The sequence below is a fragment of the Noviherbaspirillum suwonense genome, assembly GCF_900182955.1.
Classification (GTDB): domain Bacteria; phylum Pseudomonadota; class Gammaproteobacteria; order Burkholderiales; family Burkholderiaceae_D; genus Noviherbaspirillum_A; species Noviherbaspirillum_A suwonense.
The window spans coordinates 1-55227 of sequence record NZ_FXUL01000010.1; the positions used below are offsets into that span (position 1 = coordinate 1).

The window sequence follows — 55227 nt, forward strand, 5'->3', positions numbered from 1 at the left end:
CCGGCATTGCTGCCGGCGCACTCCATCAAGTGCCCACACTTATCGGCTGTTAGTTGTTAAAGAACCGTCATTCTGTCTGCTTCGGCGCCTGAAGGTGCCGGGGCTGCGAAGCGTTGTGTTCGTCAGCAGCAGAGAGATGAGATTATGCGGCGTTTCTTGTAGGACGTCAATACCCTGACGCCCAAATATTCACCGCACATCTGAATCATTATTTACAACGTCATCTCTTATGGTGCGGCTGGCTGGGATCGAACCAGCGACCCTTGGCTTCGGAGGCCAATACTCTATCCACTGAGCTACAGCCGCATTGAGATATCGGAAGAGGCATGCAGGATACCGCCTTTCTTGTCTCCCGTCCATGCGCTAACGGGTTTTTCGTTCCAAATCATAGATGTTAAGTCTATAATCAAGGGTTTGGCGAAGGATTGCACTACAGCATGAATGGTCGCAGCGTCGAGGCGCTTCACCGCAGCTTTCAAAATCGTACTTGAGGAAATAATGAGCGACGCACACAACGAACACGAGTCCGTAATACGTACACCGAAGCAACTCATTGCTGCAGTGCTTGCAGGTTTTCTGGTCCCTATTATATGTATCGTGCTTCTGGTTCAGTATGTGACGAACAATAACCGCGTCGGCGCGGGTTCGACCGGCCAGACGGCAGAAGGCATTGCTGCACGGATCAAGCCCGTGGCGGACGAAGGATTCTCGTTCCGTGATGTGAATGCGCCCAAGCAGCTCCAGGCGGGTGCTGAAGTCTACAAGGCTGTCTGTGCAGCTTGCCACACGACCGGCGCGGCCGGCGCGCCGAAAGTCGGCGATGCGGCCGCATGGGCGCCGCGCATCGGCCAGGGCTACGATACCCTGGTCAAGCATGCGGTGGAAGGCATACGTGCGATGCCGGCCAAGGGCGGCAATCCTGACCTGGATGACATCGAAGTTGCACGTGCGGTTGTCGTGATGGCGAACGATAGCGGCGCCAAGTTCAAGGAGCCAGAGGTAAAGGCTGCGCCGGCCGCCAAGGCTGCCGATGCCGCCACGCCGGCGGCCGAAGCGCCCGCCGCTGCCGCTCCGGCTGCCGCCGCCCCTGCTGCAACAGTTGCCGCAACCGGTGCCTCTGCACCGACGCCGGCACCGGCCGCCGCAGCGCCTGCCGCTGCGACCGTGTCTGCCGACGCCGGCAAGAAGCTGTACGACACGGCTTGCGTCGCCTGCCACGGCGCAGGGATTGCAGGCGCACCCAAGTTTGGCGACAAGGCTGCCTGGGCTGATCGCATCAAGCAGGGCCAGAACGTGATGTACGAGCACGCAATCAAGGGCTTCCAGGGCAAGAACGGGATGATGCCGCCGAAGGGTGGATCCACGGCGTCGGACGATGAAGTCAAGGCGGCGGTAGACTACATGGCTGCAGCGTCCAAGTAATACGTTTGGCTACAATAGAAAAACCGACCCGAGGGTCGGTTTTTTGTTGGGCGCCTTGAATGGCGACGGTGGCGATGCGGTCTAGCGACGGCCGCTCATCATCATGCCCAGCAGCACGCCAATGCCGGCTGAAATGGCGACCGCGCGCCATGGGTTGTCTTTGACGAAGCTGTCCGCGGTGTCGACGACTTCCTTGCTAGTGTCGAGTGCGACGGACTGGAGGTCCTGCGCCTTGACCATCGCATTGTCGAGCAGGCCCAGGCCGCGTGCACGCAGGTCTTCGGCCTTCATACCGGTCGTGGAGGTCGCCTCGCGGAACAGGTCCTGGGCGTCGCGCAGCAGTGAGCGCAGGTCTGTCCTGACGGTTTTCAGATTATTTTCCAACATGGTGATGCTCCCAAGGCAAGGTGAAGTATGCGCATGATGCTTTTTACTCCTGTCAGGAGCAGGCGATCGTCGCAAAAGCCGACATGCAGATTACAAAAAAGATAGCAATTTTGCAAGTAGACGGGCAACTGCGGCCATGCGCGAATGCACTCCGTGCATCTGTGGTCAAGATAGACCAAGCCTGCAAAAGAGGCTGTACGCTAACTAACACTAGATCACGGCGCACATCGGCGAAATTGGAATCCGCGGGTTCAGCGCATCAGCGCGCCGGTGCGGCTAACGACAGTCAGGTCGACGAAGCGTGAGCCAATGTGATTGGTCGGCGAAAAATTCAGTGGATAACCGCCCAGGTTGACTTGGCCCAGCCCCTCGAGCGCTTGCCGGACCGATGCCCTGCTGGGATTGGCGCCGGCTTTTTTCAAGGCCATGACCAGCACCCGCGCATTCATGTATCCCTCCATGGTCGGGTATGAATAGGTATTTCCCTTCGCATACGTTTTCATCAGGGCCTGGTATTCGGCCACCAGCGGCAAGGTAGCGCTGTACGGGAAGGGCATGACCTGGGAAATCCCCAGCCCCTGCAGTGCGGCTGGACTGACCACCTTGCTCAGGCCCTCGACATTTGCAGTGGAAATACCGAACAGGTAGGCGCGCCCGCCGGCAGCGTGGAACTGCTTGATGAATTCGGCGGCGGGCGGCGTAATGGCGACCAGGATCACGGTATCCGGCTGGCTGTCGATGACGTCCTTGACCGCGTCGCGGACATTGGTGGTGTGCTGCTCGTAGGTGGCGCGGGCAACGATTGCGAGCCCGCGCTTCTTGGCCGCATCCTCGGCCGCGCGCAGGCCGGCGTCGCCGAACGGGTTGTCCTCGTAGACCACGGCGATGCGCTTGGTGCCCAGTCCGGCGACATGGCGCACGATCGCGTCGACCTCTTCGATATAGCTGGCGCGCAGGTGGAAGATGGATGGATTGAGCGGCTCGCGCAGCAACCTGGCGCCGGTTGACACCCCGACGATGGAGAGCGGCGTGTTATCGAACAGGCCCTGCTTGAACAGTTCGGTGACGTTGTCCGTTCCATACAGGCCGGTCAGCGCGAGCACGCGTGGGTCGGCAATGAATTCCCGCGTGTTGCGGACGGTGCCTTCGATCTGATAACCGTCGTCCTTGACCACGTGCACGATTTTCTGGCCGTTGACACCGCCCTCGGTCGCATTGATATGGTCAAAATAGATTTTCGCGCCCAGCACCAGTCCGCGGCCGGTAGCGCCCGCCTCGCCGGTCAGCGGCGCCGATTGCGCGACCACGATGTCGGCATACGCGCTGGATGCCAGCGTCAATGCCAGGCTCAGGCAGAGAGAAAGACAGCTTTTGAGGCGCATGGAGGTTCTCCTTCGAACACATCGGTGCGGCTATTTAATCAGAGCCCGATATATTTATCCAGAGAAATGTTTCTTTAAGGAACAAAGCTGTCTCGCTGGTGCGCCATGCGGCACCAGAGCAAGCCTATCCACTCATGCATCGCATAGTGGCTGTCGCTCAGGCCGCCGCCGCCCGGAATGAAATCCGCGGCGATCAGCGCACCTTGCCCGAGATAATTGGTTGGCGCGGCAGTCACAGTCAGGCCGGCCTGGCTGAAGACCCGCTTCGAACGCGGCATGTGAAGTGCGTCCGTGACCAGCAGGATGCGACTGATGCCGGCCTGGCGCAGGATGCCGGCGCTGTACTGCGCGTTTTGCGCCGTGTTGTCGGAGTCGCCTTCGACCCAGCGGGCCGGCGCACCGAAATCGTCGCGCAGCACGCGCGCCATCAGTTCAGCCTCGGCGTCGGCATTCGCTTCCGGGCTGCCGCCGGTGACCAGCATCGGCAAGCCGGTCTGGCGGTGCAGCCGCACCGCGTAGCGCAGCCTCGCCAGCACCGCTGCGCGCGGCACGTCCTGGCCGTCGTATTCGGGCGCATTGCGACGGCGGCCGCCGCCGAGCACCACGATGGCCTGGGCGCCGGCATTATCGGGCGACGCCAGCGGCGGCGTCATTGCCTCGAGCGGACTGGCCAGCAACCGTGCGCCGGCCGAGGTCGACAGCAGCGCCAGCAGCGCCATCGACATCAAGGTGATGCCTGTGCCCGTGCGCGGCAGCCAGCGCCGCACCAGCAGGCCGACAGCGCCCAGGATCAGCAGGTTCAGTGGCGGCAGCAGCAGTGCGCTGATCGCGTTGGTCAGCAGCCACGCACTGCTCATTCGTTCATCTGCACCAGCGCCAGCGAGCGCAACTGGAAGCGGCCATCGTTATTGAAGAGCCACGATTCATGCATTTCCAGGCGGCCGTTACGCAGCAGGTGCGGCGATGGCTTGGGAAACGGCGCGCTCCGGCGCAGGGTGGCGAGCGCGGTTGCCTCGGTGACCCGGTCGTGGTTGCTGCGGGCGATTTCGCTGCGCAGCAGGTTGCCGGCGCTGTCGACGCTGTACTTGACCACGACTACCGAGCGCAGCAGCGCCTGGGGCCGGGTGGTGTAGACCTGGGTTGAGTTGACCGCATAGATGCGCTGCGCCAGGTCGGCCTTGTAGCTGTCGACGGTGGCGGCCGTGGAGGTGCCGTCCCGGGTCGTTTCAATCTGCTCGATCATCGGGCGCGGCTTGTTGGCGGTTTCTCCAGGCGGGACATTGGAACAGCCGGCCAGCAGGGCGACGGCGAACAAGAGCGGAGTGCGTGTGGTCATGGATGTCTCCTGGCGAACCTGGGTTTTGCGTATGCGGCCTTGTCCTGCATTCTGGCTGAATCGACTGTCCGATGGCGCTTCCTGCAGGGCGATCAACGGTTTTTTTCAAAAATTTTTGCTGGGCACTGGAATTCCGGAATGAGTTCAGGTAGACTTCGCCCCGCTTCGGACACAAGGCAACACGTCCGAAATCGATGCAGCTTGCAGGCACCGGGTGCTTAGCTCAGTTGGTAGAGCGGCGCCCTTACAAGGCGTAGGTCGGGAGTTCGAGCCTCTCAGCACCCACCAGCCGGTCCGCACAGCGCATGCGAAGGTTTCAGCAGTTTAGGAGTGGTAGTTCAGTTGGTTAGAATACCGGCCTGTCACGCCGGGGGTCGCGGGTTCGAGTCCCGTCCACTCCGCCAGCAAAAAGTAAAACGCCCGCGAAAGCGGGCGTTTTGCGTTGTACGAAATGGAGGCAGCCACCTGCCTGGCTCCCGGCGGGACGAGAAGGGAAACGCCTGCAGGCGTTTCCGCGGCCTGCGCCACGTAGGCGAGTCCCGTCCATTCCGCCAGCAAGAAAGCAAATGCCCGCTTGCGCGGGCATTTGCTTTGTGCGCCCGGGTCCAGTTCTACCGCGTCAGCCGCAAATACAACCCCGGCAGCTTCTCCGGCAGATCCGCCACGTCATCCATCACCAGATAATTGTTTTCCCCGAAAATCGTGCGCACATAGCCGTCGGCCTGGCTATCCACCGCGACGCAAAAGACGTGCACGCCCGCCGACGCCGCCTCCCGCACCGCCTGCCGGGCATCGCGCGCGAGGTAGCCGGGGTGGAAGATGTCGATGTCATGCGGTTCGCCGTCGGTCACGACCAGGACCAGCTGCTGCTTGCCGCGGCTGCCAGGGTCGTCGGCCAGGCGGCGGGCGGCGTGGCGCAGCGCGGCGCCGATGCGGGTCGACTGCGCGCCGTGTATGGCGGCCAGGCGGGACAGCGCGGCGTCGCCGAAATCCTCGCCGAAATCCTTGATGTTCAGGTAGTTGACTTCATGCCTGCCGCTGGAGCGGAAGCCGTGCAGCGCATAGCGGTCGCCGTTCTGCGCCATCGCGCCGGCCAGCAGCACGGCGGCCTCGCGGATGGCGGTTAGCATGCTGGCATCGCCGCGCCGCTCGTTGGTCGACGCCGACAGGTCCAGCAGCACCAGCGCCGACAGCGCACGCTTCTCGTGCAGCGTGCGCATGTAGACCCGGTTGTCGGGCTGGATGCCGGCGCGAACCGCGATCGCCGCATCGACCAGCGCGTCGAGATCGAAGCGGTCGCCCTCGGGCTGGCGCCGCAGGCGCGCCGGCTGGCGGATGCGGTGCGCGCGGATCAGGCGCGCCAGCCGTGCGGCGAGCGGCGCGTGGCGGGCCATGGCCGCCTGCAGGGGCGCTGGGTCGGCCCTTGCCATGGCCGGCTCGAACACGCTGCACCAGTGCGGCCGCATCGCGCCGATGCGGCTGTCCCACTCCGGGTAGCGCGCCAGCGGCTGGGCCGGCTGCTCATCGGCGCCTGACGCGACCTCGCGCGCGCTGGCCTCGCGGCCGTGTTCGCCCGGCGCCTGCTGCGGCGGCGCGCCAGCGGTCGATGCGTCGGCCGCCAGGTCCTGCTGCTCGATCCGTGTTTCGGACGGCGGCTGGTCGCTGTCCCACAGGCTGGCATTGTCGTCCCGGTATGGCGGCTCCACCAGGTAGGTCTTCGCATTGAACTGCAGCCGCATCTGGCCGATGTCGTTGCCAAGCACCGAGCCGACTTCGCGCAGCGCGGCGGGGTCGGGGCCATGCGCCTGCGAGGCCGCGTAGAGCCGTTTTGCCCTGGCGATCCACGGATTGCCATCTTCGTAGCCTGGGTCGAGCAGCGAACGCGACAGCCGCAGCGCCAGGGCAGCGAAGCTGTCGTCGCGGCCGGCCAGCGGCGGGAAGCATTGCAGCCAGAGGCGGCGCAGTCCGGGAAAGGCATCGATGGCTAGCTGTTCGACGCGGGCGTCCTCGAGCAGCGAGACCAGCACGATCTGCACCGGCTTCAGGCTCCTGCGCTCGAAACGGTGATGGCTGTAGGCGAGATGCGCGGCCGCATGGGTGGCGGCGGCGCGGTAGAGCGTGAAGGCCTGGCCGCCCTGCCCCGCGTGCCACGACGGCGGCAGGTGGATGCCGAGTTCGGACAGGTACGGACGTTGCTGCTGCAGCGGCCTGTCATACGGATGCAGCCGCAGTTCGCGGCCCCACAGGGCTCGCAGGTAGGGATGCAGCCGTTTCGCCGCGTTGTCGAAGCCTGCTTCCATGCGGCGCGGCTAGTCGAAGAAGGTCAGCACCAAGTCCGACAGCGCCGCCTGCATGTGCGCGTCGTCGGTCAGCGGCTGCACCACGGCCATCCGGCAGGCCTGCACCGGCGCGATGCCGCGCGCCACCAGCGTGGCCGCGTAGACCAGCATCCGGGTCGATGCGCCCTCCTCCAGCCCGTGGCCCTTCAGGTTGCGGGTCTTGCCGGCAACCGCCACCAGGCGCCGCGCAAGGTCGTCGCCGACATGGCCTTCGTGCATCACGATGGCGGTCTCGCGCTCGGGCGGCGGGTAATGAAAGTCGATCGCAACGAAGCGCTGCCGGGTCGACTGCTTCAGGTCCTTCAGCATGCTCTGGTAGCCGGGGTTATACGAGATCACCAGCTGGAAGTCGTCATGCGCCTGCACCACCTCGTTGCGCTTTTCCAGCGGCAGCGCGCGCCGGGTGTCGGTCAGCGGGTGGATGGCGACGATGGTGTCCTGCCGCGCCTCGACCACTTCGTCGAGATAGCAGATCGCGCCGTGGCGCGCGGCCAGCGTCAGCGGGCCTTCCTGCCATACCGTGCCGCCGGCGTCGAGCAGCCAGCGTCCGACCAGGTCGCTGGCGGTCATGTCCTCGTTGCAGGCCAGCGTGACCAGCGGACGGCCCAGGCGCCAGGCCATGTGCTCGATGAAGCGGGTCTTGCCGCAGCCGGTCGGACCTTTCAGCATGGTCGGCAGCCGCGCCTGCCAGGCCGCCTCGAACTGCGCGACTTCATCGCCGACCGGCAGGTAATACGGCTCGCTGGCAAGCCGGTACGCGTCCATCATCTGTGCTCGAGGTCCTTCTTGTTGGGAATGCCGGGAATCGGGCATTCCTCGGTGCCGACCGTGTCGCGGGTAATGGCCTCGACCATTTCGCGCGTGCCCTCGGGGTCGTTCACCCACTTCGAATAGAAGTCGAACGGGCATGACGCCTTGCCGCGAATGTCGTCGCCGGAATTGATCATGCCGGTATAGCCGCGATGCAGCAGCTTGAACAGGTGGTTTTCAGACTGCATGTTCTTGCGGGCGTCGCGGATCAGCGAGGTAGACAGCGCCGCGTACTGGATGCCGTTGTCTTCCTCGCCGCATTCGCCCATGGTGCGCCCGTCGAAGCCGATGATGGCGGAGTGGCCGAAGTACGAGTACACGCCGTCGAAGCCGGCTGCGTTCGCCACGGCCACGTAACAGTTGTTGGCCCAGGCCATGGACTTGGCCATCAGCACCTGCTGTTCCTTGGCCGGATACATATAGCCCTGGCAGCGCACGATGAGTTCGGCGCCGCGCATCGCGCAGTCGCGCCAGATTTCCGGGTAGTTGCCGTCATCGCAGATGATCAGGCTGATCTTCAGGCCCTTGGGGCCTTCCGACACGTAGGTGCAGTTGCCCGGGTACCAGCCCTCGATCGGCACCCAGGGCATGATCTTGCGATACTTCTGCACGATCTCGCCCTGGTCGTTCATCAGGATCAGCGTGTTGTACGGCGCCTTGTGCGGATGCTCCTCATGCCGCTCGCCGGTCAGCGAGAACACGCCCCATACCTTGGCGCTCCTGCAAGCCTCGGCGAAGATCGCGGTTTCCTCGCCGGGGATGGCGGCGGCGGTGTCGTACATTTCCTGGCTGTCGTACATGATGCCGTGCGTGCTGTACTCGGGGAAAATCACCAGGTCCATGCCGGGCAGGCCCATCTTCATACCCTTGATCATGTCGGCGATCTTGCGCGCGTTGTCGAGCACTTCGGCCTTGGTGTGCAGCCGCGGCATCTTGTAGTTGACGACGGCGACGCCGACGGCGTCCTTGCTGCTTGAAATATCTCCGTGATACATGGCGGTTCTCCAGAAAGTGTCAGGTGTCGCAGATGCTGCAGTTGTAGCCCTTGCAGTTGTGCAGCACGCTGCTCCTGCCGGCCAGCGCGTGGGTGCCGGGGCCGGTGACGCCGGAGCCCGCGAGCTGCTGGGCCAGGCTCTGCGGCTTCCAGCTGGTGATGCTGCGCAGCTCGACCCGGCCGCCGCCGACAGCCGGCTGGGCCGGCGTCTCCTCGTGGCAGTACGGGCAGCTGATGCTGGCATGCAGCTCGCCGACCTTCAGCATCTTCTCGAAGGTGCCGGCGCACTGGGTGCAATGAATGTCGTATAGGGGCATGGCATTGTTTCCATAAAAGGCCCGGGCCACCATGGCCCGGGCCGGGCTCAGCGTCCCCAGTAGGGCTTGTCGTTCAGCATGCCCTTGGGCGTGATGTCCTGGTCGAAGATCTCGGTCGGGATCGACACCGTGCAGGCGCAGTTCGGTATGTCGACGATGCCGCCGATCCGTCCTTCCACCGGCGCCGCGGTCAGCAGCATGTAGGCCTGCGGGCCGGTCAGGCCGAAGTGGGTCAGGTAGTCGATGGCTTTCAGGCAAGCCTGGCGATAGGCCACCGTCGCATCCATGTAGTAGTTCTTGCCGTTCTCGACGCTGATGCCCTCGAAGGTCAGGTACTTGCTGTAATGCGGCTTGACCACGCTGGGCATGAAGATCGGCGCGGACAGGTTGTACTTGGCCATGCCGCCCTTGATCAGGTCGAAGCCGACATGGGTTGCGCCGTCCATCTCGATGGCGCCGCAGAAGCCGATCTCGCCGTCGCCCTGCGAGAAGTGCAGGTCGCCCATCGAGAAGCCGGCGCCCTTCACATAGACCGGGAAGAAGATGCGGGTGCCGGTGGACAGGTCCTTGATGTCGGTGTTGCCGCCATGCTCGCGCGGCGGCACGGTGCGCGCCGCTTCCTTCGCCATGCGGTCGAACTCGGGTCCCTTTACGCCGCGCAGCACGGCTGTCAGCGGATCGGGCGGCTTGGCCAGGCCCAGCTTGGCCAGCGGCGCTTCACGCCGGTTCCACTCGCCCAGCAGCTCGTGCGACGGCAGGCAGCCCATCAGCCCCGGATGGGTCAGGCCGGCGATGCGCACGCCGGGGATATGGCGCGACGTTGCGTACAGGCCCTTCAGGTCCCAGATCGCCTTGGCGGCGTCGGGATAGTAGTCGGCCAGGAAACCGCCGCCGTTGGACTTGGCGAACACGCCGGAGAAGCCGACCGGCGTGATGGGCTTGATGTCGAGCAGGTCCACCACCAGCAGGTCGCCCGGCTCGGCGCCCTCGATGTAGAACGGCCCGGTCAGCGGATGCGCGCGGGTCAGGTCGACATCGCGCACGTCGGAAACGTCGTCATTGTCGAGGATCTGGCCGTCGAGGAAGTCAAGCGACTCGATGATGATGGCTTCGCCCGGCTTCACGCGGGACAGGAAGGGAATGTCCGGATGCCAGCGGTTGTGGCCCAGCTCGGCCTGCTCTGCCAGCGGAACGCCCGGCTTGATGGTGAAATGCTGCATGGTTTCTCCTTGTGTTTTTCAGCGCACAGAAAATTGTCGGGCAATCAGAACGGCGGAAAGGCATTCGCCTCGCAACCGGCCTGGTAGCCGCCGTTGACGGTGTCGTCCTTGATCTTTTTGCAGACGGTATTGACCCATTCCTCGCGCGTGACCACGGTGCCGTCGGGCAGCCTGCCGCCCTCCGAATTGACTGGCAGCAGGCATACCGGGCAGGTCTGCACGGAGGAAGCGGTGCGGCCGCGGCCGCGGTCGGTGAAACCGTCGTTCCCTTCTTTGTTGTATTCCATGTATCCGATCATGCTGTCTTCTCCTTGGCTGGTAAAAGTGCCTGGATGGGCGTGGCGCTACACCGACAGGTAGCGGCTGATGGTGGCGGCGTCGACATTGGCGCGCTGGTCCTCGTAGACGAAGCGGCCCTTGTCGATGACGAGGAAACGGTCGGCGATGTCGAGCGTGAAGCTCAGCACCTGCTCGGACACGATGATGGTCAGCTGGCGCAGCTTCCTGATCTCCTTCAGGCTTTTCGCGATGTCCTTGATGATGGACGGCTGTATGCCCTCGGTCGGCTCGTCGAGCAGCAGAACCTTGGGGTTGGTCGCCAGCGCGCGGGCGATGGCGAGCTGCTGCTGCTGGCCGCCGGACAGGTTGCCGCCGCGGCGCGAGCGCATGTCGAACAGCACCGGGAACAGTGCATACAGTTCGTCCGGCACCTTGCCGTTGGCCGACGCAGGCAGCCCGGTCTGTATGTTCTCCAGCACCGTCATGCCGGGGAAGATCATGCGGCCCTGCGGCACGTAGGCCACGCCGCTGGCCACGCGCTGGTGGCTTTCCATGCCGGCCAGCTCGCGGCCGTCGACGGTGATGCTGCCGTGGCGCATCGGCAGGATGCCCATCAGGGTCTTGAACAGCGTGGTCTTGCCCATGCCGTTGCGGCCCATGACGGCGACGATCTCCTGCTTGTCCACCTTCAGGTTGATATCGTGGATGACCTCGCTCTGGCCGTAGCCGGATGCGAGGCTGGTGACGTTGAACATGCGCGCTCCTGTGCCTTGTAGGGAATGACGGTCAGTGGCCGAGATAGACTTCGATCACCTTGGGATTCGACTGCACCGACTCCATGCTGCCCTCCGCCAGGATCTTCCCCTGGTGCAGCACGGTGACCTTGTGCGCGATGCTCTTGACGAACTCCATGTCATGCTCGATCACGACCACCGAGCGGCCCTGGCTGATGCGGCCCAGCAGTTCGGCCGTCTTCTCGCGCTCGGACACGCTCATGCCGGCGACCGGCTCGTCGAGCATCAGCAGCTCGGGCTCCTGCATCAGCAGCATGCCGATCTCCAGCCACTGCTTCTGGCCGTGCGACAGCAGGTCGGCCTGCTGGTGCAGCAGGTCGGCGAGGAAGATTTCCTGCGCCACTTTCTCGACCCGCTCGACCACGTCCGGGCTGCGCTTGAAGGTCAGCGCGCCCAGTACCATGCGGCCGCGCGGGAAGGACATTTCCAGGTTCTCGAACACCGAGAGGCTTTCGTAGATCGACGGCGTCTGGAACTTGCGGCCGACGCCGGCGCGCACGATCTCGTGTTCCCGCATCTTCGTCAGCTCGATCTCGTTGAACCGGATGCTGCCCGAGGTCGCCGCGGTCTTGCCGCAGATGAGGTCCAGCACGGTGGTCTTGCCGGCGCCGTTGGGGCCGATGACGACCCGGACTTCGTTGCGGTCGACGTACAGGTTCAGGTTGTCGACCGCCTTGAAGCCGTCGAAGGACACGGTGAGACCCTCGATCGCCAGCACCGGGCGGTTGCTGGTGATGCCGCCGATGGCCCTGCTGTTGCTGGAACTGATGACGTCGCTCATTTGGTGGCCTCCAGGCCGGTGACAGTGCGATGCGGTTCGGGACGGACGGCGGCTGCTGCCGGCGCTGGCTTCGGCTTGACCTCGCGGCGTCGCTTGATCGCCTGCAGCAGCCGGCGTCCCTGGGTGTCGACCACGCCGGCCAGGCCGTTGGGGAAGTACATGACGACCGCGATGAACAGGCCGCCCATCAGGAACAGCCACAGCTCGGGGAAGGTCTCGGAAAAGTAGGTCTTGCCGAGGTTGACCAGGAGCGTGCCGTAGACCGCGCCCAGCAGCGACATCCGGCCGCCCACTGCGGCGAAGATCACCATCTCGATCGAGGGCACGATGCCGACGAAGGACGGCGACATGAAGCCGACCTGCAGCGTAAACATCGCGCCGCCGATGGCCGAGAAGGCGGCCGCCACGCAGAACACGAAGATCTTGAAGCTGGCGACGTCATAGCCCGAGAAGCGCACCCGCTCTTCCTTGTCGCGCATGGCCATCAGCAGCCGGCCGAGCTTGGACGACAGGATATATTTGCCGAACAGGATGCAGCCCAGCAGCAGCCCGGCATTGACGAAGTACAGGATCATGCGGGCGCTGTCGCTGCGGATGTCCCAGCCCAGCAGCGTCTTCAGGTCGGTGATGCCGTTGACGCCGCCGGTCAGCCCCTGCTGGCCGATGATGAGGATGGTGAGGATCGCGGCGATGGCCTGCGTGACGATGGAAAAGTAGACGTCGCCGACGCGCCGCTTGAACATCGCGTTGCCGATGAGGAGCGCGAACAGCGTCGGCGCCAGGATCACCGCGGCCAGCGTGAAGGCGAAGCTCTGGAACGGCTGCCACAACAGCGGCAGCGACGTGATCTGGTTCCAGTCCATGAAGTCCGGGATGCCGGGCGTGGTCTGGATCTTGGTGCTGACCGGGTCGGACGCTTCGAGCTTCAGGAACATCGCCATGCAGTAGCCGCCGATGCCGAAGAACACGCCCTGCCCCAGGCTCAGGATGCCGCCGTAGCCCCAGCACAGCACGAGGCCGACGGCGACGAAGGCATACGACAGATACTTGCCCATCAGGTTCAGGCGGAAAGGTTCCAGCAGCAGCGGGAAGACCACCAGCAGCAGGCCGGCCAGCAGCGCCAGGTTGATGGCGCCCGCCCGTCCGCCCAGCAGTTTTTGCATTGCAGCGTTCATCGCGATTCCTTTTGTCGTTACTTGCGCAGCTTGGCCGCGAACAGTCCCTGCGGACGCAGCATCAGGATCAGGATGACCGCCGACAGCGTGATCACCTTGGCCATGGAGCCGGTCAGGAAGAACTCGGTCGTGGACTGGGTCTGCGCGATCGAGAATGCCGAGGCGATGGTGCCGACCAGGCTTTGCGCGCCGCCGAACACCACCACCAGGAAGGTGTCGACGATGTAGAGCGAGCCGCTGGTGGGACCGGTCGAGCCGATGGTGGTGAAAGCCGCGCCCGCCACGCCGGCCACGCCGCAGCCGAGCGAGAAGGTGGTGCGGTCGACCTGGCGGGTGTTGATGCCCACCGCGCCGCTCATGATCCGGTTCTGCATGGTGGCGCGCACCTGCAGGCCCCAGCGCGAGCGGAACAGCAGCACGAAGATGGCGCCGGTCAGCAGCACGGTCAGGCCCATCATGAAGACGCCGTTGATCGGTATATCGATGGTGTCGCTGGGCTTGAACGAGCCCATCAGCCAGTCGGGCAGCGTGGCGCTGACTTCCTTGGCGCCGAACACGGAGCGGAAAGCCTGCTGCATCACCAGGCTCAGGCCCCATGTGGCCAGCAGCGTGTCGAGCGGACGCTTGTAGAGCTTGCTGATCAGCACGCGCTCGGTCAGGTTGCCGACCGCATAGGCCACCAGGAAGGACAGCACGATGGCGGCGAAGAAGTAATAGGGCTGCAGCGCCGGCGCGAACTCGGTGGTCCACTTCGACAGCAGGTAGGTGATGTAGGCGCCGATGGTCAGGAACTCGCCGTGCGCCATGTTGATCACGCCCATCTGCCCGAAGATGATGGCCAGGCCCAGCGCCATCAGCAGCAGCACGCAGAATACCGACAGGCCGTTGAAGCCCTGCATGGCGAAGATCGCGCCGAATTCGGATAACCAGCTCATGTTTGCTCCCGTAGTGCGGTGGTGATCAATTACAGCCGCGCACCCCGGTCAGAGGACCAGGGGCGCGCGGCACGCTGCTTACTGGTAGCCCTTCGGGAACGGGTTAGGCTCGATCAGGCCGGACTCGAAGATGACCTTGAACTGGCCGTCCTTCTGCACCTGGCCGATGCGGGTCTTGCTCCACAGGTGATGGTTCGGATGGATCTTCACGTAGCCTTCGGGCGCGGTGGTCAGCTCCAGGTTGGGCGAGGCGGCAACCACCTTGTCGACGTCGAAGCTGCCGGCCTTCTCCACCGCAGCCTTCCACAACCACGGGCCGAGATAGGCGGCTTGCGTGACGTCGCCCATCACCGAGTTGGCGCCGTACTTGGTCTTGAAGTCGGACACGAATTTCTTGTTGTTGGCGTTGTCCAGGCTCTCGAAGTACTTCATCGACGCATAGAAACCTTCCATGTTCTCGCCGCCGATGCCCAGCAGCTCGTCCTCGGTGACCGACAGCGTCAGCAGGTTCTGGCTCTTGGACGTGACGCCGGCGGCCTTCAGCTGCTTGTAGAAGGCGACGTTGCTGCCGCCGACCACGTCGGCGAAGATGACGTCGGGCTTCTTCAGCTTGATCTTGTTGATCAGCGAGCCGAACTGCGTGTTACCCAGCGGGTAGTACTCCTCGCCGACGACCTCGCCCTTCAGCACATTCTCGATATGCTTGCGTGCGATCTTGTTCGACGTGCGCGGCCAGATGTAGTCGGAGCCGACCAGGTAATAGGTCTTGGCCTTTTTCTCCTTGGCGATCCAGTCCAGGCCGGCAAGGATCTGCTGGGTGGCTTCCTGGCCGGTATAGAACACGTTCTTCGACTGCTCCAGGCCTTCATAGAAGGTCGGGTAGTACAGCAGGCCGTTCTCTTTCTCGAACACCGGCAGCACGGCCTTGCGCGAAGCCGACGTCCAGCAGCCGAACACCGCGGCAACCTTGTCGGACACCAGCAGTTTCTTGGCTTTCTCGGCGAAGGTTGGCCAGTCGCTGGCGCCGTCTTCCTGCACGATCTTGATCTTGCGGCCCAGGATGCCGCCCATCGCATTGATCTGGTCGATGGCCAGGCGCTCCGCCTGGATCGAACCGGTCTCGCTGATGGCCATGGTGCCGGTCGCCGAATGCAGCTGGCCGACCGTGACTTCGGTGTCGGTCACGGCAAGCTTGGTGGTGTTGACCTTGGCAGTCGGGAACTGCTGCGCGAAGCTCAGGCCGGGCAGCGCCATCGCCGTGGCAGCGGCGAGGCCCAGCAGGACCTTGCGGCGATGGAGCGACTTGATGGAAGCGGGCGGACGATGAGACATGCGGTACTCCTTTCAGAGGGTCAGACAGCGGAATTCGGTGGGGAGGCGGCCGTTTCGGAATGGCTCGGCTTGGGACTGAGAATAGGTTTTTATGCTGCGGGGCAGCAATACGTCGTTTGACGTAAGGGGGTTGGGGTAGAACCTGAATGAACAAGAAGAACTGCTGCGCCTTACGGGCACAGGTTATTTTTAGCGTTCTCGTGCGTTTGGAAAGCCCTGCAAACTGATCTATTAAAAATCCAGTCTTTGCGAGTTTTAAATTTACCTATTAGACCCATGGCTTTGATCCGGCATCGTTTTTGAAAAAAATTGGATGAATCGCCGTACTGTCAAACAAATTCAGGGTCTGTACTTAAAATAGGGTATTGCTAATGACAGCCATTTTTAATAGATGCGGATTAAAACTGTAAAAATATGGCGTAACTCAATTTCACTATATTTCTTTAAAGAATTTAAATTTCTTTATAACAACTTTCTCTTTTTCCGTAAACCGGTTTTTACAAAATATTGTAAAAACTACTTGTGAAGAATAAAATAATTACATAAGATCCACACCAGAAAAAGATTTAACGGCTTGAGAGGCAAAGGAACTACCCTATTTGCAATCGTTTATTGAGCAAATACGCTTGTTACGTTTTATAAAAACAGAGAAAAGCTTTTGAGACATTATTTATTGGCTGGCATTAATCCGGCATCTAATAAATTAACAAATTGGATCAACGGATTTCTTCTTCCCAATTTTTATCGCCTGCTTTATTCCATTGTTATCTGCACGGTTGGCGCTAGCGCATATGCGCAAAATCACATAACGCCCTCTCCAGCGGAAACGCAAAAAAATGAAAGCATTGATAAGGTAATTCCGGACGACAAAAACCAGCCAGAAATAGTTGGAAGCCAAAAAATACTGAATGACCCTTATACCGGCATCGTGGTCAACCAGTCGATTACTGTGGCAGGCCAGGATTTCTTTCAGTATTTCATTGCGGCGTGGCGTGATAAGGACATGGTCGAGAAATTCGAGATCTCAATAAGCGAACGCCCGTCTGCCCGACTGGGTAGCCAGATCTGGATTAACTATGGACAGAAACGCATTTTTCAGACATTTCTGCCGGCTGCCCGGGCTGCGATCAAACCCTTGAGCCTTGCAGCCGCGGACGCGGTTTACGAGGGAATAGTCCAGGCCGATGTACAAAGATTGATGTTTCGGGACCCAGACCTTGGGCCTGACGAATTTTAAAAGTAGAGCAGTTCATGAACAAATTAGTCGCGATAAAAACGATAAGCGTCGCCATCATTTTTTCAAATATCCTTTCATTTCCTGGCCAAGCGTTTGCCACTGAAATGGTGTACACCCCGCTCAACCCTTCGTTTGGCGGGAATCCGAATAACGGAATTGTGCTATTGAACGGCGCCACGGCAACGAATAAACATAAGGATTCGGCATCCTCGCTGGCTAGCAACAGCCTTTTGCAAAAAACGCCATTGCAAACATTTAACGATAATCTCGAGCGCGCAATTCTGGGGCAACTTGCCTCGTCGGCATCGCAGAAGCTATTGGGCGGAGCCGGCGGCCTGACTCCGGGAACAGTCGAGACCGGAAATTTCACGATCCGTATCTCAGATCTTGGTGGTGGCGCGCTGCAAGTCACGACGACGGACAAGGTCACAGGCATCTCGACTTCATTCCAGGTCGGACAATGACTTCAGGCCGCAATGTCCCGATTCGGGCTTTTTTAAAATACTGCGTGATCCTGGCCATGTTTTCCTTTATCGGCGGTTGCGCTGTTTCACACCCGCCGTCCGAAACAAGCCCGGGCGCCCAGCTTTCTCCTACTACGCGCTTTACTCTGGACCTTGTGTCACTGCCGCCGCCCAAAGGCAAGGTGCCAGCCGCTGTTTATGGCTTTCGGGACCAGACCGGCCAATATAAATCGGCGCCGGACAGCTCATTTTCAACTGCAGTCACGCAGGGCGCCGCGGCGATGCTGATTAAATCGCTTCGGGATTCGGGATGGTTCATTCCGGTCGAACGCGAAAATCTCCAGAACCTGCTCACCGAAAGAAAGATCATCCGCGCGCTTGAAATGCCGCAAACCAAAGACACGCCAGTTATCCAGATTCCGCAGCTGATGCCGGCGGCGATCATTATCGAAGGCGGCGTCATTTCCTACGAAAGCAATGTGCGCACCGGCGGCATCGGGGCCCGTTTTCTTGGAATCGGCTTGTCGAACCAGTATCGCGTCGACCAGGTGACCATCAACCTTCGCACCGTCGACATTCGCGGCGGACAAATACTGCAAAGCATATCGACGACCAAGACGATTTATTCCTATGAAGTTCGCCCCAGCGTCTTCAAGTACGTGAACTTCAAGGACTTGGTTGAATTCGAGGCGGGAACGACACGCAACGAACCTGCCCAGATGTGCGTGAAGGAGGCGATCGAGGCAGGCGTGGCGCACCTGATCGTCCAGGGCATCAAGGACGGCAACTGGCAGTTGAAGGACGAGAAGGAAATCAATTCTCCAGTGGTGCAGAAGTATCTCAGGGAAGCAAGTGGCCAGATGTCGTCTTCGGACCGAACCACTTATACCGTCGTCGAACCGGCATCGCCGAGCTGACATGCAGAACTCGGTCTCCATGCAGGGCGGCGTATGCGCCGGTCCAGGGAAAGCGCACTGGAAGACCGTGACGGTGCTGGGCTTCATCTTGTGCCTTGCAGCCTCAAGCAGTCATTGCGGCGACTTGGCAGGGCCCGAGTTGACCGCATCGCGACTCAGTCCGGCGATGTCGAGTTCCCTGGTGGAGCCCGAGCAGCAAAAGCGGGTAGCACAGTCGAATGAAGGACCGAAGATAAGCGTTGCTGAGCAGGCTCGCAAGCTCTCGGCGAGCGATATCGCCAATACCGGGAACGCTCAGGCAAATGCCATCAATGTGACGCAAAGCGGTATTGGGAACCTTGTCTCCGCAACGCAGACCGGAAACGGAAATTCGCTAGACCTCCGCCAGGGCGGTGACGGGAACAATGCACGGCTTTCGCAGCAAGGCAGTAATCGTCTGACCCTGGAGCAGGTCGGCATAGGACATCGGGCAGACATACAGCAGATAAATGGCGGTCCTGCGATCACGATACGGCAGGCCGGTGGGGAAAGCTTTATCAAGGCAACCCAGTACTAAAGACCGCTGGGTTGGGTAACACGACAAGGTCTTATAAAAACAGGAGATTTACCGTGAACTTCAAACTTTCCGCTGTATCCGCTGCTGTCGTGCTGGCATGCTCGATGAGTTCCGCTTTCGCAGCAGATTCGTCTTCCATTGATCAATCTGGCAGTAACAACACTGCGTCCGTCCTCCAAGAGGCAAATTTTACTTCCAGCAACAATACGTCTTCAATCAACCAAAGTGGCAGTGCCAATAATGCTGGTGTGCAGCAAGTTGCTAATGTTGGCAACGCTGTGTCCACAATCGTCGAATACTCCGGTGCTAACGACAATCTGTCACAGGTCTATCAGGCGTCGAGTTCCAGCGTGGCCGCGTCGATAACGAATGCCGGCTCCTCCAATCGCGGCAATGTATCGCAAAGCCGGGTATCGACGTCTTCAGGCTCCGTCATTCAGTCCGGAACCAGCAACACTGGCTTCATCAACCAGAGCGATGGTTCTAACCAGTTCGCAAGCATCAACGCCAGCACCTATGGCGTAAATGGCGTCAACAACTATGCCAATGTGACTCAAACCGGCACTGAACAGTCGGTAGCAATCGAACAAAGCTATGGGTCATTTAACAAGTTGACTGCCAAGCAAACCGGTGGAAACGACAGGGCGACCCTGGCCCAGGCCGGCAACGGGAATTTCCTTGAAACATTGCAGAATGGCACGGGCGCTCTGAATGTGGTAAATGGTTCCCAAACGGGTGACCGCAATACTGGCTACGTCACGCAATCAGGCAGCGATCTGAGCGCGAGCCTGTCGCAGCCCGGCAGCGACAATACGGCAAACCTGTCGCAGACCGGCAGCAGCAGCACAATGAGTGTCGGCCAGCGCGGCAATCTCAACAACGGCAAAGCGACGCAGGCAGGTAATAACCAGTACGCAAACCTGGATCAGACTGGCAGCAGCAACACGGCGAGCTTGTCGCAAATCGGGGATAGAAACTACATCTACGCATCGCAAGGCGGCATTTCAAATAAGGGCGAACTCAGCCAGAATGGCATATCGAATGTCGCATCGCTGACGCAGAGCGGTTCATCGAACGCTGCCTTGATGGAGCAAATTGGTGATTTCAACACCGCATCGTTGCTCCAGTCCGGCAACAGCAACGTCGCGAACATTTCGCAGAAGGGCAATTCATTTGCAAGCTACAACACCCAGTCCGGCTCCTCCAACACGATCACCGTGACCCAGCGTTAATTGCCTGACCTTTGTTGAAACCACCGGGATGGTGCAAGCCATCCCGAATTCACAGCGTATACACACCATGCTGGCTGACAGCGACATACAGGCCTGGCTTGCAATGAGCACGGCACAAGGCATGGTAATCATCGAACCAGCCCTGCGCTCTGCCACGACCAGGACCATCGACTACACGATCACGATCGACAAGACCGGCGCGGGAGGCACGTCCCTGGTCAACCAGTCCGGCATCAGGCATGTCGATGCTGGCGTTGCCATCTTCCTTTCCAAAAACTCGCTCAGCCTGCGAGACGGCGAGCAATGCAACCTGACCATGGTGATCCGGGAAGATGGTGTCGTTGTATATCGCAATGGATTCAGCTGCACGCCACCCAAGTAAGCAACTCTTCCCCCCGCTTCGGACCGCCTTTCTGGCGCAAAGCTTGCTTAATAAGCAGCTCAGCATAGATTCGCTCCCTAATATGGGGCGCGCGCCAGCCCGGAGCCCAATTGAACAGCACCGCCACCCAGCGCATCGTCAAGGTACGGCGCGACTACAACACATGGGTCGCCGACGAAACGCTGGAGGACTATGCGCTGCGCTACACGCCGCTGACCTTCCGGCGCTGGTCCGAATTCCGCATTGCCAATACCGCGCTGGGCGCGGTGTCCTTCCTGGCGCTCGAGGCCATCGGCGGCGCGATCACGCTGTCGTATGGTTTCACTAACGCGTTCTGGGCCATCCTGTGCGTGGCGCTGCTGATCTTTCTCACCGGCCTGCCCATCAGCTATTACGCGGCGCGCTATGGCGTCGACATGGACCTGCTCACGCGCGGCGCCGGCTTCGGCTATATCGGCTCGACCATCACCTCGCTGATCTATGCGTCATTCACCTTCATCTTCTTCGCGCTGGAAGCGTCCATCATGGCGCAGGCGGTGGAGCTGTACTTCGACCTGCCCATCAGCTGGGGCTACGTGCTGTGCTCGCTGGTCATCATCCCGCTGGTGACCCACGGCGTGACGCTGATCAGCCGGCTGCAGCTGTGGACGCAGCCGCTCTGGATCGTGCTGCTGGTGCTGCCCTATGTGTTCGTGCTGGCGAAAGAGCCGGGAGCGCTGTCCAACCTGTTGACCTTCACCGGCCGCCAGGAGGACGGCGCCAGCTTCAACCTGCTGCTGTTCGGCGCCGCCGCCACGGTGGCGATCTCGCTGGTCGCGCAGATCGGCGAGCAGGTCGACTTCCTGCGCTTCCTGCCGGAGAAGACCCGTGCCAACCGCCGCCGCTGGTGGACCGCGCTGCTGCTGGCCGGGCCGGGCTGGATCATCATGGGCGCGGCCAAGATGCTGGGCGGCGCGCTGCTGGCCTTCCTCGCCATCCAGCAGCAGGTGCCGATGGAACAGGCGATGGAGCCGACGCGCATGTACCTGGTCGGTTTCGGCTACGTGTTTTCCGACCCGGCCTGGGTGCTGGGCGCGGTCACCCTGTTCGTCGTGGTGTCGCAGGTGAAGATCAACATCACCAATGCCTATGCCGGTTCGCTGGCCTGGTCCAACTTCTTTGCGCGGCTGACCCACAGCCATCCGGGGCGCGTGGTGTGGGTGGTGTTCAACGTGCTGATCGCAGTGCTGCTGATGGAAGTCGGCGTGTTCAAGGCGCTGGAACATGTGCTGGGCATGTACTCGCTGGTGGCGGTCGCGTGGATAGGCGCGGTGGTGGCCGACCTGGTCATCAGCAAGCCGCTGGGCCTGTCGCCGCCGCACGTGGAATTCCGCCGCGCCCACCTGTATGACGTCAACCCGGTCGGCGTCGGCGCGATGCTGATCGCGTCGGTGCTGTCGATGGCGTCGCTGCTGGGCGTGTTCGGACGCATGGCGCAGGCGATGGCCCCCTTCATTGCGCTCGGCAGCGCGATGCTGGCCGCGCCGCTGATCGCGTGGGCCACGAAGGGCCGCTACTACCTGGCGCGCACCGACGTGCTGCGCGGCGGGCCCGGCCAGACGCTGCAGTGCGTGATCTGCGAAAACCATTTCGAGACGCCCGACATGGCGACCTGCCCGGCCTACAAGGGTACGATCTGCTCGCTGTGCTGCTCGCTCGACGCGCGCTGCAACGACCGCTGCAAGACCAATGCGCGGCTGTCCGACCAGTGCATGGGCGCGCTCAACCGGCTGCTGCCGAATGCCTTCACCCGCGGCCTCAAGACACGGGTCGGCCATTACCTGGTGGTGATGGCGCTGACCAGCGGCGTCATCGTGACCATGCTGGGCCTGCTGTACTACGAGGAGCTGGCCAACCTGACGTCCAGCGCCTACTACTCGCAGCAGGCCTTGCGCGGCGTGTTCATCAAGCTGTTCTCGGCGCTGCTGCTGCTGACCGGCATCGGCGTCTGGTGGCTGGTGCTGACCAGCGAAAGCCGCAGCGTGGCGCTGCAGGAGTCGGAACGGCAGACCAACCTGCTGCTGCAGGAGATCGAGGCGCACAAGCAGACCGACATCGAGCTGCAGCGCGCCAAGGAAGCGGCCGAAGCGGCCAACCTGGCCAAGAGCCGCTATGTGACCGGCATGAGCCACGAGCTGCGCACGCCGCTGAACAGCATCCTCGGCTATGCGCAGATCCTGCAGGCCGACGCCAACATGCCGGAACACCGGCGCGACGCGGTCGGCGTGATCCGGCGCAGCGGCGAACACCTGCTGAGCCTGATCGACGGCCTGCTCGACATTGCGCGCATCGAGGCCGGCAAGATGCGGCTGAACTCCGACGAGCTGCCGCTGCGGGAATTTCTCGACCAGATCGTGCGCATGTTCCGGCCGCAGGCCGCGCAGAAGGGACTGGCCTTTCGTTTCGTCGAACTGGGCCGCGCGCCGGAGTTCGTGCATGCCGACGAAAAGCGGCTGCGCCAGATCCTGATCAACCTGCTGGCGAACGCGGTCAAGTTCACCGACAACGGCACGGTCACGCTACGGTTTTCCTACGCGCGCGAGCTTGCCGAGTTCGAGATCGAGGACAGCGGCGTCGGCATTGCGCCGGAAGACATCGAGCGCATCTTCCTGCCCTTCGAGCGCGGCGCGGCGGCCAGCCAGCGCGAGGAAACCGGCACCGGGCTGGGCCTGGCCATCTGCAACATGCTGACCCACATCATGGGCGGCGAACTGAGCGTGACGAGCGTGCCCGGCCAGGGCAGCACCTTCCGCCTGAAGATCTACCTGACCGAGGTGCGCCGCCCTGGCGAGCGCAAGAAGCCGCTGGGCGAGATGGCGGGCTACCTCGGCAGCCGCAAGCGCATCCTGGTGGTGGACGACCAGGCCTCGCAGCGGCGGCTGCTGGACGCAATGCTCTCGCCGCTGGGCTTCGATATCGTGCAGGCCAGTAGCGGCGCAGCCTGCCTGGACGAACTGGCGCGCGCGCCGTTCGACCTGGTGCTGCTGGACATCGCGATGCCGGAACAGGACGGCTGGTCGGTCTGCCGCGCGATCCGCGAGCGCGGCCATGCGACGCTGCCGGTCATCATCGTATCGGCCAATGCCTTCGACGTCTCGTCGGTGCGGCACCTGGAGGACATGCCGTGCAACGACTTCATCGTCAAGCCGGTGGTGCTGGCCGAACTGCTGGCCAAGGTGCGGCTGCACACCGGCATCGACTGGATACCGCGCGCCGACGACGCGCTCGCCGACAAGCCCTCGCGCCCGGTGAAGCTGGTGCCGTCGCAGCCGCGCCTGCGCGGTCTGCTGGAGGCGGCGTCGATCGGGCATGTCAAAGGCATCCTGGCGCGGCTGGACGAGATCGAACGCATCGACAGCGCCTACCTGCCCTTTACCGCCGAGCTGCGGCACCTGGTCAAGCGCTTCCGCCTCAACGAACTGAGTTCACGACTGCAGGAGATGATCCATCATGATGTCGACAAGGTATGAAGGGGGCATGGCGGCCAGCGCCCACGTGGTGCTGATCGTCGACGACGTGCCGGAAAACCTCGCGGTGCTGTCCGACGCGCTCGACGAAGCCGGCCACACCGTGCTGGTGGCGACCGACGGCGCCAGCGCGCTGGAGCGGCTGCTGCTGGTGATGCCCGACCTGATCCTGCTGGACGCGGTGATGCCCGGCATCGACGGCTTCGAGACCTGCCGCCGGATGAAGCTGATGGACAGCGCACGCGATGTGCCGGTGGTGTTCATGACCGGGCTGACCGAGACCGAGCACGTGGTGCGCGGCTTCGAGGTGGGCGGCATCGACTACGTGACCAAGCCGATCCGCCCAGCCGAGGTGCTGGCCCGCATCAGCACGCATGTGCGCAATGCCCGCATGCTCAGCGAGGCGCGTCATACCCGCGATACGGCGTTGCCGGTGGCCTCGGCGGACCTGTCGCATTATCAGCTCACGCCGCGGGAGCTGGATGTGCTGGCGTGGATTGCGCGGGGCAAGACCAACCGGGATATTGCTGAAATTTTGGGCATGAGTCCGCGGACGGTGAACAAGCACCTGGAGCATATTTTTGTGAAGCTGGGGGTGGAGACGCGGGCAGCGGCGGCGGCGCTGGTGGCGAGCCTGCGGTAAGGGGAGTGTGACGGGCGCTGTCGGCGCTGGGACGTTATGGTTTGGAGTTGCGCGCGCAGCGACAGTTGCAGTTGACCTTGTCGTTCCGCGCAGCGACAGTTGCCGTTGCAGTTAGCCCCGCGCAGCGACAGTTGCCGTTGCCGTTGCCGTTGCCGTTGCCGTTGCGGTTGCGGTTGCGGTTGCTTGTGAAGTGGCCGTTGCCGTTGCAGTGAATCCCCGTCGATGGCGACACGTCGCCAGTGCCGAAATCGGATAAAGAAGCGTCCGCTGTCTGAGCGAAGCGAGTTTCGGACGCTTCCCGATTTCGGTGCTGGCGGCGTGTGCACCCCGCGCAGCGGGGCGCCATCATCGGGGTCGCCTTCTCTTGCCTACTTCTCTTGGCGAAGCAAGAGAAGTAGGTCGGCTGCCGGGCCGAAACCCGGCTAGGTCGTCCGGCAGGCCAGCCGGTATTGCTTCATCCGCCAGCAGGCGCACCGTCGCGAAGCCGCTTTTGCAGTTGACAACGGCTGCACGTCAGGAATACGCGCCACAGCGCAAGGCGCCGATGCTGCGTCTGCTGACAGGTGAAACATTGGGGATTCACTGCCGTGGGGAGTAGCCGGGTGTTCGGCCCGGCAGCCGACCCGCTTTTTTGCTTCGCCAAAAAAGTGGGGCAAAAAAGGCGACCCCTACGATGGCGGTCCGCTGCGCGGACTGCACGCGCCGCCAGCACCTGAAACGGGAAGCGTCCGAAACTCGCTCCGCTCAGACAGCGGACGCTTCTTTATCCGTTTCAGGCACTGGCGACGCGTCGCCATCTAACGGGGATTCACTGCAACGGCAACGGCCACGGCCACGGCAACTGCAACTGCAACGGTCGCTGCGCGGATAACAGCCACTTCACAGGCAACTGCAACGGTCGCTGCGCGGAGCTAACCGCCACCGCTGCATGGCGACGCAGCCGCACACTTCCGCTAGGCCGCCTTCGCCACTGCCACCGGCGCCAGCGCATCGCTCATCTCGCCGCCCAACGCGGCAACCAGATCCGCGATCAACTTGGACAATTCCCCAGTCATTAACGCCATGTCGGTATCGAACCGCTCATCATCGTTCTGCGAGCTGCCCTCGTTATTCTCCTTCAGCACATCCAGCGGCGCGATGCGCTTGACCGCCAGCGACTCGGTCAGCACGAAGGACACCCGGTCGGCCCAGGTCAGCGCCAGGCGCGTGCACTGCTTGCCGGACTCGATGTGGCGGCGCACGTCGGCCGCTTCCAGCGTGTGGCGCACGTAGCGCACCGTGGCCTTGCCTTCGCCGGTGGCGCGCAGTTCGGTGTCCTGGTCGACGGTGAAGCCGCCGGGCGCTTCGTCGGCCAGCAGCCATTCGGTCATGGCCGCGACCGGCGATTGCGCGACGCGCAGGGTGTCCATCGGGAACTTGTCGACGGCTTTGAGCAGCAGGCGGATCACGTCCTCGGACTTGGAGGCGCTGCCGGTGTCGATCACCATCCAGCCGTTGACCGGGTCGATCCAGACCCAGGTGCTGCTCTGGATGCTGAAGGCGCGCGGCAGCAGTTCGTCGGCGACCTGCTCCTTGAGTTCCTTCATCTGCTTGCGGCCGGGCTTGAAGCCCTGCTGCTCTTCCATCTCGGCGGCCTTGGCCTTGGCGACCTGGTTGATGACCGAGGATGGCAGCAGTTTCTTTTCCGTGCCCAGCTGCAGCAGCATCTGGCGGTTCACGGTGTGCACCAGGCCGCCGTTAGGACGCGGCGGCAGCCAGCCCTGGCTTTGCAGCTGGATGCTGGTGCAGGGCGTGAATGCCTGCGGCGCGAGCTTCTCTTCCAGCTGTTCGGGATTCATTGCCCACGGCGCGGGCAAACGGTAGATCTGCAGGTTCTTGAACCACATGGCTTCGTCGCAAAAAGCGGCCATTCTACACGGCGAAAACCTGAACCAGGACAAGCTTGCCAGCCTTGCAACGGCTTCGCCGCCTGCATGCATCAAAGTGTTGTGCTATGTTCAACTTGACTCCGGCAAGCACGATCGTCCAATCACGAAGACAAGGAAAACACCATGCAATACCGCCGCCTCGGCAACAGCAACCTGCAAGTCTCCGCCCTCTGCCTGGGCACCATGATGTTCGGCGATCAGACCGACGAAGCCGAAGCCGGGCGCATCGTCGCCTCGGCGCGCGAGCATGGCATCAACTTCATCGACACGGCGGACGTCTATACCAAGGGCGCGTCGGAACTGATCGTCGGCCGCCTGCTGAACGGCCAGCGCGACGACTGGGTGCTGGCGACCAAGCTGGGCAACCCGATGAGCAGCCAGCCCAACAGCGGCCACTACTCGCGCAGCTGGATCGTGCGCGAAACCGAGAACAGCCTGCGCCGGCTGGGCACCGACTACATCGACATCCTTTACCTGCACCGCGACTATCACGAGGAAAACCTCGACGAGGCGGTGCGCGCGCTGGGCGACCTGATCCGCGCCGGCAAGATCCGCTCGTTCGGCCTGTCCAACTTCCGCGGCTGGCGCATCGCCGAGGTGGTGCGCGCCTGCGAACGGGCCAACGTGCCGCAGCCGGTGGTCTGCCAGCCGTATTACAACCTGCTGAACCGCATGCCGGAAGTGGAGATCCTGCCGGCCTGCGCGCATTACGGCCTGGGCGTGGTGCCGTACAGCCCGATCGCGCGCGGCGTGTTGAGCGGCAAATACCTGCCCGGCCAGAAGCCGCCCGAGGACAGCCGCGCAGGCCGCAACGACAAGCGCATGATGGAAACCGAATTCCGCGACGAGTCGCTGCTGATTGCGCAGGCGCTCAGGGAGCACTGCGACCGCCGCTGCGTGCAGCTGAGCCATTTCGCAACCGCCTGGGTGCTGGCCAACCGGCATATCAGCTCGGTCATCGCCGGACCGCGGACGCTGGCGCAGATGGAAGATTATTATGCGGCGCTGGACCTGCGCCTGGACGCGGCCGAGGAGTCGATGGTCGACGGCCTGGTGCGGCCCGGCCATGCGTCGACGCCCGGCTACAACGACCCGAGCTATCCGTTCTTCGGGCGGGTGACGGGCTGAGCGCCAGGGGCTGAATGCCGGACGCCGAAGCTCAGGCCAGCGACAGTTCGCCCTGGCTGGGACCCGGCGTGTCGCCGGCCGCGCCGCGCGGCGTCAGCGCGGTGACGCGCACGCCGAGCAGTCGCAGCCGCTTTTCCAGCGGCACGCGGCGCAGGCATTCGCCGGCCGCCCGGCGGATCGCTGCCGCGTCATCGGTCGACGCCGGCAGCGTGACATCGCGGGTGACGGTGCGGAAGTCGTCATAGCGCAGCTTGATGCCGATGGTGCGCCCCACGTAGCCCTTGCGCTTCAGGTCCTCGGCCACCTTGACGCACAGCGCGGTGAAGATGCCCGACAGCGTGTCGCGGTCATGCCGCGCATGCAGGTCGCGCTCGAACGTGGTTTCTCGGCTCAGGGACTTGGGCTCGGAACTGGTCACCACCGGGCGCTCGTCCAGCCCCTGCGCCACATCCTGCAGCCACAGCGCGTAGCTGCGGCCGAAATGGGCCTGCAGAAGGCCGGCGTCGACATGCGCGAGGTCGGCGATGGTGTGCAGGCCCAGCCCCGCGAGTTTTTCCACGGCCTTTGGGCCGATGCCATTGACCTTCTTCACATGCAGCGGCCAGATGCGGGTCTCGATATCGGCCGGCGTCAGTATCGTCACGCCGTCCGGCTTGTCGAGGTCGGAGCAGATCTTGGCCAGCAGCTTGTTGGGCGCGACGCCGATCGAGCAGGACAGGCCGGTGGCGTCCCGCACCGCCTGTTTCAGCCGCCGCGCCAGCGTTTCGGTCTCTTCGTCGTGGCTGCTGAGGTCGAGGTAAATTTCATCGATGCCGCGGTCTTCCATTTCGGGCGCGATCTCCGCCACGGCCGCCTTGAACAGCTGCGAGTAATGGCGGTAGGCCTTGAAGTCGGTCGGCAGCAGCACCGCGTCGGGAGCCAGCCTGGCGGCCTTCATCACGCCCATCGCGGAGAACACGCCGAGCGCACGCGCTTCATAGGTCGAGGTGGTGACGACGCCGCGGCCGACGTAATTGCGCAGCAGCGAATAGCTGTGCGTGCCGTCGGGCTGGGGCACCGGCTGGTGCGCCGAGCCGCCGCCGATCACGACTGCGCGGCCGCGCAGTTCGGGATAGCGCAGCAGTTCGACCGACGCGTAGAACGCGTCCATGTCGAGGTGGGCGATGCGGCGGGCAGGCATGGGCAGGTCTTTACGTCAACGGTCAACCCACGGATCGACCAGGTCGAGGCGGATGCCCTGGAAATCCTTGACGTTGCGGGTAGCGAGAGTGAATCCCGGAAGGGCGCGGCAGATCGCGGCGATCTGCGCGTCGGCCATGCTGATCGGACTGCCTGCCGACTGCCGTTCGCAGACCACGTCGGCATAGCAGATCGCGGCGGCTTCGTCGAACGGGAGAATGCGTCCCGCAAACTCTTCCCGGATGATGGCGGTGCCAAGCTCAAGGAGGCCAGCCTTGCGCTTGCCTTCCGGCAGGCGCGCAATGCCGTAGCGCAGCTCGGCGACGGTGATGGCGGTAATGAAAAGGCTGTCCGCTTCCTGCCCGTCGAGCCAGTCGACGACGCCCTGCGCGGGCACAGGCCGCATCAGCTCCGCCAGCACGCTGGTGTCGAGCACGAGCATGTCAGAAGTCGGCCGGGCGAGGCGCGTCGGCGCGCGGCGGCAACTCGAGGTCGACCCCATTCACCGCCTTGAAACGCGCGCTGATGCGGCTGCCCAGGCCCTTGGCCGAGGGTGCGCCGGTCAGGGCCTTGCGCAGGATGCAGCGGACTTCCTCCTCCATTGAATTTCCGTGGACTGCCGCCTCGACGCGCAGTCTCGCCTTCAATTCCTCATCGAGGTTCCTGATGGTCAGACTCGCCATGACATTTTCCTCCGCGATCAATGCATGCAATGATAGCAGCCGGAAAGTCGGCTCTCAATGCAGGCCGCTCATCCCTGCCACCCGCTCCACCCTCTGCACCAGCACCCACGGCTTGACCACCACCGCCCACATTTCCAGGTCCACCTGCAGCCATGCCGCGGCCTGGATATCGCTGACGCGGGCCAGGCGGCCGTCGGCCATCCATTTCTTCACCGCCGCGGCGTCGTCGCGGGCGATGGCGACCGCGACTGCGATCAGGTCCAGCGTCTCGTCGACCGCGACGACGTTGCCGCCGGCGTAATGGCGCTGCAGTTCGGTCCATCTGAGTTTCGAGGTTTCCTGGTTGAGCCGTGTCTTCAGCTCGGCGTCCTTGTCCTGTTCCATGGCGATGTCAGTAGTGTGGTGGTGGTTCATGCGCGTTGAGCCCGTCGCCGCCGCTGCCCTGCCCGGCTTCGGCAATGCGCTTGGCGAGCAGGCCGCACAGCGCTTCGAGTTCATCGATGCGGCGCTGCTGCCGGTAGACCGTGCTGTTGAGCGAGTCGAGCAGGTCTTCCTGCCGCGCCAGTTTGATTTCGATGTCGACCAGGCGTTCGTCATCCATGCTGCTTTCCTCCGGTTTTATTCGATGTGTTCCTGCCGGTGCGGCAGGCGTCGGAACAGTAGCGCACGGTGTCCCAGTTCAGCGCCCACTTGCGGCGCCAGGTGAACGGCCGGCCGCAGGCGGCGCATACCTTGACCGGCAGGCCATGCGGATTGCGCACCGCGCCGGCCTTCATGACGCCCTGGGCTTCTGCAGCAGCGCCTTCAGGTTGGCCAGCCGGTTCTGCGGCGTGATGGTCTCGGCCTCGGTCGGCACCGCGTCGCCCTCGTCGAGCTTCATCTCCTTGATGAAGCGCGACATGTCGCAGTTGATGCTTTCCCGCGCCCGCTTGCGCTTCTTGCACCAGGTGATGTGCAGTGTGCGCTGGGCGCGGGTGATGCCGACATACATCAGCCGCCGTTCTTCCTGGATGCGCGCGCCCATCAGCTCCATCGGCGCGTCCGGGTCGCCCTTGTGCGGCAGGATGCCCTCCTCCACGCCGACCAGGAACACGTGCGGGAACTCCAGCCCCTTGGACGCATGCAGCGTCGACAGCCGCACCGCGTCCGGCTCCTCGTCCTTCCCTTCGAGCATGGTCATCAGCGCGACCATCTGGGTCAGGTCCAGCAGGCTTTTCTCGGCACTTGCGCCGTCGCGGCCGCCGGTGCCCTTTTCCTTCAGCCAGCTGGTGAAGTCGATCACGTTCTGCCACTTGCCCTGCGCGCCGCGGTCGTCGAAGGCGTCGTACAGGTAGGCTTCGTAGTTGATCGCCTTCATCATGTCGTCCAGCACTTCGCCTGCGGTCTCGCCGGGCCGGTGCGCGCGCGACTCGAGCTGGTTGATGAAGGTGGCGAAGTCGCGCAGCGGCGTCAGCTGCCGCTCCGGCAGCTTGGCCTCGATGCCGCCCTTGAACACCGCCTCGAACAGCGAGCACTGCCACTGGCCGGCGAAATTGCCCAGCACTTCCAGCGTCGACTTGCCGACGCCGCGCTTGGGCGTCGTCACCGCGCGGATGAAGGCCGGGTCGTCGTCCGAGTTCGCCACCAGCCGCAGGTAGCTCATGATGTCCTTGATCTCGGCGCGGTCGAAGAAGCTCTGGCCGCCCGACATCACATACGGGATGCGCTCGCGCCGCAGCGCCTGCTCGAACACCCTGGCCTGGTGGTTGCCGCGGTACAGGATCGCGTAGTCCGAGAACTTGCCGCGCCGCTCGAAGCGGTGGGCCGACAGCATGATGGCGACCTGGTCGGCCTCGTGCTCGTCGTCCTGCATGGCCAGCACCTTGACCGGGTCGCCGAGGCCGTGCTCGGACCAGAGCGCCTTCTCGAACAACTTGGGATTATTGGCAATGACCGAGTTGGCCGCCTGCAGGATGCGGGTGCTGGAGCGGTAGTTCTGCTCGAGCTTGATCACCTTCAGGTCGGGGAAGTCGACCTGCAGCGTGCGCAGGTTCTCGATCGTCGCGCCGCGCCACGCATAAATGGCCTGGTCGTCGTCGCCCACCGCGGTGAACATCGGCTTCTTGCCCACGCCCGTCACCAGCAGCTTGACCAGCTCGTACTGGCAGGTGTTGGTGTCCTGGTATTCGTCGACCAGCAGGTAGCGCAGCTTGCGCTGCCACTTGTCGCGCACCGTGTCGTTGGACTGGAACAGCTGCACCGGCAGCCGGATCAGGTCGTCGAAGTCGACCGCCTGGTAGGACGCCAGCGTGGCCACGTAGTCGCGGTAGATGCGCGCGGCCTGGGCCTCGTCCTCCGTCACGGCCTGCCTGATGGCGGTGTCGGCATCGACCAGGCCGTTCTTCCACAGCGAGATGGTGTTCTGGATGCGGCGGATCAGCTGCTTGTCGGTCGTCATCGCCATGTCCTGCACCAGCGAGAAGCAGTCGTCGCTGTCCATGATGGAGAAGCGGTCCTTCAGGCCCAGCTCGCGCGCCTCGCGCCGCAGGATCTGCACGCCCAGCGAGTGGAAGGTGGACACGGTGAGCTGCTTGGCCAGCCGCGGCTCCTTGAGCAGCTTGGCGATGCGCTCCTGCATTTCGAGCGCGGCCTTGTTGGTGAAGGTCAGCGCGGCGATGTGGCGCGCATCGTAGCCGCACTCCTCGATCAGGTGCGCGATCTTTTGCGTGATGACCCGGGTCTTGCCGGAGCCGGCGCCGGCCAGCACCAGGCACGGCCCGTCCATGTACTTGACGGCTTCGCGCTGCGGGGCATTCAGGCCAAACTGGGGGGTGGTGGACATGCGGGGAGGTACCTCGAAAAGAAGCAGGCTATTGTAGCGGTTAGCGGGAAACCGGTCCGGCGCGGCGCGATCGGCAGCGGCGATGCGCTCCGGCCACCAGGTCCGGCGAATGCATGCCCGCACCCCGATGCACTCATGGTAAAGTCCCCTCTTCCCCAAATTCCGATCGAGCGCCGCAGGCTGTCCACGGCGCGCTGCTGCCATGAAATTTTCCCATCTCGTTGAAATCAACGACCCCCTGAATCCCCTGATCGAGCCGCTGTCGCGCGCGCAACTCTGGCGCGGGCTGGTGCTGCGGGCCGAGCAGCCCAAGATGTTCGTGCCGCATCTCGACGCCTGCGACATCCTGGAAAAATCGGCCGCGCTGGTCGAGCGCGAATTGCGCTATGGCGAAACGGTGATCCGCGACCGCGTCAGCTACCTGCCGCAGATGCAGGTGCATTACCACGTGCCGCAGCAGAACGACATCCCGATGTCGGACCTGACCATGACGATCGAGGAGCCGCAGCCGGGCGTGCTGTACGTGCGCTTCATCTACGACGACCACAAGACCGGCGAAGACCCGGCGGAAGCCTTCTACAACGAGTTCCGCCGTTCGGCCTACCAGGAGTCCGACATCGACACCATACGCACGGTCAGGGAGCTGGCCGGGAACGGCTCGCTGGGCTAGGCGCCACGCCCGGACCCGGCCTGGCCGCCGGGTCCGCGGCCGGCTGGAAAAGCCTGTCGCAGGGCGCCGGCAGCGTGCGCTGCATTGCGCCGCCCTCCGCGCCCGCGCCCGCGCCGCCGCAGCCCGAAAAAATGCTTGGTCAGGCGCGCCGCTGATGAAATTCCAGCTGCCTCGCCTGCTTCGTTTCCTTCCCCTACTTCGATTTGCCGCCCTTGCGATGCGGCTTGGCGCCGGCCTTCTTGTCTTCCACCCGGCGCTCGGCGCCGCGCTTGGGCACGGTCAGCGTGATCTTGCCGGAAGCCGGCTTGGCCGCGGCCGGCGGGCCGTCCGCATGGCTGATGCGCAGTTGCTGGCCGGCGACCCAGACGGTCTTCAGGTGCTGCAGCAATTCCTTGGGCATGCCTTCCGGCAGGTCCAGCACGCTGTGGTCGTCGAGTATCTCGATATGGCCGATGTACTTGGCGTCCAGCCCGGCTTCGTTGGCGATCGCGCCGACGATGTTGGCCGGCTTGACGCCATGCGCGTTGCCGACCTCGATCCGGTAGCGTTCCATTCCGATGTCGCTCTTGGGCTTGCGCTCCTTGCGGGTCGCAGCGTCGCGTTCCGGCGCTTCCGCGCGCGGCGGGCGCTCGGTGCGCTCGGTGCGCTCGGTGCGCGGGGCTGGTTCACGTGCAGCCGGTTCACGTGCCGCGGCGGGCGCGGCGCGTTCGGTGCGCTCCGGCCGTTCGGTGCGCTCGGCGCGTTCCGGCCGCGGCGCGGCTTCACGGGCCACGGGCGCTGCCGCCGGGCTTGCCGCCTGCGCGCCGGCCCGGCTCAGGTGCAGCTGGCGGCCGGCGATGCGCACGCCCTGGAGCTTGCTGACGATGTCTTCCGGCAGGCCCTCGGGCATGTCGAGCAGCGTGTGGTCGTCGTTGATGTCGATGCGGCCGATGCTCTTGCCGTCTATCCCGGCTTCATTGGCGATCGCGCCGACGATATTGCCGGGCTTGACGCCATGCATCGCGCCGACCTCGATCCGGTAGCGGGCCATGCCGGCGTCGGAAGGCCGTTCGGTGCGCTCGCCGCGTTCCGCCCGTGGCGACGCCGGCCGGTCGCTGCGTTCGAAGCGTTCCGGACGCTCGGCGCGCTCGAAGCGCTCCGCACGTTCGGGCCGCTCGCTGCGTTCGGCGCGCTCGAAGCGAGCCGGCCTTTCCTCGCTGGCAAAACGTTCCGGCTGCGCATCACGGCGCGGCTTTTCCAGCAGCAGCGGCACATCGCCGCGGGCCATGCTGGCCAGCGCGGCGGCGATTTCCACCGCCGGCACATTGCGTTCGCGCTCGTAGTCCTCGATCAGCGAGCGGTAGATGTCCAGCCCGCCGGCGGCCAGCGTATCGGCGATCTGGTCCTTGAAGCGCGCGATGCGCACGTCGTTGACCGCCTCGATGCTGGGCAGCGTCAGCGGCGACACCGGCTGCCGCGTCGCCCGCTCGATCACGCGCAAGAGGCCCTTCTCGCGCGGCGTGATGAACAGGATAGCCTCGCCGCTGCGCCCGGCGCGGCCGGTGCGGCCGATCCGGTGGGTATAGCTTTCCGGATCGTGCGGCACGTCATAGTTGATCACGTGGCTGATGCGCTCCACGTCCAGCCCGCGGGCGGCGACGTCGGTCGCCACCAGGATGTCGATCTTGCCATCCTTCAGCATCTGGATCGTGCGCTCGCGCTGCTGCTGGTTGATGTCGCCGTTGATGGCCGCCGCCGAGAAGCCGCGCGCCTGCAGCTTGCCGGCCAGCTCCTCGGTGCCCAGCTTGGTGCGGGCGAAGATGATCATGCCGTCGAAGGTTTCCGCTTCCAGGATGCGGGTCAGCGCGTCGAGCTTCTGCATGCCGCTGACCAGCCAGTAGCGCTGGCGGATGTTGTCGGCGGTGCCGGTCTTGGCGGCGATCGTCACTTCCTGCGGGTTCTGCAGATAGGTCTGCGCGATGCGCTTGATCGCCGACGGCATGGTGGCCGAGAACAGCGCGGTCTGGCGCGACGCCGGGGTTTTCTGCAGGATGGTCTCGACATCGTCGATGAAGCCCATGCGCAGCATTTCATCGGCCTCGTCCAGCACCAGCGTCTTCACCTGCGACAGGTCCAGCGAATTCTTTTCCAGGTGGTCGATCACCCGTCCCGGTGTACCCACCACCACGTGCACCCCGCGCCGCAGCGCGCTCAGCTGCGGGCCGTAGCTCTGGCCGCCGTAGATCGGCAGCACGTGAAAGCCGGGGATATGCGTCGCATAGCGCTGGAAGGCCTCGGCCACCTGGATCGCCAGTTCCCGCGTCGGCGCCAGCACCAGCGCCTGCGGCGCGCTCTGGCGGATGTCGAGGCGCGCCAGGATGGGCAGCGCGAAGGCGGCGGTCTTGCCGGTGCCGGTCTGCGCCTGCCCCAGCACGTCGCGGTTGGACATCAGCAGCGGGATGGTGGCGGCCTGGATCGGCGACGGCGTCTCGTAGCCCAGCTCGTTCAGTACGCGCAGGATGGGTTCGCCAAGGTTCAATTCGGCAAACAGCGGGAAGGGTGTTTCAGACATGGCGGGACTCACAGATGGCGGAAGCGGTGGAAAAACAAGGGACGTAGTCTACTCTGTTGAGCGCGGCGGAGGTGGCTTGTGGGACAAGGATGCGCCGGAAGGCGCAGGCGGGAGCCGGCAAATCCATCCGGGTTGCCGGCCGGCCACGTTTTACCGGCGCGGCGCCGGCGGCCAAACGCGCAAGGATGCAGGCGCTAGAGGACCGCGCGTCCCAGCATGTACAAGCCGATCGCCAGCATCCAGATCATGAAGCAGCGGCGAAACACCTCCGGCTTCATCCGGTGCCGGATGCGCTGGCCCGCCAGCATGCCCGCCATGGCCGGCAGCAGCGCCAGCAGCGAGGTCCAGGTCACCGACATGGCCATCCGCCCGCCGCCCAGGAGGCCCAGGCTCAGGCCGATCGCGCAGGTGCTGAAGGTCAGGCCGAACGCCTGTATCAGTTCGTCCTTGTCGAGCTTCAGCGAAATCAGGTAGGGGATCAGCGGAATGACCGCCAGCCCGGAGGCGCCGTACAGCATGCCGGACAGCAGGCCGACCGCTGGCGCGAGCCGCCGTTCCAGCCGCGGCGGCACGTAAAACTGCGGCGCGAGCAGGCCGAACACGCCATAGGCCGCCAGTACGCCGCCCAGGATGCCGGCCACCAGCGCGCCATGCGCCAGCAGCCTGGAGCCGAAAAACGCGCCGGCCAGCAAAGTGAGCAGCAGCGGCGCCAGCCGGCGCAGCAGCTGGCCGAAACGCGGCCCGCTCAGCAGTTGCCAGGTATTCGTCACCAGCGTCGGCACCGCGAGCAGCGCGACGGCTTCGGGCGTGGCCATGAACAGGCCGAGCACGCTCATGGCAACTGTGGGCAGGCCCATGCCGATCACGCCCTTGACCATGCCTGCCAGCATGAAGGTCAGGCCGACCACGGCCAGTGTAGCCGGCGACATTGTCATGCGGCGCCTGTCCCGTCAGGCCGGCCGCTGCGGCGGGGGTGGTTCATGCCTTCTTCTTGGGCACCCAGGACACGCTGATGCTGCCCTCCAGGACAAAGGTCTGGCAGGCCATCCGGTAGCCCTGGTCCAGGTCTTCCTGCGTCAGGTGCTTGCGTTCCTTGTCCTTGACCTTGTCGGTATGCTCGATGCCCTGCTCTATCCTGCACTTGCAGGTGCCGCACTTGCCGCCGCCGCACAGGAAGGGGATGCCGCCCTGTTCGCGCAGCGAGACCCGCAGCAGGTTGCTGTTGTCGGGCGCGGTGGCGACCTTGTTGCCGTTGGTGATGAACGTGACTTCTATCATGTGGTTTTCCTGGGGCTGCGCGGCCGGTTTGATTCAAAGGACGCGCACCAATTCGATGTCCAGCGAGCCGAAGCCCGACAGCGCCTCCAGTTCGCGCCGCGCTTCCTCTATCGTGGGAAAACGCGGCAGGAACTTGGCCGGCACGTGGTTGACCGCGCTGCCTTCGCCTTCTTCGGTGATGATGACCTTGCCCTCGCCCGTCGTCTCGGCCAGCACGAACACAGCGCGCTTCCTGCCGCAGAAGAGGTAGTCGTACTGCTCGACCGGACGCATGCCGTCGGCCGGGTCGGTGCGGTACTGTCCGGGCTTGCTGGTCAGGATGATGTACATGGCGCAGGCTTTTCGTAGCGTCAGGCGATGCGGGTAATGCCGTCGCCGCGTGCCGCCAGCGCCGGGTCGATGTTGTCCTGGCTCAGTTCGATGTCATGCTCGATCCAGAGCTGGCATGCGAGCCGGTAGCCTTCGTCTAGCTTGTCGCCGAGTTGTTTCTTTTCCTTCCAGTTGGGCGCCGGCAGCTGCTCGCCGCCGCGGATGACGATGCAGGCGCACTTGGCGCACTTGCCCATGCCGCAGCCATAGGACAGGTTGGGATAGGGGAACTGCTTGATGCCGGCCCGCACGACGAGGTTGGTGTTTTCCTTGACCTCGCCTTCATGGATCCGGCCGTTCTTGTGCAGCAAAATTTTCGGCATGGCTATGTCCGCGTCTCGGTTGATCGGGATCGTGCTCAGGCCGCGGCAGGCTCGCCGGCCAGGTCGTGGGCAAAGCTGAAGCTGTCGGTGTAGATGTGGGCGGCGCTGGCGCCGTGGGCCAAGAAAAGCTGCCGGGCGTCTCGGATCATCGCCGGCGAGCCGCACAGGTAGAGCGCATGCTCTTCCAGGCTGCCGAAATCCTGCACCACCGCCTGCTGCACATAGCCGCGGCGGCCGGTCCAGCCGGGGCCGGGCCGTGACAGCACCGGCACGTACTGGAAGTCGTACAGCCGGTCGCCCCAGGACCGGATTTCCTCGTCCAGATACAGGTCGGCTTCGTCGCGCATGCCCCAATACAGCGCCACCGGCGGGCAATCCGGGTCGTCCATCAGCGACTGCAGGATGCCGCGCATCGGCGCCAGCCCGGTGCCGGTGGCGGCCATGATCAGCGGCCGGTAGTCCGCGCTGCGGTAATGGAAGGCGCCCAGCGGCAGCGTGATGTCGAGCCGGTCGCCGGCGCGCAACTGCGCCAGGCGACGGTCGGTGAAATTGCCGCCCGGGACGCGCCTGACATGGAAGTCGAGCTGGCTGCCCGCCGGCGCCGACGCCATCGAGAAGCTGCGCACCGAGCCGTCCTCCAGGTGGACGTTCATGTACTGTCCTGTCCGGCCAGGAAAAGCGGCGGCTCGTCGCCTTCCACGTCGAGCAGCAGGTGATTGACGCTGCCGCACAGGGGTCGCACGTCGCGCACCACCGCGCTGTGGCGGCGCGGCTCCGGCGTCGCCTCGGCAATGCCCGGCTCGATGACCAGGTCGCTGTGCGGCCGCGCCTGGCATGCCAGCGCATAGCCGTCCGCCGCTTCCTCCGGCGTCAGGCCGAACGGCTCGTCCTCGTACGACACCGTGCCGTCGAGCAGCCGCACGCGGCAGGTGCCGCAGCCGCCCATGCGGCAGTCGTGGGCCAGCGCAACGCCGGCGCGCAGCGCCGCATCTAGCACGGACTCGCCGTCCTCGACGCTGAAGCGCTTATCCGAATTGAACAACATTACCTGGTATGCCATCTTGTGCCCCGTCTGCTGCCCGGACCGGCCGGGAATGCCTTATTTCTTGATATCCGCTTCCACCAGAACGTCATAGCCTTCGCCGGCCAGCGCGTCCTTCAGCGCCTGCAGCGCGGCCACGCCGCATGCGGTGTCCTGCTCGCCGTTGCCGCCGCTCAGGCCGACGCCGCCGATGACCTCGCCATTGACCACTACCGGGAAGCCGCCGACGAAGACGGCGAACTTGCCATCGAAGCTCCACTGGATGCCGAAGGCTTCGTTGCCGGGCAGCGCCGGGCCGTTGGGCGCGGTGTTGAACAGATGCGTGGAGCGCTTGTGGCCGGCAGCGGTGAACCCCTTGTTCCACGCGATCTGCGGGCCGGTGATGCGGGCGCCGTCCATCCGATCCATGGCCAGCGGATAACCGCCGTCGTCGACCACGCAGATGGTTTCGAGCACATTGATCTGGCGCGCCTTTTCGATGGCCGCCGCGATCATCAGCCGCGCTTCGCGCAGTTCCAGCTTGATTGCCTGTTTCATGTCTGTCCTTTTTCGACCGGGCGCTCAGGCGCCGCGGTATACCGTCTTGATCTGGGTGTAGAACTCGAGGCCGGTGCGCCCGGACTCGCGGAATGTCGAGGTGCTCGACGACTTCAGCCCGCCGAACGGCGCATTGATCAGGTTGCCGGTGGTCGTGCGGTTGATCTTGACCGTGCCGGACTGGATGTCATGCGCGAAGCGGTGGCTGTAGCGCGGGTTGGCGGTGACGATCGCCGCCGACAGGCCGTACTCTGTGTCGTTGGCCTTGGCGATCGCGTCCTCGTAGCTGTCGACCTCGATGATCGCCAGCACCGGCCCGAAGATTTCCTCGCGGGCGATCCGCATCTGCTGGGTGACGTCGGTGAAGACCGCCGGCGCGACGTAATAGCCGTGCGCCAGGTCGCCGTCCCGCAGCCGCTCGCCGCCGGCCAGGTGGGTCGCTTCCTGCTTGCCGATGGCGACATAGGACAGCACGTTTTCCATCTGCTTCTCGCTCGCCAGGGGACCGATGTCGGCGCCCGCGGTGGAGCCGCTGCCGACCTTCATCGTCCTGACCTTCGCCAGCAGCTTGTCGGTGAAGGCCGACCTGACCTGCGACATCACCAGGATGCGGCTGGTGCCGGTGCAGGCCTGGCCCGACAGCGACAACCCGCCCTTGACGGCGAGGTCGACCGCGAGATCGAGGTCCGCGTCTTCCATCACGATCAATGGGTTCTTGCCGCCCAGCTCCATCTGGGTGCGAGTCGTCATCGGCACCGAGCGGTGGATGTGACGGCCGGCGCCGGTCGAGCCGGTGAAGGAAATCGCTCGCACTTCCGGCGCCTCGGTAATGGCGGCGCCGATGTCGCCGGCGCGGCCGGTGACGAGGTTGAGCACGCCTTTCGGGATGCCGGCCTGTGCCAGCGCCTCGGTCAGCCGCAGCCCGGCGAGCGGCGCTTCGCTCGACGGCTTGAAGACCACGGTATTGCCGGTGATGAGCGCCGGCGCGATCTTGCGCGCCGGGATGGAGATCGGAAAATTCCACGGCGCGATCACGGTGACCACGCCCAGCGGCTCGCGCAGGCTGTAGACCGTCATGTCCGGGTCGTCGTTCGGATAGGTCTCGCCGCCGAAGCTCTGGCCTTCGACCGCGTAGAAGCGCAGCGTCTGGGCCGAGCGCATCACCTCGTCCCGCGCCAGCGCCAGCGACTTGCCCTCTTCGCGCATCAGCTCCTCGCCGAAGCGCTGCGCATTCTGCTCGAGGTAGGCGGCCGCGCTGTTGAGCATGGCGGCGCGCCTGGAGATCGGGGTTTTCTTCCAGGCTTCAAAGGCGGCGGCGGCGGCGCGCACGGCCTGGCGCGCATCGTCCGCGCTGGAAGCCTGGAACAGGCCGACCAGGTCGCGGCTGTCGGCGGGGTTGCGGTTCTCGAAGGTGCGGCCGGTGACGCTCACGGTCCATTCGCCATCGATGTAATTGGAAAATTGCTGTGAATTGCTCATTGCATGGCCTTGTTCAAGAGATGCGGAACCGACGAACGCGCCGCCGCTGCCCGGGGCGGGCTGCGCGTCCTTCTGGCATGTCTGGCGAGCTCAGGCGGCGGCCAGGGCCGGCGCTTCGCTGCGCTGCTCGACGTAGTCGTGATAGAGCGCCGTGGTATACAGCAGGCGCATGCGGGCGCCGAGTTCGCAGATCTTCAGGCAGCGCTGCTGCAGCTCGGGCGTATTGGCATGCTCCAGCACGATCTGGTAGCCGCGCTCGCCGTGGATCTCATCGGACGAGATATGCAGGTCGAAGAATTCCACTTCCTCGTCGGTGAAGCCGTATTTCTCGCGCAGCGTCGGCGTCTGCTTGCGGTAGATGGACGGCACCTGCGATTCCAGGCCGACCACCAGGCCGGCGACGGCCACGATCGGGTCTTCGCGCATCGCCACCGCGTAGCACCAGCTCTGCAGTCCCAGCGTGGTCGGCGACATGTTGTCCGGGTCGGTCACGCGCTCCCGGGTGGTGCCGCAGGCCTCGGCGAAGCGGATCAGCAGGTCGGTGTGGCGGTCGCCGCCGATTTCCTCTTCATACATATTGGCCAGCAGGAAGTCCTTGGCCTCGGTGTAGCGCTCCGGCATGCGGGCATACAGGTAGCCGAGGTAGTCGGCGAACGGGCCGACGTAGTGGTAATGGTTTTCCGCCCAGCGCGCCAGGTGTTCCCGGCTCAGCGTGCCGTTGGCCCAGGCCAGGCTGAACGGCGACGCATTGGCGCTCCTGCCCTTGATCGCGTTCTCCAGCGCGGTGCGAAACTCATCTCTGTTCATTAATGCAGTCATGGGTATCTCCATTGAAATTGAAAGGTCGGTAAGGAAAAGCGCGCCATGCTGCATTGCGCTTCTTCCGGCGGGATGCTGCGCCCGGCCAGGGGTCCTGCAAGTCGGCTGCCTGCCAGGCTGCCACGTTTAAGTATATTGTATACCGTTTGCTTTGTTTGTCTAGCGGGGTGGACGATTTTTACATTCAGTGCCTGGCCGGATACCGTGCCAGTCGTCAGTCCCGGCCCGGCGCAATCTGCCTGGCTTACTTAGTCGGCTACCTCAATGCCGTCCTTGCGCGGGTCCGATGCGCCGCCGAAGTCGCTGCGCCCGGCCGGTTCGCCCTGCCCAGCCACCGGCGCGGCATCACCTACGTCCCGCAGCGCACGCACCACGTCGTCCGTCGTCCCTTTTACGCAGGCGAGCGTGTCGCCCGCTTCCAGTCGCCAGCGTAGAGACGCCAGCGCCGGCTCCAGCGGCTCTCCGCAGGCTGCAAGCCGGATCAGCATGCCGCGGGCGCCGACGCGGCCAGCGGGTTGCCGGTGGCGATCATGCTGCGGCGGCCGGTCGCGCTGCGGGATGGCTTGTCGGCCGCGGGCATGTGCTTGCTCCCTGTCCGCGAAGACGGCGCGGGCTACCAGAGCAGGGTCGCGGCCAGCGTCGCCACCGCGAGGCCGGTAAGCACCGGCACCATCAGCATGCGCACCGCGTCCAGCACCGGCACCCGGGCAAATCCAGCAACCGCGATCAGCGAAGACCAGGCGATCAGCGTGCCGCCGCCGGTCCAGACCGCGCCCATCTGCCCGACCGCTGCGAGGGTCGCGGGGTTGAGGCCGACCACCGGGCCGAGCGCGCCCGACAGTGCGCCGGTCAGCGGCAGGCCGGCAAAGCCGGAGCCGTCGATGCCGGTGATCATGCCGACCAGCAGCACGCCGTAGGCAACGAAGATGCGGCTGTCGGGAATGAAGTCCTTGCCGGCCTGGACCAGCTCGAACAGCAGGTTGGGCGCCTGGTTGGCGGCCACGCCCAGCACCTGGGCCACGGTCTCGCCGGCGCCCAGGAAGAAGAAGCCCGCGATGGGCAGCACCGAGCCCATCGCCTTGAACGCAAACACGAGGCCGTCGGTGATGTGGTCGGGGCACACGTTGAGCATGCGGCGCGGCCCCACCGACGCCAGCGTGACCAGCATCATCAGCAGCGCGGCGACGCCGCCCACCAGCGCCGCGGCGTCGCTGCCTTTCAGGTCGGGCAGCCCGGTCTTCATCTTCGGCAGCACCATCACCAGTACCACTGCCAGGAACGCGATCGGCGTGACCACTGCGAACACCTTGGACCAGCGGTTGCGGCGGCGGCTCTGCAGCGACATCACCTTGTCGATGTCCGACTCGGTGGCGAGCGGCGCGCGCTCGGTGCCATGCGCAATCTCGGCCTTTTCGAACGTGCCTGGCTTCTTGATGTCTTCGACGTCGCCCGTCGTCGACTGCCACTTTTCCAGGTGAAGCGCGCTGGGCGCAAGGAAGGTCCTGCGGGTCATCACGTAGCCCAGGACAAGCGCAATCACGCCGGTGATCAGCGACAGCACCAGCGCGCGGTCCGCCACCAGGGCTGCGCTGACGCCGGCGCCGGCGGCCTTGGCGCTGATGCCGGGCGCGACGCCGATCACATAGTCGGATGACAGCGCCATGCCCTGCCCCGCGATGGCGATCGCCATCGCGCCGGCCAGAGGCGGCAGGCCGGCGGCGATCGCGGCGGGCAGCAGGATCGCCGACACCAGGGGCACGGCCGGCGTCGGCCAGAAGAACAGCGAGATGACATAGGTGATGGCCGCCAGCACGAAATAGGCGACATGGCCGTTCTTCATCACCATCCGGAACGGCTCGACCATGCGCACGTCCGACTGTATGGTCTTGAGCGCGTTGAGCAGTGCGGTCATGAAGGCGATGACCAGGAAGATATTGAACAGCTCCTTGGCGGCAACCAGGCTGGCGGTGAAAATGCCGCCAAGTGCGCTAACCAGGCTGCCGGTAAGTGCGAGCACCACCAGAAAAGTGGCGATTACCGAGGGCACGACCACATTGGCCCGGAAAATCATGGTGACTACGACAGCGGCGACCCCCGCGAGGTAAAACCAGTGAGCAGCGGTAAGCGTAATGGCATTTTGCATTGCGTCATCCCAAAGAATAATTATAGAAAACTGTCTCCATCCAACTTGGTACACTGTATACCGTTTACTCGACACCAGCAATAAGCAAGTCGGGAGAAAGATGAGGCAGCACTGGACTACTTCCTCAGCAAGAACCGTTCCCATTGCTGTGCCTACCGGGCCTCACGCTATTGCCCAAGGCGCTCGTACCTGTAAATACCCGGGCTAACGGTATACAATATATTATTAGGTGCTTTAAATAGGATGGGTTTTGTCGCTCCCGAATACTGAATGGCTGCTGCCTGCCAGTGCAGGACGGAAGGAAGGACGCTTGGTGCTGGTGCACAGCTGCTCCCATCGGGTGCGGCTGGCATACAATGTTTTATATCCAATTTCCTAGTGGCGCTACCATGTCCAGTTCCGGTTTTACCTCATCCGATCGCAATGCTATACCGGCCAAGGTCGCAGACCAGCACGTTTCCCTCGGCGCCGTGATCCGCGACACCTTGCGCGCCCGCATCCTCAGCGGAGAACTGAAAACCGGCACGCGCCTGATCGAGGGACGCCTGGCCGATGAACTTGGCGCTTCGCGCATTCCCGTGCGCGAGGCGCTGCGCGAACTGGCCTCCGAAGGACTGGTGACCATCGAGCCGCGGCGCGGCGCGTCGGTCGCCTTCCTGTCGCAGGAAGTCGCCCGCGACCTGGTCGAAGTCCGCGCAACGCTGGAAGGGCTCAATGCCAAGCTGGCCGCACAGCGCCGCAACGACAGCGCAGTCGCCTCGCTGACGGCGGTGCTCAACATGGGCATCGAAGCGGCCAAGACCGACAATGCCGAATTGCTGGCCGACCTGAACAACCGGTTTCATGAACTGTTGGCGACGGTAGCCGGCAACGACGTGCTGACCGACATGGTGCGCTCGCTGCGCACCCGCACCGTGATGCTTTTCGCGAACGGCGGGCCGCAGCGCGCCCGCCAGAACTGGGAAGAACATGCGCAGATCCTGCAGGCCGTCATCGTCGGCAATGCCGAACTGGCGGCGCTGCTGGCGGCCCAGCATGTGCACAACGCCGCCAATGCGTCGCTGCGGCAGCCGCCTGCATCCCCTGCGTCCTCTCCGGCCCCCGCTATTTCCCCTACCTGAAGAAAGGAAGCCCCTTGATCCATATTACCGATGAGCAGATCGAGCGCCATGTCAGCGCCGCCGATGCCGAAAACGCCATGCGCGACGCCTTCGTCAGCTTTTCCGCCGGCGATGCCGCGATGCAGGAACGCATCCGCACCGAGGCCGGCGGCGTCAAGCTGTCGACGCTGGGCGCGGTGATTCCGGCGCAGGGCGTGACCGGCGCCAAGGTCTACACCACCATCAAGGGGCAATTCCAGTTCGTGATCCTGCTGTTCTCGACCGAAGATGGCCGCCCGCTGGCCTCGTTCGACGCCGGCGCCATCACCCGGCTGCGCACGGCGGCCTGTTCGGTGCTGGCCGCGCGCCGGATGGCCCGTCCCGACGCGTCGGTGCTGGGCCTGTTCGGCGCCGGCGTGCAGGGCGTCCAGCATGCGCAGCAGCTCGCGCTGGCCTTCCCGCTGTGCCGCATCCTGGTCTGCGATCCATATGCGCCCGACGGCCTGGCGCAGCGCCTGTCGGAACGATGCGGGGTGGATGTGACAGTCGCCGGGCCCGAACAGCTGGTGCGCGAGGCCGACATCGTGGTCACGGCCTCGCGTTCGACCGAGCCGCTGTTCGACGGCGGCTGGCTCAAGCCGGGCGCCTTCATCGCCGCGGTCGGCTCCAGCCTGCCGCATGCGCGCGAGCTGGACGACACGGCGCTGGCGCGGGCGTCGGCGCTGGTGGTGGAATGGCGCGCGCAGTCCATGCGGGAAGCTGGCGACCTGGTCCGTGCGGGCGAAGGCGTGCTGGACGCAGGTCGCATCCTCGAGCTGGGCGATGTGCTGGCCGGGAAGGTCGCCGCGCGCCGCAGCGCCGACGACATCGTGATCTACAAGGCGGTCGGCGTGGGGCTGCAGGACGTGGCGCTGGCCGGGTTGGCCTACCAGCGCGTCACGGCGGAAGCCTCGCGCTAGGGGCGAGGCGGCGAGGCGGCGCAAGCCTGTCGCAGGCGCGGGCATGGCGATGCCCGCTTCTGCTACGCGCAGAAGTGCCCCGGCTCCACTTCCACCAGCACCGGCGCCGCGTCGTCCAGCACGTCCGGCGGCACCGCCGGCACATAGGTAATCTTCCGCGCTTCCATCCGCGGCGCGGCCGCCAGCAGCGCCCGCGTGTACGCATGGCGCGGCGCGCCGAAGACGGCTTCCGTCGGCCCCAGTTCGACCACCCTTCCCCGCACCATGATCGCCACCCGGTCGGCCACGTGCCGCACCACGGTCAGGTCATGGCTGATGAAGATCGACGTCAGCTGCAGTTCCTCGCGCAGCCGCATGAACAGGTTCAGCACCTGCGCCTGGATCGACACGTCCAGCGCCGCCACCGCCTCGTCGCAGACCAGGAACTCCGGCTTCACCGCCAGCGCCCGCGCGATTCCGATGCGCGCGCGCTGGCCGCCGGAAAACTGGTGCGGAAAGCGCTGCATCAGCGCCGGCTCCAGGCCCACCTGCCGCATCAGGCCCGCCACGTAGTCGCGCTGGCCGCGGGAGTCGACCATGCCATGCGCGAGCGGCGCTTCGCCGATGATGTCCTGCACCCGCATGCGCGGATTGAGCGACGCGTACGGGTCCTGGAAAATCATTTGGATCGCCAGCCGCATGCGCCGCCGCTCCTGCGCATCCATCGCGTCCATGTCGCGCCCCTTCCACCAGCGCGACCCCGACGACGGCGCATGCAGGCTGGCGGCCATGCGCCCCAGCGTCGACTTGCCGGAACCGGACTCGCCCACCAGGCCCAGGACTTCGCCCGGCGCCACCGCCAGCGACACATGGTCGACCGCGGCCGGGGCCGGCGCCCGCGGCGGCGCGCCGAACAGGCGGACGATGCGCTCGGCAAGGTCGGGCGGCCGGTCGAAGCGCTTGGAGACGTCGCGCAACTCCAGCAATGGCGCGGCGCCGCGTTCAAATGCATCAGCCATCGTCGCGCTCCTGCTCGTCGAGATGCGGGTGGAAACAGCGCCAGGCATGGCCGTCGGCGTCAACGTCCAGCGGCGGCGGATTCGCGCATACGTCGCTTGCGCGCGGGCAGCGGTCGCGGAAGCGGCAGCCCGACGGCAGGTCCAGCGGCGACGGCGCCATGCCGTTGATCTGCGCCAGCGGCTGGCCGCGCGGGTTGCGCGACGGCGCCGAGGCAATCAGCGCCCTGGTGTACGGGTGGCGCGGCGCATCCAGCACCTGCTGCACGCTGCCCTGCTCGACCAGCTGGCCGGCATACATCACCGCCACCGTGTCGGCCAGGCCGGCCACCACGGCCAGGTCGTGCGTGATCCAGACCAGCGCGCTGCCGGACTCGCGGCACAGCGTCTGCATCTCGTACAGGATCTGGTTCTGCGTGGTGACGTCGAGCGCGGTGGTCGGCTCGTCGCAGATGATCAGGTCGGGCTTGTTGAGCAGCGCGATCGCGATCGCCACGCGCTGCCGCATGCCGCCGGAGAACTGGTGCGGATAGGCTTCCAGCCGTTCGTCGGGCGCCGCGATGCCGACCCGCGCCAGCGCGTCGCGCGCCATCTCGCGCGCGGCGCGCATGCCGACGTCATGGTGCGCGAGCACCGCCTCGGTCATCTGCGTGACGATCTTCAGCACCGGGTTGAGCGTCATCATCGGGTCCTGGAAGATCATCGCGATGCGGTCGCCGCGGATCCGGCGCATCGCTTCCGCGTCCAGCCCCAGCAGCTCCTGGCCGTTCAGCCGCAGGTTGCCGCCGACGATGCGGCCCGGCGCATCGATCAGGCCCATGATCGAATAGCCCGTCATCGACTTGCCCGAACCGGACTCGCCGACCAGGCCCATGATCTGGCCGCGCCCGACCGAGAACGAGACATCGTCGACCGCCGTGACCACGCCGGCCGCGGTCCTGAATTCGGTGCGCAGGTTGACGACTTCCAGCACCGGTCTGGCATCCATCGTCATACCCCCTGCAGCCGTGGGTTGAGCACGTCGCGCAGCTGGTCGGCGACCAGGTTGATGGCGGCCACGGTCAGCAGCAGCGCCAGGCCCGGGTAGAAACTGATCCAGTAAGTGCCCGACAGCAGGTACTGGAAGCCGTTCGAGATCAGCAGGCCCAGCGACGGCTCGGTCACCGGCAGGCCCAGGCCCAGGAAGGACAGCGTGGCTTCCAGCGAAATGGCCGACGCCACCTGCAGCGCGGCGATCACGATCAGCGGCGGCATGCAGTTGGGCAGCAGGTGGCGCAGCACGATGCGCGCCGGCGACAGGCCCAGCCCGGCGGCGGCTTCCATGTACTCCTTGCCGCGCTCGACCAGCGCGGCGCTGCGCGCGGTGCGCGCGTAGTACGCCCACTGCACCGCGATCAGCGCGACGATGATCTTGCCCACGCCCGGCCCGGACACCGCCAGCAGAACCAGCGCGATCAGGATGGGCGGGAACGACAGCTGGATGTCGGCCACGCGCATGATCAGGCTTTCGATGCGGCCGCCCGCATAGCCGGCGATCAGCCCCAGCGCCATGCCCAGCACCAGCGCCGCGGCGGTGCTGGCGAAGCCGACCGCGATCGAGATGCGCAGGCCGTAGAGGATGGCCGAGAGCATGTCGCGGCCCTGCTCGTCGGTGCCCATCAGGTAGGTCATGCGGCCGTCGCCGGACACATGGCCCGGCGCCAGCCGCGAGTCCATGATGTCGAGCTTCATCAGGTCGTATGGATCCTGCGGCGCGATCAGCGGGGCGCACAGCGCCGCCAGCATCAGCAGCAACAGCAGCGCGGTGGCGGCGGCGGCGATGCGGCTGGAAAAATAGGCGCGCAGGAAGCGGGTCAGCGGCGTGTCGTGGCGGCGGGCCGTCCTCATTTGGCCTCCGCCAGCCGCACCCGCGGGTCGAGGAATGAATACAGCAGGTCGACCACCAGGTTGATGACGATGAAGAGCGTGACGATCAGCATCAGGTAGGCCACGATGACCGGCCGGTCCAGCACGCGGATCGAGTCGATGATCAGCTTGCCCATGCCGGGCCAGGCGAACACGGTCTCGGTGACGATGGCGAACGCGATCAGCGAGCCGAACTGCAGCGCCACCACCGTGACGATGGGGATCAGGATGTTCTTCAGCACATGCACGCCGATGATGCGGCTGTTCTTCAGGCCCTTGGCGCGGGCGAAGCGCACATAGTCCTGCTGCAGCGCTTCCTGCGCGCCGGCGCGGGTCAGCCGGATCACCAGCGCGATGTTGAACAGCGCCAGGTTCAGCGCCGGCAGCAGCAGGTGGCGCAGGCCGTCGACGGTCAGGAAGCTCAGCGGCACGCCCAGCACGCTGACGGTCTCGCCGCGCCCGCTGGCCGGCAGCCAGCCGAGCTTGACCGCGAACACCATGATGAGCATCAGCCCGACCCAGAAGGTCGGCAGCGAGAAGCCGAGGATGGAGACGGTCATGATGGTCTTGCCGACCAGGCCATGCGGCCGCAGGCCGGCCACGAGGCCCAGCGGTATGCCGACCAGCACCGACAGCAGCATGGCCGACGCCGCCAGCTCCATCGTCGCCGGGAAACGCTCCAGGATCAGGCCCAGCGCCGGCGTCGCGAATGCGAACGAGCGGCCGAGGTTGCCGGCCGCGGCATTCTGCAGGAACAGCAGGTATTGCCGCCACAGCGGCTGGTCGAGGCCGAAGGCGGCGATGATCTTCGCGCGCTCGGCCTGGTTGGCGTCGGGGCTGATCAATATGTCGACCGGGTTGCCGATCGCATAGACGCCTAGGAAGACCAGCAGCGACATGACCAGCAGCACCAGCACGCTTTGCAGCACCCGCCGCGTCAGGAAGGTCAGCATGGCTTACTGCGGCCTGACCTGGTGGGCGAAGGTGAATTCGTCGACCCGCCCCGGATACGCCAGCCCGCGCCGCATCGCCCAGCTCGCTACCTGGTGATGCAGCGGGATCACCGCGACTTCCTTCAGCGCGATGGCGGCGGCGTCGCGGGCGTAGGCCTCGCGCTTTCCGGCGTCGACCGAGGACAGCGCCGACTTCACCAGTTCGTCGACCTTCGGGTTGCTGTAGCGGCCCCAGTTCCAGGTGCCCCAGCCGGTGCTGGCGTTGGGCGTGCCGACCAGCGTGCGCAGGCCGAAGTCGGCGGCCAGCGTGCCCCATCCGAGCAGCGCCATGCTGAACTCGCCGGTGCGCGCCTTGGTGAAATAGACCGACAGCGGCAGCGTCTGCACCTTGGTCACGATGCCGATGCGGCTGAAGAACTGGGCCACCGTCTGCACGATGCGCTCGTCGTTGATGTAGCGGTTGTTCGGCCCGTGCAGCGTCAGGCCGAAGCCGTCCGGGTAGCCGGCCTCGGCCAGCAGCTTCTTCGCGCCTTCCGGGTCGTAGGCTTCCACTTGCAGCGCATCGTTGTACCCGAAGATGCCGGGCGCGACGATGTTCGACGCCGGCAGCGCCAGGCCTTCCATCGTGCGCGCGGTCAGCGCCTTGCGGTCGATCGCCTTCGACATCGCCAGGCGCACCCGGGCGTCGGCCAGCGGGTTCTTGTCCAGCGGCTTGCCGGCGCGGTCGGTGACGAACGGCGAGCGGCGCGCCTGCTGGTCGACATGCCAGAAGATGGTGCGCCAGGACGTCCTCTGCTCCAGCGTGAACTTGGGATTGGCCTTGAGCTTGGCGAGGTCGGCGGTGGGCACGGTCTCGATCAGGTCGACGTCGCCGGCCAGCAGCGCCGCCAGCCGCGGCGCGCTGGCGGTGATGATGCGCATGCTCACCTTGTCCCAGGCCGGCTTGTCGCCCCAGTACTGGTCGTTGCGGGTCATGTCCACGCGGTCGCCGCGAGCGAAGGCGGCGAACTTGAACGGCCCGGTGCCGACCAAAGCGCGGCCGCTGTTGAAGTCCTCGGTGGTGGCGTTCTGCGCCGCCTTCTTCGAGACGATGAAGATCGAGCTCATGTCCAGCGGCAGTGGCCCGTAGGGGCTGGCGGTCTTGAGCTGCACCGTGTACGGGTCGACCGCCTTCTTCGCCACGATCTGCCGGGTGTAGCTGGTGAACGGGCCGGGGCTGGCGGTGAGGGTCGCCGGCCGGTCCAGCGAGAACAGCACGTCGTCGGCCGTCATTTCGCTGCCGTCGTGAAATTTGACGCCGCGCCGCAGCTTGAATTCCCAGGTGGTGTCGTCGACGGCGCGCCAGGAAGTCGCCAGGCCCGGGACCAGCTTGCCGCCGGCGTCGACCAGCACCAGTGTGTCGAACAGGTGGCTGGCCAGGCTGATGTTGGGCGCGATGTTCAGGTAGTGCGGGTCGAGCGAGGACACGTCCGCCGCCAGGCCCACCTTCAGCTCGGCCGCCGTGCTGGCCGGCGCGGCCATGGCCAGCAGGCTTGCCGCGATCAAGGCGATACCGATTCTGCGTGCTGTCCTGCGCATGAAGCTCCCTGGAGTTGTGTTGCGTGATGTCGAACGATGCTGCGATGCATTGTGCTGCGGCGCCGAGGCCGTAATGATATACGGCGCACGGGATTCGGGTTTGCGCATACTTTGATGCAGAACTAATGTGGCGCAGCGCGTTCTTACTTGACTGAGTGACATCATTTCACAGCCTAAGGAGAGGCCACCATGACAAAAATTATTGCAGGCAGGTTCGAATTGCAGGATCAGGCGGATGCGGCGGCTGCTGCGCTGGCGCGCGCCGGTTTCGCCAGCGACCAGATCAGTATTTTCTACAACAGCTCGGCCGGCCAGCATGACCAGACCGCGATCGGCGGCGACCGCGACCAGTCGCCCGGCGCCGAGAACACCGGCCTGGGCAACGCCGCCGGCATCGCCACCGGCGGCGCCATCGGCGCTGCGGTCGGCGCGGTGACTGCGCCGCTGACCGGCCCGATCGGCGCGGTGACCGGCGCCTTTGTCGGCGGCCATATCGGCCAGCTGGTGGGCGCGATGAATGCGACCAAGGACGACGGCGGCGGCGCCGACGAAAACCGGATCCCGGTGCGCCAGGCCGGCATGATGGTGGCCGTGGCGGTCGGCGAAGGCATGCAGGACAAGGCGCTCGACGCGCTGCGTTCGGTCGGCGCGGCCGACCTGGAAGTAGGCGAAGGCAATATCGTCGCCGGCGACTGGGCGGATTTCGACCCGGTCAGCCCGCCGCATTTCGTCGACCAGCAGTCCCGCACGCCCGACCGTCCGCACGCGGAAGGCCCGGGACCGGTCTAACGCCGGATCAGGCCAGGCTGGCAGGGTGCTTCCCGCCGGCCTGCGTTTGCAGGCGTTGGTGCGGCGGCGAGGCGTGCCGCACCAACGCTGACATCCCTGCCGCTCCCACGACCGCCCGCACCTCCGTCATACCGTCAGATATCCACAGGGTCCACTTCCAGCGACCACCGCACCCGCGACTTCATTTCCCGCAGCACGCCCATCCATACCTTCAGAAACGCCTGCAGCGCCGGCCGCGACGCCGACTCCAGCAGCAGCTGCGCCCGGTCGACATTGGCCACGCGCGTCATGGTCATCGGTATCGGGTCGTTGATCACGATGCCCGGATGCTCGACGCTTTCCGCTGCCTGCTGCAGGAATTCGATCGCGATCGACAGTTCCTTCGCCTCGGCCCGCAGCAGCGCCTGGTAAAGGAAAGGCGGCAGGCCGGCCATCTGCCGCTCCTCCAGCAGGCCGTTGGCGAAACGGTCATAGTCGTGCGCCATCAGCGCGCCGTATAGCGGATGCTGCGGATAGCGGGTCTGGATCAGCACCTCGCTGGCGCTGCCGCCCTCCTTCTGCGCCGCCCGCCCGGCCCGCCCCGACACCTGCATCAGCTGCGCGAACAGCCGTTCGCTGGCCCGGTAGTCATGCGAGAACAGCGCCGTGTCCGGGTTCAGGATGCCCACCAGCGTCAGGTTCTTGAAGTCATGCCCCTTGGCGACCATCTGGGTGCCGACCAGGATATCGACCTCGCCGTTGTGCACGCTGTCGAACGCGGCCTGGGCGCTGCCCTTCCTGCGGGTCGAATCGGCGTCGATGCGCAGGATGCGCGCCTGCGGGAACACCAGCTGCAGCCCCTCCTCGACCCGCTGCGTGCCGCGGCCCAGCGGCTGCAGGTCGACATTGCCGCAGGTCGGGCAGGAACGCGGTATGCGCAGCTCCAGGCTGCAATGGTGGCAGCGCAGCCGGTGCTCCGGCCGGTGCAGCACCATGAAGGCGGTGCAGCGGGTGCAGTTGCTGACCCAGCCGCAGGCGTCGCAGCCCAGCACCGGCGCATAGCCGCGCCGGTTCAGGAACAGCAGCGACTGCTCGCCGCGCTCGAGGCGCCGCTTCAGCGCCGAGATCAGCGTCGAGGTCAGGCCTTCGACCGGCTTGTCCCGCTCCATGTCGATCAGGCGCACCGCCGGCAGCACCGCGTCCTGCACCGCGCGCTCGCGCAGTTCGAGCTTGCGGTAGCGGCCGGACTGCGCATGGTGCCAGCTCTCCAGCGACGGCGTGGCCGAGCCCAGCAGCACCGGTATGCCGAGCTGGCGGGCGCGCCACACCGCGAGGTCGCGCGCCGAATAGCGCAGGCCTTCCTGCTGCTTGTACGACGGGTCGTGCTCTTCGTCGATGATGATGAGCCGCAGCCGGGGCAGCGAGGCCAGCACCGCCAGCCGCGTGCCGAGCACGATGCGGGCATGGCCCAGGTGGGCGGCGAGCCAGTGGAACATCCGCTCGCCTTCGGCCAGACCGCTATGCAGCGTGGCCACCATCAGCCCCGGGAAGCGCGCGCGAATATTGTTTTCCAGCTGCGGCGTCAGGTTGATTTCCGGGATCATGATCAGCACCTGCGCCTCCGGCTCGCGCGCGAGGATTTGCGACGCCGCCTGCAGGTAGACCTCGGTCTTGCCGCTGCCCGTCACGCCGTACAGCAGCATCGGCGCGAAGCCGTGCGCGTCGGCCACCGCGTCCGCCGCCTGCTGCTGCGCCGGGTTGAGCAGCGGCATGCCGGCCGGCGTCGCATCGGGCGCCGGCCTGTCCTGCCCGATCTTCTTGAGCGCCCGGTTCAGCGACACCGGGTTTTCCGCGCGCAGGTTCTTGGGCACGCCCGGCACCGCCACCTCGCCCAGCGGACGCTGGTAGTAGTCGGCCGCGAACCGGCACAGCGCGATCCACTGCGGCGTCAGCGGCGCAAGCTGGGTACGCACCGCCAGCGCGTTCTTGAGCTTTTCCGGCGCCAGGTCGCTGCTGTCGGCAATGTCCACGATCAGCCCGGTGGTTTCCCGCCGTCCGAAAGGCACGACCGCAAACTGCCCGACCTGCGGCTCCGGCGCACCGTCTTCCACCAGCCAGCCATAGTCGAACAGGAAGTCAAGAGGGGTATCGAGCGCGACTTTGAGTATCCTGAATTGAGCCACCTGAGACGAATCCTGAAAATATGAGCTAACCCACGGTTTACTAAGCGGTTTTTCAGCTATCCACACAGCCTGTGGATAACTTTGTGAACAAACCCCTCTTGACATCAGAAAAGCGAGGTTTCATGCGGGTTTCCGGCGCATGCCCAAACCTGGTGAGAAAAAAGAGTCTATAAAAATCAACGACTTATATTTTGCAAAAATGAGACAAAAAATATTTTGTTTTTGCTGCGCACCATTCCAATTTTGTGAATAAGTAAGGATGCCGGGCATTATTTTTTATGCCCCCGCAGGCTTATTCACAATACCTTCGGGGAAACCTTGCCGCTTCTCTGTCGCTGCACGCACCGTTTAACAAAATTTCTGCGACTACATAAAGCTTGGCGGTAAGACAATCATTCCACCCAAAAACATCGCAAAAGAAAATGTCATACAAAACGGCAATTATTTTCTCGTTGGCAAAAAGAAATCTACTTGCACCTTAAGAAGCGCTTCTAAGCCCCGGTTTACAAAAGAGATTCAAAACTGCAAAAGCTGTGGATAACTTTGTGCACAAATGTGCGTAAGTTTTCAAGGCAGGCATGTCCGAATTCGTCAACCCTGTTTATTCGAACAGGATTCCGATTAAAAAAGCCTTATATTTCAATGACTTGAATTAATTTTCCACAGCCGGCGCCGGCTTGCATATGCAGGTTAATTGTCAAGCGTTCCCGCATAATTTTGTGCATAAGTAGGCAATCGATGCCGTGGCAGCCTTATTTAACAATCGCCTTTTTACCCTGCCGTCAAGCCTGTCCGGGCTGCGTGCGCTGGGCCCGGCTGATCCGGTGGACGGCTTCCACCATCGCGTCCACCGACTCGGGCGGCGTGAACTGCGAAATGCCGTGGCCGAGGTTAAAAACGTGCCCGTGCCCGGCGCTTGGCGGCCCGTAGGACGCCAGCAGCCTGCCGACCTCGCTCTCGATGCGCGCCGGATTGGCGAACAGCACCGAGGGGTCCAGGTTGCCCTGCAGCGCGACCCTGTCGCCGACCCGCGCGCGGGCGGAGCCGAGGTTCACGGTCCAGTCCAGTCCGACCGCGTCAGCGCCGATGTCGGCGATCTGTTCCAGCCACAGCCCACCGCCCTTGGTGAAGACGATGCTCGGTATGCGCACGCCGTCCTTTTCGGTCTGCAGCTGGCCCATCACCTCGCGCATGTAGGCGAGCGAGAATTCCTGGTAGACGCCGTCGGCCAGCGCGCCGCCCCAGGTGTCGAAGATCATCACGGCCTGCGCGCCGGCGTCGATCTGCGCATTCAGGTAGGCGGCCACGGCAGCCGCATTGGTGCGCAGGATGTGGTGCATCAGGTCGGGCCGGTCGTACAGCATGGTCTTGACGCGGCGGAAGTCGTCCGAGCCGC

The 55227-nt window shown here is 64.6% G+C and carries 55 protein-coding genes, 3 tRNA genes and 1 pseudogene (1 of these 59 only partly in view); 16 read left to right on the forward strand and 43 right to left on the reverse strand.

From position 1 onward, the window contains the following. Nucleotides 1–230 precede the first annotated feature (230 nt). Nucleotides 231–306: transfer RNA gene (locus tag QOL82_RS13735), tRNA-Arg, on the reverse strand. Between the two features lie 192 nt (nt 307–498). On the opposite strand from QOL82_RS13735, the gene QOL82_RS13740 reads away from it, so the two are divergent. Next, a complete protein-coding gene (locus tag QOL82_RS13740) occupies nt 499–1422 on the forward strand; it encodes a c-type cytochrome (RefSeq protein WP_283442853.1) in 924 nt (307 codons plus the stop codon). Nucleotides 1423–1503: 81 nt separating this feature from the next. On the opposite strand, the gene QOL82_RS13745 is transcribed toward QOL82_RS13740, so the two are convergent. From QOL82_RS13745 to QOL82_RS13760, 4 genes are all read right to left on the reverse strand, one after another. Next, nucleotides 1504–1809, reverse strand: a complete 306-nt coding sequence (locus QOL82_RS13745; RefSeq protein ID WP_283442854.1) for an ElaB/YgaM/YqjD family protein — start codon at nt 1807–1809, stop codon at nt 1504–1506. A 251-nt stretch (nt 1810–2060) separates the two neighbouring features. After that, nucleotides 2061–3191 carry an ABC transporter substrate-binding protein gene (locus tag QOL82_RS13750; RefSeq protein WP_283442855.1) on the reverse strand — a complete coding sequence of 377 codons (1131 nt, stop codon included), beginning with the start codon at nt 3189–3191 and terminating at the stop codon, nt 2061–2063. A gap of 74 nt (nt 3192–3265) precedes the next feature. After that, entirely contained in the window at nt 3266–4048 is a 783-nt protein-coding gene (locus QOL82_RS13755; RefSeq protein WP_283442856.1) for a YdcF family protein, read from the reverse strand. Further along, the gene (locus QOL82_RS13760; protein WP_283442857.1) at nt 4045–4527 is read right to left on the reverse strand and encodes a TonB family protein; all 483 of its coding nucleotides are present in this window, start codon (nt 4525–4527) and stop codon (nt 4045–4047) included. Before QOL82_RS13760 ends, QOL82_RS13755 begins: the two co-directional genes overlap by 4 nt. Before the next feature lie 212 nt (nt 4528–4739). On the opposite strand from QOL82_RS13760, the gene QOL82_RS13765 reads away from it, so the two are divergent. Next, nucleotides 4740–4815, forward strand: a tRNA-Val gene (locus tag QOL82_RS13765). Between the two features lie 39 nt (nt 4816–4854). Further along, nucleotides 4855–4931, forward strand: a tRNA-Asp gene (locus QOL82_RS13770). Nucleotides 4932–5138: 207 nt separating this feature from the next. Here QOL82_RS13770 and QOL82_RS13775 read toward each other — a convergent pair. From QOL82_RS13775 to urtA, 11 genes are all read right to left on the reverse strand, one after another. After that, the gene (locus QOL82_RS13775; protein WP_283442858.1) at nt 5139–6827 is read right to left on the reverse strand and encodes a nitric oxide reductase activation protein NorD; all 1689 of its coding nucleotides are present in this window, start codon (nt 6825–6827) and stop codon (nt 5139–5141) included. 9 nt (nt 6828–6836) lie between these two features. After that, nucleotides 6837–7634, reverse strand: a complete 798-nt coding sequence (locus QOL82_RS13780; protein WP_283442859.1) for a CbbQ/NirQ/NorQ/GpvN family protein — start codon at nt 7632–7634, stop codon at nt 6837–6839. Continuing rightward, nucleotides 7631–8671 carry an aliphatic amidase gene (locus QOL82_RS13785; RefSeq protein ID WP_283442860.1) on the reverse strand — a complete coding sequence of 347 codons (1041 nt, stop codon included), beginning with the start codon at nt 8669–8671 and terminating at the stop codon, nt 7631–7633. Before QOL82_RS13785 ends, QOL82_RS13780 begins: the two co-directional genes overlap by 4 nt. 19 nt (nt 8672–8690) lie before the next feature. Then, nucleotides 8691–8987, reverse strand: coding sequence for an FmdB family zinc ribbon protein (locus QOL82_RS13790; RefSeq protein WP_283442861.1), 297 nt, complete (start codon nt 8985–8987; stop codon nt 8691–8693). A 47-nt stretch (nt 8988–9034) separates the two neighbouring features. Then, on the reverse strand, nt 9035–10207 hold the full coding sequence (fmdA, locus tag QOL82_RS13795; protein ID WP_283442862.1) for a formamidase: 1173 nt from the start codon (nt 10205–10207) through the stop codon (nt 9035–9037). 44 nt (nt 10208–10251) lie between these two features. Continuing rightward, nucleotides 10252–10506, reverse strand: a complete 255-nt coding sequence (locus QOL82_RS13800) for a hypothetical protein (protein WP_283442863.1) — start codon at nt 10504–10506, stop codon at nt 10252–10254. A 45-nt stretch (nt 10507–10551) separates the two neighbouring features. Further along, nucleotides 10552–11241 (reverse strand): urea ABC transporter ATP-binding subunit UrtE, encoded by a 690-nt coding sequence (gene urtE / locus QOL82_RS13805; RefSeq protein WP_283442864.1) that lies wholly within the window; start codon nt 11239–11241, stop codon nt 10552–10554. A gap of 31 nt (nt 11242–11272) precedes the next feature. Then, complete coding sequence (gene urtD / locus QOL82_RS13810; RefSeq protein ID WP_430438481.1) at nt 11273–12061, reverse strand: urea ABC transporter ATP-binding protein UrtD; 789 nt, start codon at nt 12059–12061, stop codon at nt 11273–11275. Then, on the reverse strand, nt 12058–13236 hold the full coding sequence (gene urtC, locus QOL82_RS13815; RefSeq protein ID WP_283442865.1) for an urea ABC transporter permease subunit UrtC: 1179 nt from the start codon (nt 13234–13236) through the stop codon (nt 12058–12060). The genes urtD and urtC overlap by 4 nt, the downstream gene beginning before the upstream one ends. A 17-nt stretch (nt 13237–13253) precedes the next feature. Then, nucleotides 13254–14171: an urea ABC transporter permease subunit UrtB gene (urtB, locus tag QOL82_RS13820; RefSeq protein WP_283442866.1), complete on the reverse strand. Its 918-nt coding sequence runs from the start codon at nt 14169–14171 to the stop codon at nt 13254–13256. A gap of 78 nt (nt 14172–14249) precedes the next feature. After that, entirely contained in the window at nt 14250–15503 is a 1254-nt protein-coding gene (urtA, locus tag QOL82_RS13825) for an urea ABC transporter substrate-binding protein (protein ID WP_283442867.1), read from the reverse strand. 658 nt (nt 15504–16161) lie between these two features. Between urtA and QOL82_RS13830 the strand changes: the two genes are divergently transcribed. From QOL82_RS13830 to QOL82_RS13865, 8 genes are all read left to right on the forward strand, one after another. Continuing rightward, a complete protein-coding gene (locus QOL82_RS13830; protein WP_283442868.1) occupies nt 16162–16740 on the forward strand; it encodes a CsgE family curli-type amyloid fiber assembly protein in 579 nt (192 codons plus the stop codon). Between the two features lie 14 nt (nt 16741–16754). Then, nucleotides 16755–17204 (forward strand): curli assembly protein CsgF, encoded by a 450-nt coding sequence (locus tag QOL82_RS13835; protein ID WP_283442869.1) that lies wholly within the window; start codon nt 16755–16757, stop codon nt 17202–17204. Further along, entirely contained in the window at nt 17201–18121 is a 921-nt protein-coding gene (locus QOL82_RS13840; protein ID WP_283442870.1) for a CsgG/HfaB family protein, read from the forward strand. Before QOL82_RS13835 ends, QOL82_RS13840 begins: the two co-directional genes overlap by 4 nt. Nucleotide 18122: 1 nt before the next feature. After that, nucleotides 18123–18677, forward strand: a complete 555-nt coding sequence (locus QOL82_RS13845; protein WP_283442871.1) for a hypothetical protein — start codon at nt 18123–18125, stop codon at nt 18675–18677. Nucleotides 18678–18730: 53 nt separating this feature from the next. Next, a complete protein-coding gene (locus tag QOL82_RS13850) occupies nt 18731–19909 on the forward strand; it encodes a hypothetical protein (protein WP_283442872.1) in 1179 nt (392 codons plus the stop codon). Nucleotides 19910–19937: 28 nt separating this feature from the next. Continuing rightward, nucleotides 19938–20291: a curli-like amyloid fiber formation chaperone CsgH gene (gene csgH / locus QOL82_RS13855; RefSeq protein WP_283442873.1), complete on the forward strand. Its 354-nt coding sequence runs from the start codon at nt 19938–19940 to the stop codon at nt 20289–20291. 110 nt (nt 20292–20401) lie between these two features. Beyond that, the gene (locus QOL82_RS13860; RefSeq protein WP_283442874.1) at nt 20402–23800 is read left to right on the forward strand and encodes a hybrid sensor histidine kinase/response regulator; all 3399 of its coding nucleotides are present in this window, start codon (nt 20402–20404) and stop codon (nt 23798–23800) included. Further along, nucleotides 23781–24440: a response regulator gene (locus QOL82_RS13865; RefSeq protein ID WP_283442875.1), complete on the forward strand. Its 660-nt coding sequence runs from the start codon at nt 23781–23783 to the stop codon at nt 24438–24440. The genes QOL82_RS13860 and QOL82_RS13865 overlap by 20 nt, the downstream gene beginning before the upstream one ends. Before the next feature lie 34 nt (nt 24441–24474). On the opposite strand, the gene QOL82_RS13870 is transcribed toward QOL82_RS13865, so the two are convergent. After that, entirely contained in the window at nt 24475–24789 is a 315-nt protein-coding gene (locus tag QOL82_RS13870) for a hypothetical protein (protein WP_283442876.1), read from the reverse strand. 604 nt (nt 24790–25393) lie between these two features. Then, the gene (locus tag QOL82_RS13875; RefSeq protein ID WP_283442877.1) at nt 25394–26326 is read right to left on the reverse strand and encodes a recombination-associated protein RdgC; all 933 of its coding nucleotides are present in this window, start codon (nt 26324–26326) and stop codon (nt 25394–25396) included. A 165-nt stretch (nt 26327–26491) separates the two neighbouring features. Between QOL82_RS13875 and QOL82_RS13880 the strand changes: the two genes are divergently transcribed. Further along, nucleotides 26492–27496, forward strand: a complete 1005-nt coding sequence (locus QOL82_RS13880; protein WP_283442878.1) for an aldo/keto reductase — start codon at nt 26492–26494, stop codon at nt 27494–27496. Between the two features lie 31 nt (nt 27497–27527). On the opposite strand, the gene dinB is transcribed toward QOL82_RS13880, so the two are convergent. Genes dinB through QOL82_RS13915 form a run of 7 tightly spaced genes read right to left on the reverse strand, consistent with a single transcriptional unit; the run spans nt 27528 to nt 32179 of the window. After that, entirely contained in the window at nt 27528–28682 is a 1155-nt protein-coding gene (gene dinB, locus QOL82_RS13885; RefSeq protein ID WP_283443029.1) for a DNA polymerase IV, read from the reverse strand. Between the two features lie 9 nt (nt 28683–28691). Continuing rightward, complete coding sequence (locus tag QOL82_RS13890; RefSeq protein WP_283442879.1) at nt 28692–29117, reverse strand: type II toxin-antitoxin system VapC family toxin; 426 nt, start codon at nt 29115–29117, stop codon at nt 28692–28694. 1 nt (nt 29118) lies between these two features. After that, nucleotides 29119–29358, reverse strand: coding sequence for a FitA-like ribbon-helix-helix domain-containing protein (locus QOL82_RS13895; protein ID WP_283442880.1), 240 nt, complete (start codon nt 29356–29358; stop codon nt 29119–29121). 54 nt (nt 29359–29412) lie between these two features. Continuing rightward, nucleotides 29413–29772, reverse strand: coding sequence for a DUF2288 domain-containing protein (locus QOL82_RS13900; RefSeq protein WP_283442881.1), 360 nt, complete (start codon nt 29770–29772; stop codon nt 29413–29415). After that, a complete protein-coding gene (locus QOL82_RS13905; protein WP_283442882.1) occupies nt 29750–29959 on the reverse strand; it encodes a SlyX family protein in 210 nt (69 codons plus the stop codon). The genes QOL82_RS13900 and QOL82_RS13905 overlap by 23 nt, the downstream gene beginning before the upstream one ends. Beyond that, entirely contained in the window at nt 29952–30134 is a 183-nt protein-coding gene (locus QOL82_RS13910) for a DUF2256 domain-containing protein (RefSeq protein WP_283442883.1), read from the reverse strand. Before QOL82_RS13910 ends, QOL82_RS13905 begins: the two co-directional genes overlap by 8 nt. Continuing rightward, nucleotides 30131–32179 (reverse strand): UvrD-helicase domain-containing protein, encoded by a 2049-nt coding sequence (locus tag QOL82_RS13915; RefSeq protein ID WP_283442884.1) that lies wholly within the window; start codon nt 32177–32179, stop codon nt 30131–30133. The genes QOL82_RS13910 and QOL82_RS13915 overlap by 4 nt, the downstream gene beginning before the upstream one ends. Before the next feature lie 202 nt (nt 32180–32381). Between QOL82_RS13915 and QOL82_RS13920 the strand changes: the two genes are divergently transcribed. Next, a complete protein-coding gene (locus tag QOL82_RS13920; RefSeq protein WP_283442885.1) occupies nt 32382–32849 on the forward strand; it encodes an SRPBCC family protein in 468 nt (155 codons plus the stop codon). A 193-nt stretch (nt 32850–33042) separates the two neighbouring features. On the opposite strand, the gene QOL82_RS13925 is transcribed toward QOL82_RS13920, so the two are convergent. The 11 genes and pseudogenes from QOL82_RS13925 to QOL82_RS13975 all read right to left on the reverse strand — a co-directional run bounded on the left by QOL82_RS13925 (nt 33043) and on the right by QOL82_RS13975 (nt 43390). Beyond that, on the reverse strand, nt 33043–35400 hold the full coding sequence (locus QOL82_RS13925) for a DEAD/DEAH box helicase (RefSeq protein WP_283442886.1): 2358 nt from the start codon (nt 35398–35400) through the stop codon (nt 33043–33045). Nucleotides 35401–35594: 194 nt separating this feature from the next. Further along, nucleotides 35595–36335, reverse strand: coding sequence for a sulfite exporter TauE/SafE family protein (locus tag QOL82_RS13930; protein ID WP_283442887.1), 741 nt, complete (start codon nt 36333–36335; stop codon nt 35595–35597). Nucleotides 36336–36378: 43 nt separating this feature from the next. Next, entirely contained in the window at nt 36379–36678 is a 300-nt protein-coding gene (locus QOL82_RS13935) for a 2Fe-2S iron-sulfur cluster-binding protein (protein ID WP_283442888.1), read from the reverse strand. Nucleotides 36679–36711: 33 nt separating this feature from the next. Continuing rightward, a complete protein-coding gene (locus tag QOL82_RS13940) occupies nt 36712–37008 on the reverse strand; it encodes a ferredoxin (RefSeq protein WP_283442889.1) in 297 nt (98 codons plus the stop codon). Nucleotides 37009–37028: 20 nt separating this feature from the next. After that, nucleotides 37029–37370: a 2Fe-2S iron-sulfur cluster-binding protein gene (locus tag QOL82_RS13945; RefSeq protein ID WP_283442890.1), complete on the reverse strand. Its 342-nt coding sequence runs from the start codon at nt 37368–37370 to the stop codon at nt 37029–37031. A 35-nt stretch (nt 37371–37405) separates the two neighbouring features. After that, nucleotides 37406–38430: pseudogene (locus QOL82_RS13950) on the reverse strand (2Fe-2S iron-sulfur cluster-binding protein). 39 nt (nt 38431–38469) lie between these two features. Next, nucleotides 38470–38949 (reverse strand): GlcG/HbpS family heme-binding protein, encoded by a 480-nt coding sequence (locus tag QOL82_RS13955; protein ID WP_283442891.1) that lies wholly within the window; start codon nt 38947–38949, stop codon nt 38470–38472. Nucleotides 38950–38973: 24 nt separating this feature from the next. Then, nucleotides 38974–40428 (reverse strand): aldehyde dehydrogenase family protein, encoded by a 1455-nt coding sequence (locus QOL82_RS13960; RefSeq protein WP_283442892.1) that lies wholly within the window; start codon nt 40426–40428, stop codon nt 38974–38976. Between the two features lie 90 nt (nt 40429–40518). Further along, nucleotides 40519–41247, reverse strand: a complete 729-nt coding sequence (locus QOL82_RS13965) for an iron-containing redox enzyme family protein (protein WP_283442893.1) — start codon at nt 41245–41247, stop codon at nt 40519–40521. A 248-nt stretch (nt 41248–41495) separates the two neighbouring features. Beyond that, entirely contained in the window at nt 41496–41735 is a 240-nt protein-coding gene (locus QOL82_RS13970) for a hypothetical protein (RefSeq protein ID WP_283442894.1), read from the reverse strand. A gap of 125 nt (nt 41736–41860) precedes the next feature. After that, on the reverse strand, nt 41861–43390 hold the full coding sequence (locus QOL82_RS13975; RefSeq protein ID WP_283442895.1) for a hypothetical protein: 1530 nt from the start codon (nt 43388–43390) through the stop codon (nt 41861–41863). 389 nt (nt 43391–43779) lie between these two features. Here QOL82_RS13975 and QOL82_RS13980 point away from each other — a divergent pair, with 389 nt between their 5' ends. Both QOL82_RS13980 and QOL82_RS13985 read left to right on the forward strand, forming a co-directional pair. After that, nucleotides 43780–44511: a GntR family transcriptional regulator gene (locus QOL82_RS13980; protein WP_283442896.1), complete on the forward strand. Its 732-nt coding sequence runs from the start codon at nt 43780–43782 to the stop codon at nt 44509–44511. A 14-nt stretch (nt 44512–44525) separates the two neighbouring features. Then, entirely contained in the window at nt 44526–45449 is a 924-nt protein-coding gene (locus tag QOL82_RS13985) for an ornithine cyclodeaminase family protein (RefSeq protein ID WP_283442897.1), read from the forward strand. 62 nt (nt 45450–45511) lie between these two features. On the opposite strand, the gene QOL82_RS13990 is transcribed toward QOL82_RS13985, so the two are convergent. From QOL82_RS13990 to QOL82_RS14010, 5 genes are read right to left on the reverse strand one after another with little or no spacing between them, the layout of a single operon-like run. Then, entirely contained in the window at nt 45512–46447 is a 936-nt protein-coding gene (locus QOL82_RS13990) for an ATP-binding cassette domain-containing protein (RefSeq protein WP_283442898.1), read from the reverse strand. Beyond that, nucleotides 46440–47432 carry an ABC transporter ATP-binding protein gene (locus tag QOL82_RS13995; RefSeq protein WP_430438482.1) on the reverse strand — a complete coding sequence of 331 codons (993 nt, stop codon included), beginning with the start codon at nt 47430–47432 and terminating at the stop codon, nt 46440–46442. Before QOL82_RS13995 ends, QOL82_RS13990 begins: the two co-directional genes overlap by 8 nt. Nucleotides 47433–47434: 2 nt before the next feature. Continuing rightward, complete coding sequence (locus QOL82_RS14000) at nt 47435–48331, reverse strand: ABC transporter permease (RefSeq protein ID WP_283442900.1); 897 nt, start codon at nt 48329–48331, stop codon at nt 47435–47437. Beyond that, the gene (locus tag QOL82_RS14005; protein ID WP_283442901.1) at nt 48328–49302 is read right to left on the reverse strand and encodes an ABC transporter permease; all 975 of its coding nucleotides are present in this window, start codon (nt 49300–49302) and stop codon (nt 48328–48330) included. Before QOL82_RS14005 ends, QOL82_RS14000 begins: the two co-directional genes overlap by 4 nt. Before the next feature lie 3 nt (nt 49303–49305). After that, complete coding sequence (locus tag QOL82_RS14010) at nt 49306–50880, reverse strand: ABC transporter substrate-binding protein (RefSeq protein WP_283442902.1); 1575 nt, start codon at nt 50878–50880, stop codon at nt 49306–49308. 189 nt (nt 50881–51069) lie between these two features. Here QOL82_RS14010 and QOL82_RS14015 point away from each other — a divergent pair, with 189 nt between their 5' ends. Further along, nucleotides 51070–51669 (forward strand): hypothetical protein, encoded by a 600-nt coding sequence (locus tag QOL82_RS14015; RefSeq protein WP_283442903.1) that lies wholly within the window; start codon nt 51070–51072, stop codon nt 51667–51669. Between the two features lie 134 nt (nt 51670–51803). On the opposite strand, the gene QOL82_RS14020 is transcribed toward QOL82_RS14015, so the two are convergent. Further along, entirely contained in the window at nt 51804–53831 is a 2028-nt protein-coding gene (locus QOL82_RS14020; protein ID WP_283442904.1) for a primosomal protein N', read from the reverse strand. Between the two features lie 782 nt (nt 53832–54613). Continuing rightward, nucleotides 54614–55227, reverse strand: the 3' portion of a protein-coding gene (hemE, locus tag QOL82_RS14025) for a uroporphyrinogen decarboxylase (RefSeq protein WP_283442905.1). It continues 484 nt past the right edge of the window; 614 of the gene's 1098 nt are visible here — the last part of the coding sequence; its start codon lies beyond the right edge, outside the window; its stop codon occupies nt 54614–54616.

What these genes read in the sequence shown, in the direction of transcription:
- QOL82_RS13740 (WP_283442853.1), top strand. Translation starts at nt 499, where the DNA reads ATGAGCGACGCACACAACGAACACGAGTCCGTAATACGTACACCGAAG.
- QOL82_RS13745 (WP_283442854.1), bottom strand. Translation starts at nt 1,809, where the DNA reads ATGTTGGAAAATAATCTGAAAACCGTCAGGACAGACCTGCGCTCACTG.
- QOL82_RS13750 (WP_283442855.1), bottom strand. Translation starts at nt 3,191, where the DNA reads ATGCGCCTCAAAAGCTGTCTTTCTCTCTGCCTGAGCCTGGCATTGACG.
- QOL82_RS13755 (WP_283442856.1), bottom strand. Translation starts at nt 4,048, where the DNA reads ATGAGCAGTGCGTGGCTGCTGACCAACGCGATCAGCGCACTGCTGCTG.
- QOL82_RS13760 (WP_283442857.1), bottom strand. Translation starts at nt 4,527, where the DNA reads ATGACCACACGCACTCCGCTCTTGTTCGCCGTCGCCCTGCTGGCCGGC.
- QOL82_RS13775 (WP_283442858.1), bottom strand. Translation starts at nt 6,827, where the DNA reads ATGGAAGCAGGCTTCGACAACGCGGCGAAACGGCTGCATCCCTACCTG.
- QOL82_RS13780 (WP_283442859.1), bottom strand. Translation starts at nt 7,634, where the DNA reads ATGATGGACGCGTACCGGCTTGCCAGCGAGCCGTATTACCTGCCGGTC.
- QOL82_RS13785 (WP_283442860.1), bottom strand. Translation starts at nt 8,671, where the DNA reads ATGTATCACGGAGATATTTCAAGCAGCAAGGACGCCGTCGGCGTCGCC.
- QOL82_RS13790 (WP_283442861.1), bottom strand. Translation starts at nt 8,987, where the DNA reads ATGCCCCTATACGACATTCATTGCACCCAGTGCGCCGGCACCTTCGAG.
- fmdA (WP_283442862.1), bottom strand. Translation starts at nt 10,207, where the DNA reads ATGCAGCATTTCACCATCAAGCCGGGCGTTCCGCTGGCAGAGCAGGCC.
- QOL82_RS13800 (WP_283442863.1), bottom strand. Translation starts at nt 10,506, where the DNA reads ATGATCGGATACATGGAATACAACAAAGAAGGGAACGACGGTTTCACC.
- urtE (WP_283442864.1), bottom strand. Translation starts at nt 11,241, where the DNA reads ATGTTCAACGTCACCAGCCTCGCATCCGGCTACGGCCAGAGCGAGGTC.
- urtD (WP_430438481.1), bottom strand. Translation starts at nt 12,061, where the DNA reads ATGAGCGACGTCATCAGTTCCAGCAACAGCAGGGCCATCGGCGGCATC.
- urtC (WP_283442865.1), bottom strand. Translation starts at nt 13,236, where the DNA reads ATGAACGCTGCAATGCAAAAACTGCTGGGCGGACGGGCGGGCGCCATC.
- urtB (WP_283442866.1), bottom strand. Translation starts at nt 14,171, where the DNA reads ATGAGCTGGTTATCCGAATTCGGCGCGATCTTCGCCATGCAGGGCTTC.
- urtA (WP_283442867.1), bottom strand. Translation starts at nt 15,503, where the DNA reads ATGTCTCATCGTCCGCCCGCTTCCATCAAGTCGCTCCATCGCCGCAAG.
- QOL82_RS13835 (WP_283442869.1), top strand. Translation starts at nt 16,755, where the DNA reads ATGAACAAATTAGTCGCGATAAAAACGATAAGCGTCGCCATCATTTTT.
- QOL82_RS13840 (WP_283442870.1), top strand. Translation starts at nt 17,201, where the DNA reads ATGACTTCAGGCCGCAATGTCCCGATTCGGGCTTTTTTAAAATACTGC.
- QOL82_RS13845 (WP_283442871.1), top strand. Translation starts at nt 18,123, where the DNA reads ATGCAGAACTCGGTCTCCATGCAGGGCGGCGTATGCGCCGGTCCAGGG.
- csgH (WP_283442873.1), top strand. Translation starts at nt 19,938, where the DNA reads ATGGTGCAAGCCATCCCGAATTCACAGCGTATACACACCATGCTGGCT.
- QOL82_RS13865 (WP_283442875.1), top strand. Translation starts at nt 23,781, where the DNA reads ATGATGTCGACAAGGTATGAAGGGGGCATGGCGGCCAGCGCCCACGTG.
- QOL82_RS13870 (WP_283442876.1), bottom strand. Translation starts at nt 24,789, where the DNA reads ATGATGGCGCCCCGCTGCGCGGGGTGCACACGCCGCCAGCACCGAAAT.
- QOL82_RS13875 (WP_283442877.1), bottom strand. Translation starts at nt 26,326, where the DNA reads ATGTGGTTCAAGAACCTGCAGATCTACCGTTTGCCCGCGCCGTGGGCA.
- QOL82_RS13880 (WP_283442878.1), top strand. Translation starts at nt 26,492, where the DNA reads ATGCAATACCGCCGCCTCGGCAACAGCAACCTGCAAGTCTCCGCCCTC.
- QOL82_RS13890 (WP_283442879.1), bottom strand. Translation starts at nt 29,117, where the DNA reads ATGCTCGTGCTCGACACCAGCGTGCTGGCGGAGCTGATGCGGCCTGTG.
- QOL82_RS13895 (WP_283442880.1), bottom strand. Translation starts at nt 29,358, where the DNA reads ATGGCGAGTCTGACCATCAGGAACCTCGATGAGGAATTGAAGGCGAGA.
- QOL82_RS13900 (WP_283442881.1), bottom strand. Translation starts at nt 29,772, where the DNA reads ATGAACCACCACCACACTACTGACATCGCCATGGAACAGGACAAGGAC.
- QOL82_RS13905 (WP_283442882.1), bottom strand. Translation starts at nt 29,959, where the DNA reads ATGGATGACGAACGCCTGGTCGACATCGAAATCAAACTGGCGCGGCAG.
- QOL82_RS13910 (WP_283442883.1), bottom strand. Translation starts at nt 30,134, where the DNA reads ATGAAGGCCGGCGCGGTGCGCAATCCGCATGGCCTGCCGGTCAAGGTA.
- QOL82_RS13915 (WP_283442884.1), bottom strand. Translation starts at nt 32,179, where the DNA reads ATGTCCACCACCCCCCAGTTTGGCCTGAATGCCCCGCAGCGCGAAGCC.
- QOL82_RS13920 (WP_283442885.1), top strand. Translation starts at nt 32,382, where the DNA reads ATGAAATTTTCCCATCTCGTTGAAATCAACGACCCCCTGAATCCCCTG.
- QOL82_RS13925 (WP_283442886.1), bottom strand. Translation starts at nt 35,400, where the DNA reads ATGTCTGAAACACCCTTCCCGCTGTTTGCCGAATTGAACCTTGGCGAA.
- QOL82_RS13930 (WP_283442887.1), bottom strand. Translation starts at nt 36,335, where the DNA reads ATGACAATGTCGCCGGCTACACTGGCCGTGGTCGGCCTGACCTTCATG.
- QOL82_RS13935 (WP_283442888.1), bottom strand. Translation starts at nt 36,678, where the DNA reads ATGATAGAAGTCACGTTCATCACCAACGGCAACAAGGTCGCCACCGCG.
- QOL82_RS13940 (WP_283442889.1), bottom strand. Translation starts at nt 37,008, where the DNA reads ATGTACATCATCCTGACCAGCAAGCCCGGACAGTACCGCACCGACCCG.
- QOL82_RS13945 (WP_283442890.1), bottom strand. Translation starts at nt 37,370, where the DNA reads ATGCCGAAAATTTTGCTGCACAAGAACGGCCGGATCCATGAAGGCGAG.
- QOL82_RS13955 (WP_283442891.1), bottom strand. Translation starts at nt 38,949, where the DNA reads ATGAAACAGGCAATCAAGCTGGAACTGCGCGAAGCGCGGCTGATGATC.
- QOL82_RS13960 (WP_283442892.1), bottom strand. Translation starts at nt 40,428, where the DNA reads ATGAGCAATTCACAGCAATTTTCCAATTACATCGATGGCGAATGGACC.
- QOL82_RS13965 (WP_283442893.1), bottom strand. Translation starts at nt 41,247, where the DNA reads ATGACTGCATTAATGAACAGAGATGAGTTTCGCACCGCGCTGGAGAAC.
- QOL82_RS13970 (WP_283442894.1), bottom strand. Translation starts at nt 41,735, where the DNA reads ATGCTGATCCGGCTTGCAGCCTGCGGAGAGCCGCTGGAGCCGGCGCTG.
- QOL82_RS13975 (WP_283442895.1), bottom strand. Translation starts at nt 43,390, where the DNA reads ATGCAAAATGCCATTACGCTTACCGCTGCTCACTGGTTTTACCTCGCG.
- QOL82_RS13980 (WP_283442896.1), top strand. Translation starts at nt 43,780, where the DNA reads ATGTCCAGTTCCGGTTTTACCTCATCCGATCGCAATGCTATACCGGCC.
- QOL82_RS13990 (WP_283442898.1), bottom strand. Translation starts at nt 46,447, where the DNA reads ATGGCTGATGCATTTGAACGCGGCGCCGCGCCATTGCTGGAGTTGCGC.
- QOL82_RS13995 (WP_430438482.1), bottom strand. Translation starts at nt 47,432, where the DNA reads ATGGATGCCAGACCGGTGCTGGAAGTCGTCAACCTGCGCACCGAATTC.
- QOL82_RS14000 (WP_283442900.1), bottom strand. Translation starts at nt 48,331, where the DNA reads ATGAGGACGGCCCGCCGCCACGACACGCCGCTGACCCGCTTCCTGCGC.
- QOL82_RS14005 (WP_283442901.1), bottom strand. Translation starts at nt 49,302, where the DNA reads ATGCTGACCTTCCTGACGCGGCGGGTGCTGCAAAGCGTGCTGGTGCTG.
- QOL82_RS14010 (WP_283442902.1), bottom strand. Translation starts at nt 50,880, where the DNA reads ATGCGCAGGACAGCACGCAGAATCGGTATCGCCTTGATCGCGGCAAGC.
- QOL82_RS14015 (WP_283442903.1), top strand. Translation starts at nt 51,070, where the DNA reads ATGACAAAAATTATTGCAGGCAGGTTCGAATTGCAGGATCAGGCGGAT.